Source organism: Myroides indicus, assembly GCF_004364575.1.
Lineage (GTDB): Bacteria > Bacteroidota > Bacteroidia > Flavobacteriales > Flavobacteriaceae > Flavobacterium > Flavobacterium indicum_A.
The window spans coordinates 1-57671 of sequence record NZ_SOAG01000021.1 but is presented as its reverse complement, the minus strand read 5'-3'; the positions used below and the strand labels follow the sequence as shown (position 1 = coordinate 57671).

Genomic DNA, 57671 nt, shown 5'->3' with positions numbered 1-57671 from the left:
GGTATTCCAATGCTTTTTGCGGGCTGTCAATATCGCCGTTTCCAAAAATTGGAATTTTGATGCGCTGATTGTTTTTGATGCGTTCCACGTGTGTCCAGTCAGAATGTCCTTTATACATTTGCGAACGCGTGCGGGCATGAATCGTCAGAGCCTGTATGCCGACGTCTTGTAGCCTTTCAGCAACTTCGTCGATGTTAATGGATTCTTCATCCCAGCCTAATCTCGTTTTTACGGTTACTGGTAAATGTGTGCTCTTGACAACCGCTTTGGTCAGGCGAACCATTAAATCGATGTCTTTTAGAACACCTGCTCCTGCCCCTTTAGAAACTACTTTTTTAACCGGACAACCAAAGTTTATATCCACCAAATCAGGCTGAACTGTTTCTACTATTTTGGCAGACATTGACATTGCTTCCTCGTCGCCGCCAAAAATCTGAATGCCAATCGGTTTTTCATAGTCAAAGATGTCGAGTTTCATTTTACTTTTAATGGCATCTCTGATTAAGCCTTCTGAAGAGATAAATTCAGAATACATCAAATCCGCACCGTGCTTTTTACACAAACGGCGGAACGGCGGATCGCTTACATCTTCCATCGGAGCTAAAAGTAGCGGATGGTCAGGTAGTTCTATGTTGCCAATCTTAATCATCGTTCAGTTAAAAATTTGATGCAAAAGTACAACAAATTATTTTTTAGGCTTTTTCAAATCTGTATTTAACTTTCTATATGAGATTTGGCAGTAATAAAAAATCTTAAAAATCCAAACTTTCAATTATATTTGCAGATAAATAGACTAGGTGTGTTTTAGAAATAAAAGACATCTGTTTTTTCAAATCTGGAGATATTTATAAGGCGAATAAAGAGATTTTTAGATGTGAACCAGACGTTTAATTTGATATTGTGAAGAATGAAAAACATAAGAAACTTTTGTATTATTGCTCATATTGACCACGGGAAAAGTACTTTGGCGGATCGCTTGCTGGATGCCACCCAAACGGTAACCGCACGCGAGCAGCAAAATCAGCTTTTGGATAGTATGGATTTGGAACGGGAGAGAGGGATTACCATTAAATCCCATGCTATTCAAATGGAATACGAATACAAAGGAGAAAAATATATTCTGAATTTGATTGATACGCCGGGGCATGTGGATTTTTCGTATGAAGTTTCGCGTTCTATTGCGGCTTGTGAAGGGGCTTTGTTGATTGTTGATGCAGCACAAAGTATTCAGGCACAAACGATATCTAATCTGTATCTGGCATTAGAAAATGATTTGACGATTATTCCCGTGTTGAATAAAATAGATTTGCCAAGTGCAAATCCGGAAGAAGTGAGCGATGATATCGTAAACCTATTGGGATGCGATTATGAAGAAATTATTCCGGCATCCGGTAAAACAGGATTAGGAGTTGAGGATATTTTGGCAGCGATAATTGAAAGAGTTCCTGCTCCAAAAGGAAATCCGGATGAACCTTTACAGGCACTTATTTTTGATTCGGTTTACAATCCTTTTAGAGGGATTGAAGTAATTTTTCGCGTTATCAACGGAAAAATAACCAAAGGACAAAAAGTTAAATTCATGGCAACCGGAAAAGAATATTTTGCGGATGAAATAGGGACTTTAAAGCTAACGCAAGCACCTAAAAAGGAAATTTTAACCGGAGATGTGGGATATTTGATTTCGGGAATTAAAGAAGCGAGGGAAGTGAAAGTAGGGGATACGATTACGGATAGCAAAAACCCGACGCAAAACATGATTGAAGGTTTTGAGAACGTAAAGCCTATGGTATTTGCAGGTATTTATCCAGTTGATACCGAAGATTACGAAGAATTGCGCGCCTCGATGGAAAAGCTGCAGCTAAACGACGCTTCGTTGGTGTTTGCAGCAGAAAGCTCAGCAGCTTTAGGTTTCGGATTCCGTTGTGGCTTTTTGGGGATGCTTCACATGGAAATTATTCAGGAGCGTTTGGAACGCGAATTTAACATGACGGTAATCACTACAGTTCCCAACGTATCGTATTTGGCATATACCAAAAAAGAGCCTGAAAAATCGTTTGTGGTTAACAATCCGTCAGATTTGCCTGAGCCGTCAAGATTGGACCGGGTGGAAGAGCCGTTTATCAAAGCAACAATTATTACTAAGGCAGACTTTGTGGGGCAGGTGATGAGCTTGTGTATAGAAAAACGAGGACTGATTACCAACCAAACCTATTTGACTGAAGATAGGGTTGAGTTGATGTTTGATATGCCGCTGGCAGAAATTGTGTTTGACTTTTACGATCGCTTAAAAACAGTTTCTAAGGGATATGCTTCCTTTGACTATCATCCGATTGGTATGAGAACTTCTAATCTGGTAAAAGTGGACGTAATGCTGAACGGAAACGTTGTGGATGCGTTGTCGGCTTTGATTCACGCAGATAATGCTTACAACATCGGTAAAAAAATGTGTGAAAAACTGAAAGAACTTATCCCTCGTCAACAGTTTGATATTCCGATTCAGGCAGCGATAGGGGCTAAGATTATTTCTCGTGAAACGGTAAAAGCGTTGCGAAAAGACGTTACAGCAAAATGTTATGGAGGAGATATTTCGCGTAAACGAAAATTGTTGGAAAAACAAAAAGCAGGTAAAAAGCGTATGCGTCAGGTAGGAAACGTAGAAATACCGCAAGAAGCTTTTATGGCTGTGTTAAAATTGAATGATTAAAAAAGATAATTAAGAAAAGAAGTTGTTTAGAAAGACAACTTCTTTTTTTAAATCATATGTTTTACCGTAATTAAAGTATGTTTTAGACTGCAAACCTTGTTTTTAGTTTATTAAAAGACGTTTAAAAATAATTCCATACTTCACAGGGTTTGGAAAGCTGTAAAAGCAGTTTGACTATCGCTGTCAGCAGGAAAACTGAGTTGGTATTTATCTCCATCTATGTCCTTCCTATTTTTTGAATAGAAATATTTTGTAGTTCTCCAATTTTTCTAAGATTAAATTCTTCTTACTCAAGTTTTATTTCTATAGGGATACTTCCTTTAATGCTGTTAAACTCATTCTGATAACTTTTAGCTAGTTTTTTATTTCGGTTTCTAACATCTTGTTATGAAACCATTATTTATAAGTATCCGATTGCTTTAATACAGGTTAGAGAAACGGCTGTGTATTGGCCTTGAGAGTACAGTAACATTCACGGTGTTGTAAAGAAATAATAAAAAAACCTCTCTAACACTGGACTAGAGAGGTTTCTTAAATGTGTTGTATTTTATTTTTTAGAGAAATCTCCTACGTAAATAGTTGTAAATTTTGAGGGTTGCAAGTATTTTTTAATCGCATTATTCACTTGTTTTACGGTAAGTTTATCAATCTCTGTATTTAGTTTGTCAAAGTCGCTAAATGGTATGTCATAGGTCAAGTATAAGTTAGATAATGACATTAGATAGTTATCGTTGCCTAAATTGGTTTGTCTTGAACTTTTCCAGCTTGTTTTGTTTGCTTTTAGCTCTTCTTCTGTAATCCCATTTGCTACTAGTTTTGTAAATTCGTCGTTAATGGCATTTTCCACATCACTGCGTTTCGTAGGGTTTAGAAAGGCGTAAATCATCCAGCTTGAATTGTTGTTTTTGACATCTGAAGGCACGCTTAACGAAGTTCCTGCTCCGTAGCTTATTCCTTCTTTTTCGCGTAATCTTTGCGGAATACGCGCTGTCATAAATCCACCACCCATGACTTCGTCAGCAAATACTAATGCGGCATAATCAGGATTGGATTTGTTCATTTCGAAATTTAACCTGCCTACTGCAGCAGCATTTTCCTTGTCCGGGGTATCAATGATTTCTTTGCTTTGTTTGGTGGAAAAGAACTTAGGATAAGCCCTTTCGAATTTAGTCTTGTTATTCCAGTCTCCTAAAACGCTTTCTAACAGTTCCTGTATCTTTGCTTTATCTTGAATTCCTAAAACCGTGGCTATTCCGTTATTGGCTCCGAAGAATTTGGAGTAAAAATCTTTAATTTCGTTAATTGTCACTGCTTTAAATCCATCGATGTCTTCTTGTGTGGAAGAAGCGTAGAAAATACTTCCTTTTTCTTCGTTAGAAGTCAGTTTCCCTAATTTGTTAAATGCAACGGATTGCGGGTCATTTAGGTTGCTTTCTAAGTAAGTGGTATACTCTAATTTTAATTTAGTCAACTCGCTTTCCGGAAATGTCGGATTTTTCAATACATCATTTAATATTTCCATCGTTTCCTCAACTGTATTTCTGTAAGAAGTGATAAAAATGGAAATAGTTTGCCCGCCAAAACGCACGCTTATATTTGACTTTAGCTGGTCTAATTTATCTTTAATTTCCTGCTTAGATAATGTTGTAGTTCCTGACGTTAGCATAGATGCAGTAAAAGAGCCAATGTATTGTTTATTGTGAAGATCTTTTTGATTTCCGACAGGGATTGAAATAGAGATATTTACTTTTTCACCTTTTAAATCTTTGTCAATAATACCGTATTTTAATCCATTGCTAAGCTGTCCGGAAGTATAGTTTTTTTCCAGATTTGCAATAGTAGGGGCAAAGTCTCTGATGTTTTCGGACTTTTCTTTGCCTTTATAATCTTTTACTAGTGCATTGATATCAGAATTCAGCAACTCTGTCGGTTTTACTCGTATTTCATCTTTTGAAGGAATGAATAAACCTACAGTACGGTTGTTGTCTTTAAAATATTTTTTAGCTACGCGATTAATGTCATCCAAAGTTAAGTTTTCAATATTGTCGCGATACAGAAAAGCTAGTCTATAATCTCCGGAACCTATAATTTCTGTTAAGCTAATTGCAGTACTTATAGTATTGTTTTGAATGGCTTCAATGTCTTTTAAAATTTTTGTTTTTGCGCGATCTAGATCGGTTTGTGTATATTGGATTTCTCCTATTTTAGCCAATTCCGTTTTTACATCGGTTAACGTTTGCATTTGGTCTTTTTCGTTTGGCACGTCAAAGTTAAATAACATAAAGCTGGCATCTCTTACAGTTGGCGTAAATGCCCATAAAGAGGAAACTTTTTGTGTCTCAACAAGTGCTTTGTGCAAGTAGCCTGACGGATCGTTATTTAAGATGTGCTCGAGAGCAGAAAGAGCGGCAAAATCTTGGTCTGCATAGGAAGCGGTATGGTATAAAACCTGAATGTGTTTGCTGTCGCCATTACGTCTTACTTCTACATATTTTTCTCCGTCTTGGGCAGGTTCAACTGTTAATATTTCATCTAAAACACGTGTTGGTTTTGGAATTACAGAGAAATGTTTTTCAATGAGTTCAATTGCTTTTTGCTCGTCAAATTTACCTGCTACGATCAACACGGCATTATCCGGCTGATAGTATTTTTCGTAGAATCTTCTTAGCTGAGGGGTTTTTACTCGTTCGATATCTTCTTTGGATCCAATAGTGCTTAATCCGTAGTTATGCCATAAATATGCTGTATTAATAGTTCTTTCCATCAATACGCGCGTAGGGTTGTTTTCACCTATTTCAAACTCATTTCTAACCACTGAAAATTCTTTGTCTAAATCTTCCTGAAGAATAGTGGCGTTAATCATCCGATCAGCTTCCATTTCAAGAGCCCAAGATAGATTTTCATCTGTAGAAGGGAAAACCTCGTAGTAATTGGTTCTGTCATACCATGTTGTCCCATTAGCAGCACCTCCTTTATCAGAAAGCATTTTCTTAATGTCGCCCAGATTTTTTGTGCTTTTAAAAAGCATGTGCTCCAGTAAGTGGGCCATTCCTTTTTCTCCATAACCTTCGTGTTTGGAACCTACTTTGTAAACAATGTTTACGACTAAGTTATTTTGTGAAGCATCCGGAATAAGCAGAATTTGCATTCCGTTAGAAAGTTTGTATTCTTTGATTTCTTCCACCTGAGTAACAAATGCGGGTTTCTCTTTTTGCTGAGCAATAACATAATCTGAGATGCTAAGTGCTGAGAGAAGCATTAGTGAGTATAAAACTTTTTTCATTAAATAAGTGTTTTTTAAAGTAAAGAAGTAAATATAAGCTTTATTTTAAGATAAAAGTTACACTTGATAGTAATGTGAAGTAAAAAAGATAGAAAATAAGCCGATACTTTTTAATATCGGCTCGTTTTTGGATTTAGAAATTGTTTTGATATTGATTGATGTAATTCAATACAGTCTGCTTATCCATATATCCCGATTGCTGCCACAACAGCTTGTTGTTTTTGAAAAGCATAGTTGTTGGAACGCCGCGCATATTGTACTTTGTACTATACTCGGCTGTAAAAGCTTGATTTTTATCCACATCAATTTTAATAATCGTTACTTGATCTCCAAGTTCTTTTTTTATTTCTTCCAAAACCGGTTTAAACATTTGGCAAGGACCACACCACGTAGCAAAAAAATTAACTAAGGTTAGTTGATTGCTCTTTATAAGTTTTTGAAAATCATTCATTTCCTTTGTTTTTATATTAAATAGATGTACTGCAGCTTTCTTCGCTAATCAAAGGGATACCTGTTTTTTTAATAGCTCCAAAACCGCCGATAACGTCAATCATATTGTGGTATCCGCGTGCTTTTAAAATAGATGCCGCAATGAGCGAACGATATCCTCCTGCACAGTGAATGTAAAATGGTTGGCTGCGAGGAAATTCAGCAAGGTGCTGGTTGATAAAATCTAATGGCACGTGGCTTAGCTTTTTATAATTAATATGTGAATTGTTGTATTCGCCTGGTTTTCTTACATCAAAAATAGCAATTTCTTCACTGTTTAATTTTTGCTCCATTTCTTGAGCAGTTATTTGTTGAATTTTGTCATATTCTCTGTTGTTAGCTTTCCATGCTTCGAAACCACCTTTCAAATAGCCGAGAGAATTGTCGTATCCAACGCGCGAAAGGCGAATAATGCATTCTTCTTCTCTGTCCTGCGGAGCAACGATTAAAATAGGTTGTCGGATATCGGTAATAAGTGCACCAACCCAAGGGGCGAATTGACCATCTAAACCAATAAATATTGAACCTGGAATATGTCCGGATGCGAAATCTGCACCTGGTCTTACATCCAAAATTAGTGCTCCGCTTTCTTCTGCTAAAGCTATAAAATCTTTTGGAGTCAGTGGTTTGCTTTTGCGAATAATATTTTCAACACTTTCATAGCCTTCTTTATTTAGTTTTACGTTAAGCGGAAAATAGGCAGGAGGAGGAAGTAATCCGTCTGTTACTTCTTTTACAAATTCGGCTTCGGTCATATCGGCTCGCAAAGCGTAATTGGTTTGTTTTTGTTCTCCTAATGTACCAACAGTTTCTTTACTCAGATTTTTTCCGCAGGCAGAACCTGCTCCGTGTGCCGGATAGACAATTACATCATCTGCTAAAGGCATGATTTTGTTTCTGAGGCTGTGATATAAGGTAGCCGCTAATTCTTCTTGAGTAAGGCTTGCTGCTTTTTGTGCCAAATCCGGACGACCTACATCACCTAAAAATAATGTGTCGCCACTAAAGATCGCATGATCTTTTCCACTTTCATCTTTTAAGAGATAAGTGGTACTTTCCATAGTATGTCCGGGAGTATGCAATGCGGTAATTGTTATTTTTCCAAGTTTAAAGATTTCTCCGTCTTTAGCAATATGAGTGTCAAAAGTTGGATTGGCATTTGGACCATAAATAATAGGAGCACCCGTTTTTTCGGCTAAAGTTACGTGTCCGCTTACAAAATCAGCATGGAAATGGGTTTCAAAAATATATTTTATTTTGGCATTGTTTTTGGAAGCTCTGTCTATATAGAGCTGTACTTCGCGCAAGGGATCGATAATGGCTGCTTCTCCGTCGCTTTCTATATAATACGCTCCCTGAGCTAAACAACCGGTGTAAATTTGTTCTATTATCATATTCTATTTTTTTTTCCTGTGAGGTAACAAAGTTACAAACTAAAAAATACTTCTTTGGTAAAGATATAAACAGTATTGTCAATACAAAATAGCTAAAGCTTTTTTTAATAAGATTGTTTTTTTAGTAGTTTTATAAGTGTAGAATTAGATTCTAATATTTTCGATTCCAATGTTTAGTTATTTTTTATTGATAAAAAAGAGATGGTTAGAATATTAAAATAAGCTATTTATTATGAATATGTTTAGATAATCTAATAAATTATATTATGTTTGATTCTAAAATTAACTTTATTTTATATGAAAAGATTATTTTTATTTTTAACGAGTGTTTTTGTTTTTAACGAGTGTTTTTGTTTTTAGTTCATGTTCTTCTGATAAAGATTTTTCTTTAGAAAAAAAATCTAACCATAGTTATAAAGAAAAATCGATCGATTTGGATTTTATAGGAGAAAGGCATAATAGAGGGTTGGAGTATATTTATAATGAAATAACAGAAAAAGGTATTTCATTTGACATAGATTCATATTCAGAATCATATGATAAAATTAATACTATAACAGAAAATTATTTTGAATATTCTAATATTGATGATACTAAAGAGGTATATTTTTTTAATAAGAAAGATATTGATGTCTTTCTGAATGAAAAAATTAATTTTGGTGTGGATGCTAAACATATTTTGAAACAATATAATCTACTTTTTGACAATGATGATGAACTTGATGTTACGTACAGAAAAATGAGTAATTTAAATGATGAGTTGGAGTTTCTTTATAGTAATAGTTTACTTTTTGACAAAGAATATTTAATATTAAAGTCTTATATGGTAACGGGATTGTATTCTTTACAATATTGGGGGCAAAATATAGATAATTGGATTCTAAATATTGATAGAAACATTGAAAGAAAAACAAATAGAAATCAAATAAAATCTTGGGATTGGAATAGGTTTAAAAGAGCTGTTAAAAATATGGCTAAGGCTGATGCAAGAGGAGCTGGAGTTGGGTTAGTAGGAGGATTTGTCTTTGGGAGTGCAGCGGATCCTGCGGGAACCGTTCTTGGTGCAGCTGGAGGAGCTGTCGCTATGGGAATGAACGGTAGTGCTGTTGCTGGAGTAGTGGAGTTGTTAATGGATATTCTGTGCCTCTTGAACAGTCTGAAAATACTATAATTTCAAAAGTGAATTTTGATATAAATGATAATAGCTTTATTGAAACATTTAATAGAGAATTAAGTGTAGAGCTATTGTAGTATAATATCTATAAGAATGAAAAAAGTGTTAATGTCTTTGTTTTGCTTTTTGGGGATGACTTTTGTTTTTTATTCTATAAAATATGATATTGTAATATCTGTTTTAGGGGGTTTTCTTACATCATTAATTACTGTATGGGGCTCTTCTAAATTGAATTTTAAAAAATAGAAGGGGTTTTTAAGAAGTGTTTTAAACTAAGGAGAATTATTGCTAATAAAAGTCCAAACAATTTTGTTTGGACTTACTTATTTTATTTGTGATTATTTAGTTGTATAATTAAAATAGAATAGACTCCGATTTAGCGACTAAATCCATTGTTTAGCAATTTAAAATAAGTTAACTCTTCTTACCTTTGTAAATAGTTTTTGAAAAACATATAATAGCTATGAAGTTTAATTCCGGTGAATTTATTGCCTTTTTGGACGCAACAACAAGTTGTCAAGAGAGTGAAACTATTGAAATTGCTCATGTGTCTGTTGATAGCAGGTCGTTGCTGAATGATAATAAAACCTTGTTTTTTGCCTTGAAAGGCAAAAATCACAACGGACATGACTATATAGGAGAGCTTATTGATAAAGGAGTGAAATATTTTGTGGTTTCAGATCATGAAGAATGGCGAAGTCAATATAAAACGGGATGCTTTTTTAAAGTAAAAAATACACTGCATGCTTTGCAGAGGTCTGCTGCCTTTCATCGGTTAAAGTTCGATTTTCCTGTTATTGGAATTACGGGAAGTAAAGGAAAAACAGTGGTGAAAGAATGGCTTAATTTTCTGATGAGCGAAGAGTACAGGATTATTAAAAGTCCAAAAAGTTATAATTCTCAAACAGGTGTTCCGCTTTCTGTTTTTGGTATTGAAGAAAAACACAATTTGGGGATTTTTGAAGCTGGAATTTCAACGCAAAATGAGATGAAAAAACTGGCTGAAATTATAAAGCCTACTATGGGTATTTTAACTGCAATTACGGATGAGCATCAAGAAGGCTTTGATAGTATAGATCAAAAAATACAAGAAAAAATAAAGCTGTTTGAAAATGCTACTGTAGTATTTTGTGAAAATGACAAAAGGATTACGAAGCATATTTTTGATAAGGAGCTCTTTACATGGAGTTTCTCTGATTCTACTGCGACTGTTTTTGCAAAAATACAAGGAAAAAACTTACACCTTATATATAATGGGCGAGAAATAGAAGTAAAAGTGCCTTTTGACGACAGTATGTCAATCAACAATATTGTAATTTGTATTTGTGTATTGCTTTATTTGAAATATCCGGACGAAATTATACAACAGAGAATTATGAAGTTGTATCCGATAGAAATGCGATTGCAAGTTAAGAAGGGAGTTAATCGTTGTGTTATTATTGACGATGCATATAATGCTGACTATCAGTCTATCATTATAGCTTTAGATTTTTTAGAAAAACACAAGACTAATCACGCAAAAACAATTGTTTTGTCAGATGTTTTTAGGAGTGACTATAAAGAGACCGAAGTTTACGAACAGATAAGAGTATTGTTGGAGCGTCATAAATTGACAAAGATTATTGCAATTGGAGAAAACATAGGCAAATATCTTTCAGGTTTAAATAACATGTTGTTTTTTAAAAACACAGATACTTTTTTGCAAAAGATGTCGATAGACGATTTTAACGATGAAACTATTTTAGTAAAAGGAGCGAGAAGTTTCCGGTTTGATAAGATTGTCAGTCTGCTTGAAGAAAAAACACATGAGACGGTTTTGGAAGTTGATTTGACTGCTATTCGACATAATCTCAATTTTTATCGATCAATGCTAAAACCAGAAACTAAAATTATGGTTATGGTAAAAGCCTTCGGATATGGTAATGGAAGTGTTGAAATTGCAAAATTGCTAGCGCATGAAAATGTGAATTATTTGGGAGTGGCTTTCGCTGATGAAGGAATAACTTTGAGAAAATCTGGTATAAAAACACCTGTTATTGTAATGAATCCCGAATTCAGTGCTTTTGAAGCTATGATTGCATACGATTTGGAACCCGAAATATATTCGGTGAGGGAATTGAATATTTTCCTTAAAGTTGCCCGTGAAAAAAACTGTTATAATTATCCTGTTCATATTAAACTGGACACAGGGATGCATCGGCATGGTTTTTTGGTTGAAGATTTAAAGGAATTAGTTGAAATATTAAAATATACAAATGTTGTTGAAGTGAAAAGTATTTTTTCACATTTGTCTTCCAGTGATCTTGCTGAACATATAGGATTTACTTTAAATCAGATTGAAAACTTTCAGGAAAACGTGTGTCTTTTAACCAATGAACTTGCTATTAATCCGATAAAACACATTTTGAATACTTCGGGTATTTTTAATTTTCCACAATATCAGTTTGATATGGTCAGATTAGGAATAGGTTTGTACGGAGTAGGAAACGGAACGGAAGAAACGAAGTGTTTGAAAAATGTGAGTACCCTAAAAACAAGAGTAATGCAGGTCAAAGAAATCGCTGAAGGACAAAGTGTAGGATATGGGAGAAGGTTTAAAACTCAGAGAATAACAAAGATAGCGACTGTTCCTATCGGATATGCCGACGGGATACATCGCTCTTGGGGAAATGAAAAAGGTTATGTTATAATTAATAAGCAAAAAGCAATGATAATAGGTTCCATCTGTATGGATATGTTAATGGTTGATGTTACAGATATGTGTTGTGAAGAAGGAGATGAGGTAATTGTTTTTGGAGAGGAGTTGCCTGTCGTGGAAATATCATCAAAATTAAATACAATTCCGTATGAAATTTTGACAAGTATCTCGCAGCGAGTAAAAAGAATTTTTTATGAAGAGTAAATTATTATATTTTTGTGTTATTATTATCTAAATAAAAAAAATTATGGGGTTTGTAAAAGAATTTAAAGAATTTGCTGTCAAAGGCAATGTTATGGATTTGGCAGTAGGGGTGATTATTGGAGGCGCTTTTGGAAAAATTATCGATAGCGTGGTTAATGATTTAATTATGCCTTTAGTATCTGCGGTAATAGGTACACCAGATTTCTCCAATTTATATGTTGTATTAAAAGGCAATGTAGAGTCTGGATTGACTTTAGCAGATGCGAAAGCAATTGAAGGTGCAGTGATATTTGCTTATGGTAATTTTATAACTGTTTTAATTAGCTTTTTGCTTTTAGCTTTGGTTGTATTTATGCTGGTAAAAGGGATGAACAAGTTAAAACGTCAGGAAGTAGAAGCGCCTGCACCGGAAGTTCCGGCGGGTCCTACGCAAGAGGAGCTGCTTGCTGAAATCCGAGATTTGCTGAAGAATCAAAAGTAAAATTGATAATTGATAAAAAAGAGAGCTGTATCGAAAGATGCGGCTCTCTTTTTATGGAGAAAACAAAATGCTTTTTCTTTAAGAAAATGATGAAATATTTTATGGTACAGTTAAAAAATGATTTATATGTTTATTTTTTGTATTATTTGTGTTTTGTATTTAATTTTTTTAACTATGATTTGTTTTTTAATTTAATTTTTCATGATTTTTGTTGAGAATAAATATTTTTATATATCTTGCACTCATAATGCTGTAAATATTAACTAACTGGTTTTCATTGTTTTTTCTTTGATTTTCAGTGAGGCATTAAAAAAGATAACATAAAATTAGCATATGTCGTTTTTTTGTTATTTGTTTGTTAAACAATTTAAAATTAATAAAACATGAGGAAAATTGTACTTCATTTCTTCTTTGCTTTATTTGCAATTGGCACAATACAAGGTGTTTATGCGCAAAGTAGAAAGGTTACAGGACAAGTTACTGCCAGCGGAGATGGGTCACCTCTAGGCTGGGCAAATGTATTAATCAAAGGGACTCAAGAAGGGGTAATGACCGACGAAGATGGTAAATACTCTATTACGGTAAAAGATGGCAATGCCGTTTTGGTTTTTGAATACTTTGGGTATGCAACAGCCGAAAAAAAAGTAGATACGCAGTCTGTTATTAATATTGCTTTGCAATCAGAATCAGAAATGATTGAAGAGGTGGTTATTAATACGGGGTATCAGACTTTGTCGAAAAGAAAAGAAGCGGGGGCAGTTTCTCGTATAGATGCAAAAGAGTTGAAGGTGGATGGAGTTACTGATGTTAGTAGAATGATAGAAGGAAAAGCTGCAGGAGTTACAGTGCAAAACGTAACAGGAACTTTTGGTGCTGCACCAAAAATTACTGTCCGTGGAGCTTCTTCTATAATGGGAGACACTAAGCCTTTGTGGGTAATTGATGGGGTTGTTCAGGAAGATATTGTAAATGTGTCTTTTGAGGATTTAGCTTCAGGAAATTCGGAGACATTATTGAGTTCTGCGATTGCTGGATTAAATGCAGACGATGTTCAAAGTATTGATATATTAAAAGACGCTTCTGCTACAGCTATTTATGGCTCTCGTGCAATGAATGGGGTGGTGGTTATTACAACTAAAAGCGGTAGAAAGGAGACGCCACTTTCAATCAGTTATTCAATGGAGAATACAATAAGAACAGTGCCAGTTTATGGACAGTATGATTTGATGAATTCTCAGGAAACTATGGATGTGTATCAAGAATTGGAGAAAAAAGGGCAAATAACTTATCCTAACTCACTTTTTGGACGCTATGGTGGGGTTTATAATATGTATTATAAAGGTGTAAATAATTATAATACTGCTACTGGAAAATATGATTATGTGAATGATGAGGTTGGGAGAAATACTTTTTTGAGAAAATATGAGATGGCAAATACGAATTGGTTTAAAACATTATTTAGACCTTCAATTGCACAAACCCATTCATTGAGTTTTTCTGGAGGAGGTACCAATAATGCTTATTTTGCATCCGTTGGATATTATGCAGATCCGGGATGGACGATTGCAGATAGAGTTCATCGTTTGACAATGAATTTGAAAAATACTTTCTTTGTAAATGACAAATTTACGTTAAGCTTATCAGCAAATGCTTCGGTAAGAGATCAAAAAGCTCCTGGTACATATGACGGAGAAGTTGATGTTGTGAACGGAGCGGTGTCTAGAGATTTTGATATTAATCCGTTTAGTTTCGCTTTAAATACAAGTAGAGCTCTTAGACCATATAATGATAATGGAGATTATGAATACTATAGAAGTAATTGGGCTCCATTCAATATCTTAAATGAGTTAGAGTCTAACTATATGGATATTGATGTAAAAGATATTCGTTTCCAGTTAGATGCAGATTATAAAATTTCATCTAAAGTTAAGTATAATTTGAATGCAGCAGCTCGTTATGCTTCTACCAAAAGAACACATAGCTTGACAGAATCTTCTAACGTAATAGCTGCTTATAATGCCGCCGGTAATACAATAGAAAGAGATCAAAATATTTATTTATATAAAGATCCTGAAAACCCTGTTGCGCCAGGTGTGCCTGTAATGCCAAATGGAGGGATGAGGAGAAATTTTTCTAATGATATGACTTCTTTCTATGTGAGAAACAGTGTTACTTATGCAGATGTTTTTAATGACAAACATGAGTTAGATGTATTTGCTGGGACAGATATGCGTGTGGTGAATAGAAGTAGCGATTACTTTTTATCACATGGAGTACAATATGATAAAGGTTTGACATCTTATCCAAATATGACTGCTTTACAGAAATTAATAGACCAAGGTGGTGATTATTTTACCTTTAGTGAAGAAAGAGAAAGAACTTTAGCATTCTTTTCAAAAATTGGATATACATTTGATAATCGATATACTTTAGCTTTAACAGGTCGTTATGATGGATCTAATAGACAGGGAGATACGGGGGCATCGAGATGGTTGCCTACTTGGACAGTAGCAGGAAAATGGAATGCAAAGCAAGAGAAGTTTTTGATAGATAATGAAACTATTAGTAACTTATCATTGAGAGCGTCGTATGGGTTGACAGCAACAGCAGGACCTGCAACTAACTCATTAGCTATTTATAGAAGTATAATTCCTTATAGATATTTATCAGGAAATAGAGAAAATGCTTTAGATATTGAAGCTTTGCAAAATGCCGATTTGACATGGGAAAAGCAGTATGAATTGAACATAGGTTTTGATTTAGGGTTGTTTAATAATAGAGTTCAACTAGCTGGAGATGTTTATCAGAGAAATGCATTTGATTTAATAGATATTGTTAGAACTACAGGTGTTGGAGGAGAAAGTTATAAGTTAGGTAATAATGCGGATATGAAAATTCAAGGGTTGGAATTCGGATTAACTACAACAAATATAAAGACATCTGACTTTAATTGGACATCAACTATTAATGCCTCTTTGTTTAAACAAGAAATTACAAGTTTGCAAAATATTCCGCGTGTTATTGATTTAGTAACGGGAGTTGGAGGAAATGTTGAAGGGAAACCTAGAAATAGTATATATTCATACCAGTTTACAGGGTTAAATCATGAAGGGCTGCCTACTTTTGTAATGGCGGATGGACAAACAAATAATGTTTCTGGGGCAAACTTTCAGGATTCGAGTAATATTACAGATTATTTAAAATATGAAGGATCAAGCGAGCCAAATAAAACCTTAGGTATTTCCAATACGTTTACTTACAAAAACTGGAGTTTAAATGTGTTTATAGTTGCCTCAGGAGGAAATAAAGTAAGGTTAAATCCGATGTTTGCCTCTACATATTCTGATTTAGATGTTTTTTCTAAAGATATGAAAGATCGTTGGATGGTGCCTGGAGATGAGCAGTTTACAAATATTCCGGTTATCCCAGATGTGACACAAATTGGAAACTATGGTTCTTCTGCACTTGGAATAGCATATAATACCTATAATTATTCTACAGCTAGAATTGCTGATGGAGATTTTGTGAGGTTGAAAAACGTTTCTTTGGCTTATGAATTCCCGGATCATTTTAAAAAGAAAATGAAGTTTTCTAATTTTTCTTTAAGATTGATGACAACCAATCCGTGGTTAATATACTCAGACAAAAAATTGAATGGGCAAGATCCTGAATTTTTTCAAAGCGGAGGTGTAGCTATGCCAGTTACAAGCCAATATACTTTAACGTTAAATGTTGGATTTTAAAAAAGAAAACAAATTATGAAAAGACTTAAAATGACAATTGGTGTTTTGATAACAAGCTTATCCGTTATAGGATGTAGTGGCTTTTTGGATGAAACACCTGATAACAGAACTAAAATTGATAGTCCTGAAAAAGTTGGAGAAGTTGTTACGTTGGCATATCCTAAAGGAACCTTTATTGAATTTGCTGATGTAATGAGTGATAATGCAGTTGATAGTGAAAAAATTTCTGTTGAAAATGTTTCAAATACAGAAGCTTTCTTTTGGGAAGATATAAGAAGTGAAAGTCAGGATAGCCCAACCTATTATTGGAATGCATGCTATAAGGCTATTGCTCAGGCAAATACAGCTATTGAGGCGGCAGATAAGATGGAGGCTGAACTGCAAAGTAAAGGAAGGACAGCAGAACTTCAAAAAAATTGGGGATATAAGGGTGAGGCATTAGTAGCGAGAGCTTATGCACATTTCATGTTGGTTAATCTATGGGCAAAAACATATAACCCAGCTACAGCTTCGTCGGATATGGGAATCCCTTACACAAGAACGGTAGAAACTACATTATTGCCTGCTTATGAGCGAAATTCAGTTCAGGAAGTTTATGATTTTATAGAGGAGGATCTTTTAGAGGGATTGGATTTAATAGAATATTTGGAGAGAAGTCCTGCTACAGAAAAATTTCACTTTGGAGTAGAATCAGCAAAAGCTTTTGCTACTAGATTTTTTATTTATAAAGGGAATTTTGATAAAGCATTAGAATACAGTGAAAATATTCCAGTTAACGGTTCGACTTTAAGGGATTTGACTTACTATGGATCTTTGGGAACTGAAGAGGTTCAAGTTCTTTATTCCGATCCATCTGAGACCACTAATTTATTAATATCGAGTGTGATGTCTAATAAAGCATATACGGGGGGGGGAAGATATAATTTTAGAAGAGCAGCTGCAGATGCTTTTTTATTTAGTACTGATTCAAATCCATTTGGTAAAAGTTGGAATTTTGGTACTTTAGCTTATACTGTGAGTGAGCAGTTTTTAGGTAGACCTAAGTTTGTTCGAAGCTTTGAAGTTACAGATCCTACAAACCAAACAGGATTTAGATATACAAATGTAGTATTGTTTTCTAACGATATGCTATACCTTGATCGGATAGAAGCATTAATATCAACCAATCAGTTATCAGAGGCTCTAGCTATGCTTAATGTATTTACAAAAAGAAGTACCATAAATGCTGGTTCTGGTGATGTTTTGACGGAAGCTAAATTGTTGGCGGTGGGATCATCTACTACTATTGATCCTTTTTATGCAAGTGAATTGTCTGATAAGCAAAAGGCATATTTAGGCTATTTGGCAGATATGAGAAGACGTGAAAGCTATTTAGAGGGAATACGTTGGTTTGACGTGAGACGATATAATATGGAGTTAGTACATAGAAATACCTATAACAGTTCAAGAGAAGAAATCTTAACAAAAGACGATAATAGACGTCAGCTACAGATTCCTCAAATGGCAATTTCAAATGGTATTCCAGCTAATCCAAGATAATAATTAAAATTTAGTTTATTATGAAATTTTTAAATATAGTAAAATCTTTAGGTTTATTATCCGTAATTAGTGCAGCTTTTATTAGTTGTGAAAACGACAATGATTTAGGACCAAGTATTTTTGATCTTACTGAAAAGCCAAAAACAGAATTAGATCAGTGGATTTATGACAATTATACAAAAGACTATAACATAGCGGCTACGTATAAATGGAATCAGGCTTTTGGTTACTATGATAAAACTTTATTTCCACCAAAAGAAGAGAACGTGAAACCAGCTTTGCAAATGGTCAAAAAGATTTGGATTGATAGTTATACACAAGCAGGAGGAGAGGATTTTGTAAAGAAAATTGCTCCAAGAGAGTTTCACCTGATAGGTAGCTATAATTACGATCCCGATTTGCAGACTGTTGTTTTGGGAGAAGCTGGCGGAGGTGCTCGTATTACGCTGTTTAATACAGATTATGTTGAACACCACGATTTAGAAAGTATTAGAACCTTTGTTCATACTATTCAACACGAATACGTTCATATTTTAAATCAGACAAAAGATTATGATAGAGTTACGTGGTCAAAAATATCTCCGGGTGGGCATTATACAAATTCTTGGTATTTGTACAGTGATGAAGAGTCAAATAATTTAGGATTTGTTACAAATTACGCAAGGTCTAATTATGATGAAGATTTTGCCGAAACGGCTTCCTTTGTTTTACTTAATACAAAAGCAGAGTGGGAAGCTTTTTTAAATGATATATCTGAACCTGAAGGAAGAAAAAAGATAGAAAGCAAGGTAGAACAGGTAGTTAGATATTATAAAGAACAATTAAAAATAGATTTTTGGCAGCTTAGAGATTTTGCTGAACAAAATACAGATGATGTTGTTAATGACAATTTCTAGTAAATGGTTTAATGATTAATAGTACAATCATGATAAAAAGAATTATAAAGATAAGTTTATGTGTTTTTGTGTTAACCGCCTTGTTATCTTCTTGTAAAAGTGATAATGAAGTTTTTACACAAAGTCCTGTTGAAAGAGAGGAAGCACGTCAAAAAGAACTGAGAGAAGTTCTTACTTCTTCTGCTGAAGGATGGAAATTAGAATATTTTACAAATGATAGCGGTATTGGAGGTTTTTCGTTTTTGATGAAATTTACAGATGACGGAAGGGTGACAATGATTTCTGATTTTAACGATGAAGGCTATACCGAAACAGAGGGTGAATATGAAATTCAGCTTAGGGCTACGACTAGTTTGGTTTTTACAACACGTAATAAAATTCATGAACTTTCAGATCCGATGAACTCAGCTTTGGTTGCAGGAAGAGGATTTGAGGGTGAGTATCAGTTTAGATATTATGGACATACTGAAGATGAAATTTTATTTAGAAGTACAAAAAAACCTGATAATGAAATACGTTTTGTAAGGGCTTCTAATGAAGATTGGAGTGGTTTTGAAAATAGAAAAGCAGTGGTGGAAGGTTTAGCGAATCCTGATGCACCTATATTTAGAAGTGTAGAAGTTAGTAATGGCTCAGATATTAAAAAATATGATGCTATATTTACATCATCTTTACGTTTTATGAGTTTTAATGACGGAACAGATCAGGATTTGTTAGCCGGGAAAAAAGGATTTGGAATAGGATATACTAATGATGGAGCGATTATTAGTCCGGCAATAATGATAGACGATGTAGAATATACCGAATTTAAATGGAATTCAACTAATAAAGAGCTGGTTTCTGTAAATGAAGGCAATACAGTTGTAAAAATTAAATTGGTGGATTCGCCTAGCAAATGGTCAAGTGAATACAAAGACTATTTCTTTTCAAATAAACAAGAACGGCTTATATTTCAACGTGAATATCTTTTAAGGGCACCAAGTAATACGGAAAAATTTTATAACCTAATGGAGCCGACATCTGTTGAACAATTTGATATTTATGGTCAAAACGGAATGGTAAGAGTTGTTTATTTTACAGAAGAAGGAGGGCAATATGCTTATCAGACCCCAGTAACAGATGGAGGAAATAAAGTTGTTATAGGAAATGGTTCTTGGCAAAATGAGTCTTCTGTTCCAGATAATATCAAGCAATTACATCAAGGATTGTTTGAAGAAGGAGAGTTTCTTGTTAAAGATCAAAAATATAATATATATTATATCAATAAGATTGTAACGGTTTATTGTGGAGGAGTTGTATTTGATACATGGCTTTTTTAAGATTATAGAAAATAGTTATGAAAAAGAGGATTGCTAACAGCAATCCTCTTTTTTTGTTATTTAAAGTTCTAATTATTTGTTTAAGGTTCACATTCCCTTGGAACTGTAACACTTCCTGTTTCGCAATATTCTCTTTGTTTATCCTGAATACCTTGGGGGCTATAAGCAGTCACAGTGATAGGGTCTCCAAGAGTTTTATTCCCATTTTCATCACATTAAAAGATAAGTCCTATCCAACATTGATATTCGGAATTATGACCTAAATCTGGGGCTACTTGAACATAACCTTCTTTTTCCAATTGTTTAAAATCCAAAACTTCATTAGTAGGATTAGGTTGCGTCTGTGCAAATGCACTCACTGAAAACAAAGTAAGCCAAATAAAAAATAACTTTTTCATAAAAAATAATTTAAAAATTAATACCCTTATAATCGAGCAAAAAGCATGCCGGTAAAATGGAGATGATTTTTATGTAATAAAATAATATTTTATTTTTTACCTTTGTAGAAAAGAAATATTATGAATAAAATAATAAGTGTCGTTACGTGTTCTGTGTTTTTACTGTTGTTTTTTGGGTGCAGTAAAAGTGATGATTCAGAAAGTGATAAAATTACAGAGAATAAAGCGCTGTTAATAGGAGGATGGTATGTAGTAAATGAATATGCCTATGATTCGGATAATCATGTGGTTTCTGAAAGATCAATGAAAGCTTCGGAGGATTGTCCATATGATGAGTTGACATTTGTACCTAATGGTACAGCAAACTATTTAGCTTATTTGGTTCTAGAGAAGCCTGAAGTTGAAAAAGTAGAATGCGAGGAAAATCTTGTCCCTAATGCATATACCTGGGGATTACCAGATGGAAGGAGGTTAAAAGTTTCCAATGGCGAATCAACAGATGATTATGTTTTTATGGTTTTAAACCAACAGAATATGCGTCTAAGTCGAGGACTTACACCATCTGAAGTAATACAAGGAGGATATGATAAGTCTGTGGTTAGAATTGAGATAGAATATAATCGCATTTTATCAAACAACTAATTTTTTAAATATATTTAGAAAACTGCAATTTTTTATTGCAGTTTTTTTATTATTATGCCGTTATTCAAAAAGATAAATCATCAAGATCGAGCAACTGTTTTTGTTTGGAAGATAGAAGAAGAATTGAAGGAACTTAGTGAGTATACAGTTCTGCGGGATGTAAGTGCAAAACGGTTAAATAATATGAAATCTAAAATCCATCAAAAAGGATTTATGAGTATCCGGCAGCTTTTAATACTGGCAGGATATACAGATAATGATTTGTTTTACAACGGAGATGGGAAACCGCATTTGACAGACGGAAAATGTATATCGATAACTCATTCGTTTGAATATGCCGCAATTGTCATAAGTGAAGAAAATGTAGGAATAGATATTGAGAAAAAACGCGAAAAGATTATTCGCATTGCTGATAAATTTTGTAATGATAAAGAATTGTTATATGTCAATTCCCAAGAAATCGAAAAAAGAGTAGAAAACACTACATTAATCTGGTGTGCCAAAGAATCTGTCTTTAAAATGTGTAATACTAGAGGACTGAGCTTTAAGGATCACATTTATGTAGACTTAGATAGATATAATAATAAAGAGGGAGAGGCGATTGTAAGCAGAGGTAGTCTTCAAAAACGATTTGAATATTTTAGTTGTGATTTAGGAAGTTTTATGATGACTTATAGTTTTGCAAAATAGACTAAAAATATTTTTTTGTATATTCGTTAAAAAATAGGAATATGGATAACAATTTTAATTATGCAGTAGCTTACGAAACAGATATTGTAAAGACTAAATTCTACAGAAAAACGTATTCTAATCTGGCATTAGGCGTATTAGTATTTATAATTTTAGAAACCATTTTACTCAATACTCCTTTTGTGGTTAACGGGATGTTTAATCTGATAGGTATGGGAAAATTCTCATGGTTGTTAATTCTAGGAGCTTTTATGGGAGTTACTTGGTTTGCACAGAATCTAACCTATAAATCAGCAAATAAAACACAACAATATGCAGGGTTTTTTCTGTATGTTTTAGCGCAAGCTTTTTTATTCGTACCATTATTAACTATGGCTTTAGTTATGACTGGAGATACTTCATTAATAACTCAGGCAGCTATCTTAACATTGGCACTGTTTGCGGGGTTAACAGGTGTGGTTTTTGGTTCAAATGCTAACTTTTCTTTTTTGCGTTCTATTCTTACTATTGGTTTTTTTGTAGCAATTGGCACAATTGTAGCAGGAATGTTGTTCGGATTTAATTTAGGTCTTTGGTTTTCATTGGCAATGGTAGCTTTAGCTTCCGGATCAATTTTATATTCCACTTGGCAGATTAAAAATGAATATGCAGCTAATCAATATATACCAGCTGCTTTAAGCTTATTTGCGTCATTAATGCTTTTGTTTTGGTATATTTTAAGAATATTGATGAGTAGAAATAGTTAATATAAAAAAATATAATTTTTAAAGCCGCATTGTGAATGCGGCTTTTTTGGTAATTTTATCCTAGAAAACGATATAGATTGATGGACTTGGTTTTGAATTCTTTTTCGGAACATATGGAAATACTAATTTGATCAATATAATTTTAGATTCAATTGCCTTTATTTTTGGAATAGTGAGTGTTTTTGTATGCTGGAAAAGAAAATATTTTGGTTTAGCACATTGAATTAAATAGCTACAATTATCACAGTTTATTTACTTTATTTGGTAGGTGTATTTAGGGACTATGGTTCTCACTTAGTATTCTATGATAGTTTTATATGCATGGGGTAGAAGGTAAAGAAAAGAAAGCACTTAATCAACGATTATAAACATAAACATTACAAGGGCAACTCAAAAAGAAAATGGCACGCGTAATTCCTTTAAAATTACCTTAGTGATAGTTTATTTCATCTATAAAACACCAGGGAATCAAATTCGTTCTGAGAATTATATTGACATAACTACTTCAATAATTTTTTTCAATTCTTGTGGTTGTAGCTTACTTGTTTGGTATAAAATATTAAAATAAGAAAATGAATCAGGAAATTATAAAAAGAGAACTTGAATTTAAAGCTGTTAGAAGTAGTGGTGCAGGAGGACAAAATATGAACAAAGTATCTACTAAAGTTATTTTATCTTGGAGCTTGGCAAATACAAAAGGATTAAATGAAGAAGAACAAAAAATATTATTCATCCGGCTGAAAAATCGCCTTACAAAAGAAGGATTATTGTTGTTAGATTCTGATGCAACCAGAAGTCAGTTGAAAAATAAAAATATAGTTATTGAGCGCTTCTTCGAATTACTATATATAAATTTGATTAAACAGAAAAATCGGAAAAAAACAATTGTACCTAAAAGAATCCAATTAAAGCGTCGTGAAAACAAAAGAGTACTATCGATAAAAAAAGCACTGAGAAAACGCCCTGATTTTTAATTGTAATATGGAAGAATTAGATAAATACAGGTGATTTTTAGTTATACAATATTGGTATGTTCTTATTATAAATAAATGTCTATATTTGCACCAAATCTCAAAGGGGTGCCGATAACGGCTGAGATCATACCCATGGAACCTGGGCAGGTAATGCTGCCAAGGGAGGTAAGCAATCATATTTTGGTTGTGGATATAAATTAAGTGTAATTATTAACAAAAGAATAATTGCCCCTTTTATTCGTAATTTTTTTACGGATGAAAAAAAATCTATTTGGACTATTTGTCTTTTTTAGCACAACTTGTACGACTTATGCACAAAACAAAGTGGAAAAAGACACTTTGCAAAGTACTTCGCTTAACGAAATAATCGTATCTTCGGTTAAAGTAGATGAGAAAACACCAATTGCTTTTAGCAATTTAAGCAAAAAAGAAATTGCTCAGAAAAACTTAGGACAGGATATTCCATCTCTTATGTCTTACATGACTTCGGTAGTTACAACAACTGATGCCGGAAACGGAATAGGCTACTCAAGCTTTAGAGTAAGGGGGTCAGACGCATCTCGAGTGAACGTTACTCTCAATGGAATTCCTTATAATGACGCAGAATCTCAAGGTGCATTTTGGGTAAATCTACCTGACTTCGCTTCTTCCACACAAAATATTCAACTGCAGAGAGGCGTTGGAACGTCTACTAATGGAGCAGCTGCTTTTGGCGCAAGTTTAAATTTAACAACGGATTACTATCAGCCGGAAGCCGGAGGAGAAATTTCTAATTCGTTCGGAAGCTATAATACGCGTAAATCAACAGTTAAATTTAGTACTGGATTAATCAACGACAAGTTTGAGTTTGTAGGAAGATTATCAGATATTCATTCAGACGGTTATATTGACCGCGCAGCATCTGATCTAAAATCATACTTTTTACAGGGAACATACGTAGGAACCACTTCTATGATAAAAGCTTTGATTTTTGGAGGTAAAGAAAAAACATATCAGGCATGGAATGGCGTTGATCAGGAGCAGATTGATACTTATGGAAGGAGATATAATCCATCAGGAATGTATACGAACGATAATGGAGAAGTTAAGTTTTATAACAATGAAACCGACAATTATAAACAAACTAATTATCAGCTGCATTGGAGTGAAAGATGGGCAGACAACTGGACATCAAATGTGTCTCTTCACTATACGAAAGGAGATGGATATTATGAAAACTACAAAAATAATCAAAAATTTACAGAGTATGGTTTTGAGCCAATAACGGTAGATGGAAAAGAAGTGAACCGAACCGATTTAATCCGCACAAAATGGTTGGATAATCATTTTTACGGAATGGTTTTTAATGCCAATTACAGTACAGAAGATTTGAGCCTAATTTTTGGAGGAGGAGCCAATAAGTATGAAGGAGATCACTTTGGAGAAATATTATGGACAAGAGAACCCGTAAAACACAGTTACAAACAAGAATATTACAGAGATGACGCTGTTAAAACAGATGTGAATTTCTTTACTAAAGCAACCTGGCAGCTTTCGCCGCAATGGGGATTGTTTGGTGATTTACAATACAGGAGAGTGACTTATGAAGCCAATGCAATAGAAACCGGTCTGGTAGACGATGAATTTAATTTCTTTAATCCCAAAGGAGGGATTACCTTTCAGGCAAATGAAAATAACCAGCTTTACTTTTCTTACGCAAGAGCCAATAGGGAGCCTAGTAGAAAAGATTATGAAGGAGAAGGCAAACCTAAATCTGAAAAATTAGATGATTACGAATTGGGATGGAGATATAAAAACGGGCAAACCACATTAAATGTAAATGCCTATTTTATGAATTATACAGATCAATTGGTTTTGACAGGAGAACTCAACGATGTGGGAGGGATGATCAGAGAAAATAGTGGAGACAGTTATCGCTTGGGGTTAGAGATAGATGCCAATGTGAAAATACTGGAAAAGCTCTATTGGAGTCCAAGCATAACTATAAGTTCCAATAAAAATAAAAATTTTAAAGATAGTTGGGATGGCGAACAAAAAAACTTTGGAACAACATCCATAGCTTTTTCACCCAATTTTATTGCGTCCAATGGTATCACACTATTGCCGATAGAAGGAATGAGCATTTCTTTATTAACCAAATTTGTAGGGGATCAATATATGTCTAATATACAAACAAAAACCTCTAAGCTTGACTCATATTTTGTAAATGATATAAGCATTCATTATGAATTTCCAGTAAAAAGATGGTTTAAATCAGTAGGAATTTCATTGTTGGCAAATAATATTTTTAACGTTAAATATATTTCCAACGGGTATTATTGGACTGATGTGATAACTATTCAAGAACCCGAACTTGAATCTGAAAAAGTAAAAACAATTAAAAAAACAATCGACGGAGCAGGATATTATCCGCAGGCAGAGTTCAATATACTGGCAGGTTTGAATTTGAAATTTTAAAATATAACACAAGAGCGATTATAATTAATCGCTCTTTTACTTGTTAATAATTAACCGAAATAATATTCCCCCTTTTAGTAACAGGGTACGGCTTCATTTGATATTCCGCACCTTCTGTCATAGAAGTTCCGGTTATGAGACTGTATTTCAAAGGTTCCGGATGTATACTGCAATGACAGGACATATATATACTTCCTCTTTTATCCAAAGTCATGCTAGAGCAAGGTTCAATTTTATGATTAGGACAGGCAATATCGTAGGCAGCGTATAAATCGCTTCCTAAATTAAAAATTACTACGCCCAACACACCTTGATTAGGCATATTTATAACAGCTGAACCATTAGCATATCGCAAATCGTCATAAGCGGGTAAATTCAAATCTATGGTCAGGTTAACCGGATTGCTTGGCAAATAGGGATTGGTATAATGTCCTCCGCTTTTGGAGCAGGAAAATGAAGCAAATAAAATAATTATAAAAACAAATACCTTTTTCATTGTACAAATATTGATTAAACAAATTTAATTAATTAACTTTGTTCTAAAGTATCTTAGTATAGATAAAGTGTAAAAAAGCATAAAAATATCTTTAATAGAGCGAAATCCCATTTTTAAGGGATTTTTTCTATTTATAATATAAACCAGTTAGTTATGAGTAAGATTTCGTATTATACTGCTGAAGGACTTAAAAAATTGAAGGACGAGTTGGAGCAGTTAAAAAATGTTGAGCGTCCAAAGGCTTCTCAAGCTATTGCAGAAGCAAGAGATAAGGGTGATTTGTCTGAAAATGCGGAGTATGATGCTGCAAAGGAAGCACAAGGTTTATTAGAACTGAAAATTGCCAAATTAGAAGAAGTAGTGGCAAATGCCCGGTTAATTGATGAATCTCAGTTGGACGTTTCCAAAGTATTGGTGCTGTCTACAGTAAAAATAAAAAATCAGGCAAACGGGATGGTTATTAAATATACTTTGGTAGCAGAAAGTGAAGCGGATTTAAAAACAGGTAAAATTTCTGTAACGTCTCCTATTGGAAAAGGATTGTTGGGAAAATCTGTGGGAGATATTGCCGAAATCCAAGTGCCAAATGGTACAATGAAATTTGAAGTTCTTGAAATTACCCGAGATTAACCTTAAAAAAGAATAATCATGAGTTCTATTTTTACAAAAATCATAAATGGAGAATTGCCGGCTTATAAAGTAGCCGAGGATGATGATTTTTTGGCTTTTTTGGATATTAATCCCAATGCCAAAGGACATACATTATGTATTCCTAAAAAAGAAATCGATAAGATTTTTGATATGGAAGAAGAACACTATATGGAATTGATGAAGTTCTCTCGTAAAGTGGCTTTAGCTCTTGAAAAGGCTGTACCATGTAAAAGAGTGGGAATGTCAGTGGTTGGATTGGAAGTTCCCCATGTGCATGTGCATCTGATTCCATTACAGGAAATGGATGATATTCGATTTACTAAAAAAGAAAAGCTTACGCCTGAAGCATTTGAACAAACAGCCAAACAGATTGCAGAAAATCTATAAATAAAGAAAGAGCCACTGATTTTAGTGGCTTTTTTATTTACTCATCTTTCCTATAAGCTTAAGCCTTTTTATAGATAATATAGAAAGTAGTTCCTTTTCCCATTTCGGAATGTAACACTTTTACTTTTCCATTCTGAAAATCTTCTACAATGCGTTTTGTGAGAGATAAGCCCAAACCCCATCCTCTCTTTTTAGTAGTATAACCCGGCTCAAAAATTTTGGTAAACATGTTTCGCGGAATTCCTCCGCCGGTGTCGCTTACGTAAAGATGAACGTGTTTGTCGCCATCCTGAATAAGAATATCAATATTACCTTTTCCTTTCATAGCGTCAATAGCATTTTTAATCAGGTTTTCTATTGTCCAGCTGTGAAGCTCATCATTGAGCATCACCAAAATAGGATGCTCAGGTGCTTTAAACTGAAAGGAGATTTGCTTGGATGTTCTGTACTGTAAATATTCAAAAACTTTCTGGGTTTCGGCGATTATATCTGTTGGAGAAAGTTGTGGTTTTGACCCTATCTTGGAAAACCTGTTGGCGATAACTTCTAATCGGTTAACATCTTTTTCTATTTCCTCCGTAATAGCTGGAGAAACATTCTCCAACTTCATAATTTCTATCCACCCCAATAACGAGGAAAGCGGCGTTCCGATTTGATGCGCAGTTTCTTTTGCCATTCCGGTCCATAAGCGATTTTGAGTTGCCATTTTATTACTCCGATAAAAATTAAAAATAAGAATGGTAAAAAACAAAAAGATGACGATTAAAGCAATAGGGTAATATTTTAATTTGACCAATAAAGACGAATTTCCGTAATATAAATATTGTTTGTGTTTTCCAACACTTACTTCTATTGGATTGTTTTGAGATTTTAATTTTTTGAGAAATAAGTTTATTTTTTTTGGATCATTCACTATCTTTTCATCTATGTTTACCATAGATAAAATACTGTCGTTATCTGTAGTCTGGATAATAGGAATAGTAGTATTATTGGTAAGAATTAGCAGAGGCAGTTCAAGATTGGTGTCCATTAAAGTTGCATCGTTTAACGTATTGGACGCTTCTGCCCAAATTTTCATTTTTATGCGCTCTTCGTCTTTGTAATTTTGAAAAAAGGAATAGGTGTTCCACAAAATGAGTAGAAGAGTTATAAAAGCAGCGGTAATCACTCCCCAGCGAATTATCCCTTTTTTGCGAATCAAAATATAAAATGTTGTGTTTAGGCTAAGGTAATAAAATTGAAATCAAAATGCTTTATTAAATGTAACCGAATTAAATTTTTTCGTTTATGAAAGCTTTTGTAAATTTACTTTTTTAGCTCAATAATACTATTTTAATGAAAACAATCATACCGAAAGAGATATCAACAGCGGAATTACAAGGATATTTACAAGGATCTATAGGTCCGAGGCCGATTGCTCTGGCAAGTACAGTTGACGCAGACGGAAGACCTAATTTGTCGCCATTCAGTTTCTTTAATTTGTTCAGCGCCAATCCGCCCATCTTAATTTTTTCGCCTTCTCGAAGAGTGAGGGATAACACCGTTAAGCATACCTTACTAAATGTTCAGGCAACTATGCAGGTGGTCATCAATGTGGTAGACTATAATATGGTACAGCAAACTTCTTTGTCCAGTACGGAATACAAGGATGGCGTAAATGAATTTGTGAAATCGGGATTGACAATGATTCCATCTGAAGAGGTACGTCCGTTCAGGGTAAAAGAAAGTCCGGTACAGTTTGAGTGTACAGTTCAGGAGGTAATAGGTCTGGGCAATGAAGGTGGAGCCGGTAATTTGGTAATTTGTGAAGTTGTAAAAATACATATTGACGAAAGAGTATTAAATGAAAAAGGAGGAATTGATCAGCACAAAATAGATTTAGTAGCCCGGATGGGAGGCAATTGGTATACCCGTGCCGGCAAGGGAATGTTTGAAGTTGAAAAACCTTTGACTACGTTGGGCATAGGTGTAGATGCTATTCCGAAGGAAGCTATTGACAGCGGTATCTTTACAGGAAATGATTTCGGTGTTTTAGGCAATGTAGAACAGCTTCCGTCGGAAGAAGATATTCTCGCTTTTAGTCAAAGCGAACCAGATATGAGAGAAATCCTCACATCGGGCAATAGCATCAAGAAATTTGAAAAAGCCAAAAAGTATTTAGCAGAAAATAATGTATCTTTGGCTTGGAAAACCATATTAGCAAAATAAGTATAATCGGGGAAAATAATAAAAAATGGAAGTAACAGGAAGAATAAGAATGATTGGACAACCGCAGGATATAAGCTCTACTTTTAGAAAAAGAGAAGTGGTTGTGACTACGGAAGAGCAATACCCTCAGCATATTTTAATTGAGTTTACGCAGGACAGAGTAAATCTTTTAGATACGTTTCAGATAGGAGAACAAGTTAAAGTTTCGATTAATTTAAGAGGCAGAGAATGGGTAAACCCTCAGGGAGAAACTCGTTTTTTTAATACTATTCAGGGTTGGAGAATCGAACGATATGTAGCAGGGCAAGCTATGGGGCAGCCTATGCAAAATCAGTATATGCAGCAGCCGACAGGAATGGGAGGACAGCCTTATGGAGAAAACCAGCAAGGAGGTCAGCCAATGCAGCAAAATCAGTTTGCTCAACAAAACACTCCAATGGGCAATCAGTTTCCGCCTGCTTCAAACTATACAGAAGAAGAACACGACGATTTACCGTTTTAATATTTAATCCCCGAGTTATTCGGGGATTCTTTTTACATGATTACTCTTTTAGACTCTCAACAACTTTATTTTCCAGACGTAGAGCAAGCGCATGAATCCGGAATTTTGGCTGTAGGCGGAGATTTGTCTGCCGAAAGGTTGATTTTAGCGTATCAATCAGGAATTTTTCCGTGGTTTGAAGACGGCGAACCTATTACGTGGTGGGCGCCTAATCCGCGGATGGTTCTTTTTTTTGAAGAACTTAGGATATCCAAAAGCATGCGCAATATACTGAATAGAAAGCAGTTTGAAATTACATTTAATACTGATTTCAGAGCGGTGATTACCCAGTGTCAAAAGGTAAAGCGCACCGGGCAACACGGAACGTGGATTACCGATGATATGCTGAATGCATATTGTGAGTTGCATCACACAGGATTTGCAAAATCTGTAGAAGTGTGGCAGAATAATAAATTGGTTGGCGGATTGTACGGAATTGATTTAGAACATATTTTTTGTGGTGAAAGTATGTTTTCCATTGTTCCAAATGCCAGTAAATTAGCATTTATTTTTTTGTGTAAACAACTGCAAAAACAACAATACAAATTACTGGATTGTCAGGTTTATAACGATCATTTGGCGAGCTTAGGAGCAAGAGAAATTAATAGAGAGGATTTTATGCAATTTTTGAATCTAAGTTTTTAATTATAAAACTTTCTATTTTAAAGGGTAATAATAAGTATAAAGATGAAATTTAAAACCTTAAAAATTTTTGATTCTTATGTAGAAGCTCATTTGCTAAAAACTAAGTTAGAGAGCAAAATGATTTACTGTTTTTTACAGGACGAAAATTCAATAGCTACTAATCCTTTATATTCTTATGCGTTAGGAGGAATAAAATTAAAAGTTAAAGAAGAAGATTTTAAAGAGGCTTTGACAATTCTTGAAGAAATAGAAAACTATTCGTATCATTTTGAAGATAAATTAGGGTGTGAAAATTGTGGTAGCAGTCTTTTTTATACTAATTATAAATCAATTAAGAATTTAAAAGGAATCTTTTTGATGTTGATTTCGTTTTTATTTCAAACTTATCCTATCTATTATAAAAATGTGCGAAAATGTAAAGCTTGCGGATGGGAAACCGAGATAAAATAAACAGAATTGCATTAGTTATGATTTTTTAGTCTTTGTAGATACAAATTATTGACCATAACAAATACAAGAAGTAATATGGTCATTTACCATACCTGTTGCCTGCATGTGAGCATAAATCACAGTTGATCCCAAGAATTTAAAGCCTCTTTTTTTAAGATCTTTTGCCAAAGCATCTGAGATTTCTGTTGTTGCAGGTACTTCTTTGATATTTGTAAAGGTATTTACAATCGGTTGATGATTGACAAAGCTCCAAATGTATTTTGAAAAAGTTCCGAATTCCTGCTGAACTTCCATAAAGCGTTTGGCGTTGTTTACCGTTGCCAGAACTTTTAGGCGATTTCTTACAATCCCGGTGTTTTGTAATAATGCTTCGATTTTTTTATCAGAATAAGAGGCTATCTTTTTATAGTCAAAATGGTCAAAAGCTTGACGAAAATTTTCACGTTTTTTTAAAATTGTAATCCAGCTTAGTCCAGCCTGAAAGGATTCCAATACTAAAAATTCAAAAATAGTATCATCGTCATAAACAGGTTGCCCCCATTCTTCATCGTGATATTTTATATACATTTCGTCTGAGGAAACCCAATCACATCTTTTCATAAGTTTGTTGTTTTCTAAAATAAATTGCCAGGTATGTATAGCCTAAATTTACAAAAAAAAGAGTAAATAGTATTGTGAATATATAAAAAAACAAAAGCCTCTAAACCCTAGGTTCAGAGGCTTTATTGTATATTTGAAAATCGATTATCCTAAAGAAGCTCTTTTGAAACCTGTAATTTCTACTCCAAATCCTTTTACATAATCGCCTACTTTTTTAGATTCGTCTTTAATAAAGTTTTGATCTAACAAAGCTTTTTCTTGATCTAAAGTTGTGTTGTCGCTGATAAAACGTTGGATTTTTCCAGGAAGAATCCTGTCCCAAATGTTTTCTGGTTTACCCTCAGCTTTTAATTCTGCTTTCGCATCTTCTTCTGCTTGTTTTAATACTTCGTCAGTAATTTGAGCATAAGAAATATATTGAGGTACGTTTTTAAGTGTTTTACCTAAACGCACTAATTCTTCATTTTCTTTTACGATAACAGCGATACGAGCTTCAGTTTCTTTAGCAACAAATTCAGGGTCAAAATCTTTATAAGATAAAGTTTCTGCACCCATTGAAGCTACCTGCATAGAAATGTCTTTTCCTAGTTCTTCAGCTTTCGCAATAGGAGAAGATAAAGCTGTGATAGCAGCAATCTTGTTACCGTGAACGTAAGATCCGATAAATGCTCCTTCAAGTACTTCAAAAGAACCAATTTCTATTTTTTCACCAATAACTCCTGTTTGCTCAACTAATTTTTCAGCTACAGTCATTGCGCTGTCGTACGCAGAAGCTAAGAAAGCATCTTTTGTATCAAAATTGATCGCTTTTTCAGCTAATTCTTTTGCTAATGCCTGAAAACCTTCATTTTTTCCTACAAAGTCTGTCTCACAGTTTAAAGTAAGTACAACGCCTCTTGTTTTGTCTGCATTGATAAAAGCTACAGCGGCACCTTCTGTCGATTCGCGATCAGAACGGTTAGCAGCAACTTTTTGTCCTTTTTTACGCAATACTTCGATTGCTTTATCAAAATCTCCTTCAGCTTCAACAAGAGCTTTTTTACAGTCCATCATTCCGGCACCTGTAATTTGTCTTAATTTGTTTACTTCTGCAGCGGTAATATTTGCCATTTGTATTGTATTAATAAGTTAATAAAAAAAGCCGTTATGGATAGTTGCATACAAAGGTAGACATCTATCAGCACAACGACTTTATGATATTGTTAAAAATTATGCTTCAGCAGCTTTAACTTCTGCTTTTGCAGCAGGAGTTTCTTCTTTTTCAGACTTTCTTTCTGCATTACCTTCGATAATTGAAGAAGTCACTAAAGATAAAATTTTATCAATTGATTTAGAAGCATCATCGTTTGCTGGTATAACGTAATCAACCTGACGTGGATCAGAGTTTGTATCTACCATAGCGAAGATAGGAATGTTTAATTTTTGAGCTTCTTTAATCGCAATGTGTTCAGCTTTGATATCTACAACAAATAGAGCAGCCGGTAAACGCGTCATATCGGCAATTGAACCTAAGTTTTTCTCTAATTTTGCACGAAGACGTTCAACCTGTAAACGCTCTTTTTTAGAAAGAGTATTGAATGTACCGTCTTTTTTCATTCTATCGATTGAAGCCATTTTTTTAACAGCTTTACGGATAGTAACGAAGTTAGTCAACATACCACCTGGCCATCTTTCTGTGATGTAAGGCATGTTTGCCGCAGCTGCTTTTTCAGCTACGATGTCTTTTGCTTGCTTTTTAGTAGCAACAAAAAGGATTTTTCTTCCTGATGCAGCAATTTTTTTCAAAGCTTCGCCAGCTTCTTCAATTTTAGCCGCAGTTTTATATAGATTGATAATGTGAATACCATTACGCTCCATATAGATATAAGGAGCCATATTTGGATCCCATTTTCTAGTCATGTGTCCGAAGTGAACACCTGCTTCTAGTAATTCTTTTACTTCTACTTTGTTTGCCATTTCTGTAAATAGTTTACGTTCTTGTGATTAGCAATGTTCCGTTAAGCGTTTGGCTTTGGGCTTCATTTAGATGCTAAACTACCTCTTGCCTCAGCAAGTGCAACAAAAACTTAGATTTTTTAATAATAAATAAATATTAACGTTTAGAGAATTGGAATCTCTTACGAGCTTTTTTCTGACCAAATTTCTTACGCTCTACCATACGAGGATCACGTGTTAATAAACCTTCTGGTTTTAAAATAGCTCTGTTTTCAATATCAACTTCACACATAGCTCTTGCAATTGCCATACGCACTGCTTCAGCTTGTCCTGTAGTCCCTCCGCCATATACATTTATTTTAACGTCAAAGTTTTCAGCGTTTTCAGTCATTGAAAGCGGTTGTAAAACTTTGTACTGTAATGTAGCAGTTGGGAAATAAGTTGTAAATTCTTTTTTGTTTACTGTGATTTTTCCTGTTCCTTCTGAAACATAAACACGAGCAACAGCGGTTTTTCTTCTACCGATTTTGTGAATAACTCCCATTACTTAGCTTCGTTTAAATTAACGGTTTTAGGTTGTTGAGCCTCATGCTTGTGCTCAGCACCCACATAAACATTTAGGTTGCGGAATAATTGCGATCCTAATCTGTTTTTAGGCAACATTCCTTTTACTGCTTTTTCTACTAATAATGCAGGGTTTTTTTGTTGCATTACTTTTGCAGTTAATACTCTTTGTCCTCCTGGGTAACCTGTGTGACGGATGTACGTTTTATCATCCAATTTGTTACCAGTTAGGTTTACTTTTTCAGCATTGATAACAATTACGTTATCTCCACAGTCAACGTGAGGCGTGTAATTTGTTTTGTGCTTACCTCTTAAAAGTGTTGCCACTTTAGAAGCAAGACGGCCCAAATTTTGACCTTCAGCGTCTACAACTAACCATTCTTTTTGAACGGTTGCTTTGTTTGCTGATACTGTCTTGTAGCTTAAACTTTCCACAATAATTTGTATTTAATTAAACATTCCATTCCCAATTAAGGGAGTGCAAAATTACATATTTTCTTTTATTATACAAATTCGTACAGTTGTTTTTTGCTATTATTACTTATTAAATGATTGACTTCTAATTTATTTGAGGGGAAGAACTTTGTTTTTTCTTGATGAACTGTCAGAAAAAGAAAGATACTAGAAGTATGGACCCACATTAGGAGGAAGGAAATTTAATCGCATATTTTAAAATCTTCATCGTCTAAATCTTTTAAACCTAGTATATTTCGTCTTTGGTTAACTTCTGTTTTATCTTTTAGACAGGGTTTGCCAAATTGGCTTCCGTAGATAAGGCTTTTATTGTTTGCCCAATAATATTTATCGATAACTAAAGCTAAAGTCTCGGGGTTCATTCGACCTGCCTGCACTTCTTGTAAGAATAAATCGTAGTAGTCTTCATTGTGAACAAGCTTTTCAGGGTTGTGTAAAAGGATGGAAAAGGAAGCTAATTTGACACATTCTATTTTATAGTTTTCTTTTCCGACCAGTTTTTCATTTGGCATTCCGTGTTCTTTTACAAAGTCAACAAGTTTAATAAAGTTGATAGAATCTAAAGAAGGCATTACGATTCTGCTTTTTTGACTTAATGCCTTGTCGCGTATTCCTTGATCTGATCCGTACAGTTGACAAAGTTCAAAAGCAAGTTTAGTTTGCTCCTGCGTTTGTTCTAGCTGAGATTTTATACTTCCACATTGTAAAAAGAGGAACAGAGCACAGAAAAGAAATGTGTACTTTTTCATCGTATATTTTAAGGTTAATATAATTTTGGGTTGTAGTTTTTCGGAAATTTAGCCATTTCGGCAGTATAATAAGGAGTGATTTTATCTAAAACTTGCTCAAAAGATTGATCTTCAACTTTAATTAATTTCATCACGCCGCATTGCTTCTTTTTGTAATCGGCATAACACAAGGCAATGGGAATGTCGGTTTGTTTGGCAATGTGATAAAAGCCTTGTTTCCATTTGCTGGCGTAAGAGCGCGTGCCTTCGGGAGTGTTAATCAGTGCTATTTCGTCTGTATCATTAATTAAATGGACTGCATACTCTACCAGATTCTGATTTTTGCTTCTGTCTACCCCAATACACCCGATTGCTTTGAACAAAAAGCCGAACCACGATCTGGTATAGTAGTCTTTGATAAAAATTTTGAACGGAAAACCCAAAATCCAAAAACAAGCCAAGCTATAATAAAAATCCCAGTTAGAAGTATGAGGAACACAAACCAGAATTACTTTTTTTTCTTGTTTAAAAGATTGATCGTGAACTACCAGTTTCCAGCCTGTTATGCCGAGCATTAGTTTTCCTAAAACCTTTTTCATCTTTTTTTAAATTTAAAGCAGATAAAAAGGAATCAAGATAAAATTTGATTCCTTATATAGAATAATGTAGATAGTTTAACATGGACTCTATCTTGTTCTCTAGTGTGCTTCCAGCCAGTTTTCGCCAATTCCTAAATCAACAACTAAAGGTACCTTTAGTTGAAAGGCATTTTCCATTTCGGCTTTTACCATGGTTTTAAGGTTTTCTAATTCGTCTTTATGGGCGTCAAACACCAGTTCATCGTGTACTTGCAGAAGCATTTTGGATTTCCATTGTTCTTCTGTTAGTTTCTGGTGAATACGTATCATGGCAATTTTGATAATATCGGCAGCGCTCCCTTGTATAGGCGCATTTACAGCATTTCGCTCAGCTCCTCCGCGGACAATCGCATTTTGGGAGTGAATATCTTTTAAATATCGGCGTCTGCCCGATACCGTTTGTACATAGCCGTGTTCGCGAGCAAATTCTATTTGCCGGGCAATATAGTTTTTCAACTGCGGGTAAGTAGCGTAATACGTATCTATAAGTTCTTTGCTTTCAGATCGGGATAGATTGGTCTGATTGCTCAATCCAAAGGCAGAAACGCCATAAATAATTCCAAAGTTAACTGTTTTGGCGTGGCTTCGCTGTTCTTTGGTAACCTCTTCTAAGGCAACATTAAATACGCGCGCTGCGGTTGAGCGGTGAATATCTTCTCCATTTTTAAACGATTCTATCATATTGGGTTCCTGACTGAGTGCGGCAATAATTCGCAATTCAATTTGAGAATAATCGGCAGACATAATCAGGTAATTTTCATCTCGGGCAACAAATGCCTTTCTTATCAACCGTCCTCTTTCGGTTCGGATAGGAATATTCTGCAAATTCGGGTTGTTGGAACTCAAACGTCCGGTTGCGGCAACAGCCTGCATATATTCCGTATGTACGCGGTTAGTTTTGGGATTTACTTGTTTTGGCAAGGCTTCAACGTACGTGTTTTGAAGTTTTATTAATTGTCTCCAATCTAAAATGTCCTGTACAATTTGATGTTTGTGCGCCAATTCACTCAAAATTTCCTCTCCGGTGGCATATTGTCCGGTTTTTGTTTTTTTGGGTTTGCTGCCTCCTATTTTTAGTTTTTCAAACAAGATATCTCCCAGTTGTTTAGGAGAAGCCAGATTAAACTGTTCTTCTGCCTCTTCGTATATTTTTTGTTCTAAATTTTTAATGTCGGTGTCCAGTGTTTCTGAAAGCGAACTTAAAAAGTCAATATCCAATCTGATACCTTCATTTTCCATATCTGCCAAAACCGAAACCAATGGAATTTCAATGTTTTGGAATAATTCTTCCGTGTGAGCAGCGGATAATTGCGGTTGAAAAACGCTTTTGAGTTGGAGGGTAATATCTGCATCTTCTCCGGCGTATTCTTTAACTAATTCCAAGTCAATATCCCGCATGGATTTTTGGTTTTTTCCTTTTTTTCCAATGAGCTCCTCGATAGCCTGCGGAGAATATTTCAGATAAGTTTCTGCCAGTACGTCCATGTTATGGCGCATGTCGGGGTTAATCAGATAATGCGCAATCATCGTATCAAACAATGGTCCTTTTATTTCAACATCGTATTGTTTGAGGATTTTGATGTCATATTTTAGATTTTGTCCTACTTTTTCAATTTGTTCTGATTCAAAAAAAGGTTTAAATTCATTTATAAGTTCTACCGCTTCTTCTCTATTTTCGGGAAAAGGAACATAAAAAGCGGTTCCTTTTTCAAAAGAAAATGAAATTCCGACTAATTCGGCATTCAGCGGATTTAGTCCGGTGGTTTCAGTGTCAAAGCAAACACTGCTTTGCTGCATTAAATTTTGTATCAGCAGGTGGATTGCCATTTTACTGTTGCAAAGCTGGTAAACGTGGTTTACAGTATTTAAATTAGCAAAATAACCGTTGTCAATTGGGTTACTGGCAGTATCATCAGCGAAAAGTGAAAACTGTTCTTCTTGTTGTTTGGTTCCATTAGGGAGAGCAGTAGGAGCAGCATCAGCGTTAAAAATTTTGTCAAACTGCTCTTTCATTCTCCTAAATTCCAGTTCGATAAACAAGGCATCTGTTTTTTCTACGTCTGGTTTTTCCAGAATAAAATCTTCGGCGTGAAACTGGACAGGGCAGTCCAGCAATATAGTGGCTAATTGCTTTGATAAAATTCCTTTATCTTTGTTGGCTTCAATATTTTCACGCATTTTTCCCTTTAGGTTGTGAGTGTTTGCTAAAAGATTTTCCAGCGATCCGTATTCTTTAATAAATTTTTTGGCTGTTTTTTCACCAACGCCCGGCAGTCCCGGAATATTGTCGACAGAATCGCCCATCATTCCCAAAAAGTCGATTACCTGTTCCGGATGCTCAACTTCAAATTTTTCTTTTACTTTGTCTACTCCCCATATTTCAATGCCATTGCCCATTCGCGCAGGCTTGTACATAAAAATATTTTCTGAAACCAGCTGAGCATAGTCTTTGTCAGGAGTAACCATGAAGACCTGATAACCTTCTTTTTCAGCTTGTTTTGAAAGCGTGCCGATGAGGTCATCTGCTTCGCAACCCTTTACTTCAATAACAGGGATGTGCATTGCATTTAAAATCTCTTTGATGTACGGTACAGCAATTTTTATTGCCTCCGGCGTTTCGTCCCGATTGGCTTTATATTCAGGATACAGCGCTGTCCGAACTTCGCTTCCGCCGTTATCAAAGGCAACTGCAAGATGATCGGGAGACTCTCGTTTGATAACATCTAACAGAGAGTTCATAAAACCCAACACAGCAGAAGTATCTAAGCCTTTTGAATTTATTCGGGGGTTCTTTATAAAGGCGTAGTACCCTCGGAAAATTAAAGCGTAGGCATCTAATAGAAAAAGACGTTTTTTATCAGTCATCAAAAATGTTTTTTGTCATTGAAAAAATCAAAATCAAAGATAGTGAATTTGAGATAAGACAAAGAATGTTATACAATTCTTTTGTAAATACCGCATTTGTTTACTAAACTTTGTTAAAGACTTTTTTGTAGTTTCTATAAAAAATTAAATTTGTTGTTTATACTTTAAAAAATGCTTCAAATATTACTTGTAGGTTTTGTTTTTATTCTTGTTGAGTTTTATACCTATCAGGCTTTTAGACAATGGACCAAGCGAAGATCTTTTCGATTGATTTATGTTTTAGTGTCTGTTTTAATACTTGGCTATATTGCGTATGGATTTTCTAAGTTTGACCGTTCCATTGGACAAACGCATCAATCCATGCTGGCAGCGGCATTGGTTATATTGTTTTACCTGCCAAAAGCTATTATTACTGTTTTATTGCTGACAGAAGATGCGGTAAGGCTTTTCATTGGAATATTTCAATATTTTAACCGTGAAAAAGCTGATAAAGAAGCAAATCGTCCATTTATGCCAGAAAGGAGAAAGTTTGTATCGCAATTGGCTCTCGGAATTGCTGCAATACCCTTTGCGTCTGTGTTGTATGGAATTACTGTTGGAAGGTATAAGTTTCAGGTCTACAAGCACGTTTTGGAATTTGAGGATTTACCGCATGCATTTGACGGTTTTACTTTTACGCAATTGTCCGATATACATGCCGGAAGCTTCGACAATAAAGAAAAACTGGAATATGCCGTGGATTTAATCAATTCACAGGATTCAGATTTATTGCTTTTTACCGGTGATATCGTTAACAGTATTGCTGATGAAATGCTTCCGTGGTCAGATGTTTTTAGAAAATTGCGAAAACACACTTATGGCAATTATTCTATTTTGGGAAATCACGATTATGGAGAATATGTTAAATGGGATACAGAGGAGGAAAGGCTGGGAAATTTTAAAGGAATTTGTGACATCAGTCCCGAAATCGGTTTCCGACTGCTTAGAAATGAATGTGTCAGAATTGAAAAAGGCGGAGAAAGTATCGTAGTTGTTGGCGTAGAAAACTGGGGAGCAGATCCGCGATTTATGAAGTATGGCGATTTGGATAAAGCTACTCAGGGCGTTTCTACTACAGATTTTAAAATTCTCATGACCCACGATCCTTCACACTGGGATGCTCAGGTATTAGATCATCCAAAGAACTTTCAATTGACGCTGGCAGGGCACACTCATGGCTTTCAGTTCGGAATAGAGATTCCGGGAGTAATTAAGTGGAGTCCGGTACAGTATATTTATAAACAGTGGGCGGGACTTTATGAAAAGATGGGAAAATATATTTATGTAAATCGTGGGTTTGGGTACCACGCTTATCAGGGCAGAACGGGAATCTGGCCAGAAATCACTGTAATTGAATTAAGAAGGAAATAGTAATATTTTTTGATAAAAATTGATATTTTTGTCATAAAGCTTTAGGTTAAATAAAAAAAGAATTACATATGTTGAAATTTGGAGAATTAGTGACTTCTGATGTTCCGGTATTGATTCATTTTTTTGCACAGTGGAACGAAGGTTGTGCAGCGATGAATCCAGTTTTGCAAAGCGTTGCAGGAACAGTAGGAGAGCAGCTGCGTATTGTAAAGATTGATGTAGAAAAAAATGGCGAATTAGCAGAAGCTTTACGCATAAAACAGGTACCTACTATGCTGCTGTATAAAGGGGGAGCGATGATTTGGCGCCAAAGTGGTTTTATGAACGCAGAGGCTTTAATTAATGTTGTAACAACATTATAAAACAGCAAAAGAGTATCCCTTTTTTTGAAGTATTTCTATTGCTTTGGGAAGGGCATACATCATGTTTTTTCTCGCTTTTATACTGTCGTGAAAAACAATTATACTTCCGGGCTTTATCCGGGAGGTAGCTCTGCGCAGGCATTCTTTCGGAGTTGTTTTTATGTCATAATCTTTAGTCAGCATTGTCCACATAATTATTTTCAGTCCCAATTTTTCTGCAAGATACTTTGCCTGTGATTTTGTTATTTTTCCGTAAGGAGGACGGAATAAGCAGGAAGCCTCTTTTTGAGTGTATTTCCTTATTTCGGTTTCGCATTCCAAAACGTTATTCCTGTATTTTTCTTGGTGCGTTTTCCATCCGTTCAGATGGTTGAATGTATGATTGCCTACCTGATGATTTTCTTTTATTATTCGCTCAAAAATATCAGGGTGTTTGTTGATGTTATCGCCGATACAAAAAAAAGTAGCTTTAATGTTGTAGTGTTTAAGCGTGTCCAAAACCCATTCTGTAACGTCAGGAATAGGGCCGTCGTCAAAGGTAAGGTAAACTACTTGTTTGGTTGTCTTTTTTTTCCAAACGTATTTAGGGAAGAGAAGGGAGTATAGTTTTTGACTCAAACGCATTGCTTATTTATTTTCTATCACTACAAGCAAACATACAAAAAAGGGCAATCCGTATTGTGACTGCCCTTTTTATAGAATAACAATTAACTAAAAATTATTGTACCCCGCCGCCTAAAGCACGGTAAAGCTGTACCAGGGCGTTTAATTGCGCCAATTCAGTATTAATATAGCTTAATTCGGCTGATAAGGCACTTTCTCTTGCGGTAAGTACATCTAGATAATTAGCCATACCCTGAACCAAGAGTTCTTCAGAATATTCAGTTGCTAAATTATAAGCCTGATATTCTTGTTTTTTCAAAGACAGCTTATCTACTGAACTTTGAAAGGTGTATAGTGCGTCAGACACTTCTTTAGAGGCTGTTAAAACAGCTTTTCTGTAATTTAAATACGCTTGTTCTTGTTTCGCTTTTGCCACATCGTGCTGCGTTCTCACTTGTCTTCCGTTTAACAGGGGTTGAGTAAGTCCGCCGATTAAATTAGCAAAAAGAGAATTTGTATCGAATAATTTGTCAAAATCAACGCTTTGAAATCCGCCGTTAGCTGTTAACCGCAAAGAAGGATAAAAACTGCTTCTGGCAGCATTGGTAAGTTCAAACGCATTGATTAATCCATATTCTGCAGCTCTTACATCAGGTCTGTTGCTAAGCAATTGTGCAGGAACGCCTACCGTCAATTCTGAATTTATAGTTTGCTGTGCAAGCGAACCTCTCTCAATGCTTTGAGGATTGTTTCCCAAAAGAATACTGAAAGCGTTTTCTGTCAATTTAATGTTGTTGTTTAAATCTACCAGCAGTGCTTGCGCGTTGTAAAGCTGAGCTTGCGTTTGTTTTACAGCAATTTCATTTACCTGACCTGATTCTTTCAAAGCCTCAATAGTCTCTAAACTGTTTTTGCGATTCGCAATAGTTTTTTCGGTAATTTCTTTTTGCTGATCCAGTGCCAATAACTGATAATAAGTTGTAGCAATGGAAGTGATTAACTGTGTTTTTACAGCTTGATGTGCCGCTACGCTTTGCAAATAACCAGCTACAAAAGCGCGTTTATTACTGCGGATTTTGCCCCACACATCCAATTCCCATGAAAAATTGCCGTTTACTTCATAAAGGTCGGTTTTTACCCGGTTATCTCCGGAAAGTAATCCTTGAGGAGAATTTTTGGACTGAATGCTATGTGTGTAATTTGCTCCCAGATTTAAAGTAGGAGCATATCCCCATTTGCCTTGCTTCATATAGGCTTGAGAAGCGTTTATGTTTTCCATGGCAATGCGGATATCAAGATTGTTTTCTAATCCCTGTTCAATGTGTCGGATTAATACAGGGTCAGAGAAAAGCTCTCTCCATGATATGTTTGCCATGGAAAGAGTATCTTGTGACAATCTATCGCTGCGATAATATTGCTCGTCTATTACCTCGGGTCTGTCATATTTTTTGGCAACAAAACACGACTGCATGATTAAGCCCAAAACAGCAATCGGTAATATTCTGTATATAATAGTTCGTCTTTTCATTTTATTAATGCGTTTGTTCTTCAAATTTAACAGGTTTGATTTTTTCTTGAAGATATTGGAATATAGCATATAATACAGGTATTACGAATACTCCAATAACAGTACCTACCAATAATCCGAATGCGGCTCCGGTACCGATGGAACGGTTTCCTATATACCCCACTCCGCCTGCAAATACTAAAGGCATTAATCCTAAAATAAAGGCAAATGAAGTCATTAAGATAGGTCTTAAACGAGCTTTAGCACCATTAATAGCAGACTGGGCAATTGTTTCGCCGTGACGTCGGCGCTGAACGGCAAATTCAACAATTAAAATTGCATTCTTTGCGAGTAGTCCGACAAGCATGACCAGAGCAATCTGGAAGTAAATGTTATTTTCTAATCCTGCTATTTTTTGTGCAAGGAAAGCGCCCATAATACCTGTTGGTAAAGATAAAATTACCGCAAATGGCAACATATAGCTTTCATACTGTGCAGATAATAAGAAATAAACGAATACCACACACAAAAAGAAAATTAGAATAGTTTGTGAACCTGCGTTAATCTCTTCACGTGATAATCCCGTAAAGTCGATTCCATAACTTGTAGATAGATTTTGTTGCGAAACTTCTTGAATTGCCTTAATTGCATCTCCCGAACTAAATCCTGGTTTTGGTGCACCTGCAATATTCGAAGAAGTAAATAAGTTATAACGGTTGATTGATTGAGGACCATATACCTTATTCAGAGTTACGAACTGATTAATTGGTGCCATTTCGCCGGAAGCAGTTCTAACATAAATTTCATTCAAGCTGCTTACGTCTGAACGATATTGAGGTAGCGATTGTACCATTACACGGAATTGTTTACCAAAACGAGTAAAGTCAGCTGCATAAATACCTCCAATATAACCTTGTAAAGCAGAGAAGATATCACTTACTAACACTCCGGATTCTTTTGCTCTTGGAATATTTAAATCTAACTCATATTGGGCATAGTTTGTATTGAACGAAGACTGTGCATACATAATTTCAGGACGATCCATCAAAGCGGCCAAGTATTCTTTTGATTTTTGATCAAAATCATTCAAAGAACCTCCGGATTTGTCTAATAATTTTAATTCAAAACCTGAAGACATACCAAAGCCTGGAATACTTGGAGGCTGGAAGAAAATCATTCGCGCATCCTGGAATTGGGTAGCTGCTAAGCCGAAAAGCTTTCCAATAATTGTGTTTGTAGCTAAATCTTCTGTAGTACGATATTTAAAGTCTTTTAGCTTGATCATTGCCATACCATAGTTGGATCCCTGACCGTTGATAAAAGAGAATCCTGATACAACAGTTACTCCATCCACCCCTGGTATTTGTTCTACCATTTTGGAAAATTGTCTTTGAATACTTACTACACGGTCTTGAGAAGCTCCTGGCGGCAATTCTATATTCCCCATGATAAAACCACGATCTTCATCCGGAATAAACCCTGTTGGCATGGTTTGAGCAGAAAAATAGGTTATCCCTAAACATGCAATTAAAATAACGAAAGTAACCCATTTGTGTTTTAGCAAAAACTTAAATGATCTACCATATTTTTCTGTAATACTATTGAAAGCAATATTGAAAGCTTTAAAGAAACGTTGAAGTAAATTTTTTCTTTTCCCATGGTCAGCTTCATGCTGCTTCAAGAATACAGCACACAGTGCAGGACTCAACGTAAGTGCATTAACGGCTGAAATTAAAATCGCAATAATCAGCGTAATCCCAAACTGTTTATAAAATACCCCTGTAGGACCACTAATAAAGGTTACCGGAATAAATACTGCGGCTAATACTAAGGTAATAGAGATAATAGCTCCGGTAATTTCACTCATCGTACTAATACTCGCTTCTAGAGCATCTTTTCCGGTTTCTTCCATTTTAGCGTGGACGGCTTCTACCACAACAATGGCGTCATCTACTACAATACCAATGGCGAGAACCAAAGCAAAAAGCGTCAGTAAGTTTAACGAAAATCCAAATACATTCAAGAAGAAGAACGTACCAATAATAGATACAGGTACTGCAATCAACGGAATTAATGTAGATCTAAAATCTTGTAGGAATATATATACTACAAAGAATACCAAGATAAATGCTTCGATTAATGTCGTAATTACCTTGCTAATTGAGGCATCCAAGAATTCGTTTGTGTCCATCAGAACTTTGTAATCCAACCCGTCAGGAAATGATTGAGATAATTTGGATAACTCTAAGTGTAAATCTTGGATAATTTCCTGTGCGTTTGAGCCTGGTGTTTGATAAACTACCATAGCAACAGCAGGGTGACCATTCAACTCTGAGTTACCTACATAAGACATTGCGCCAAGCTCAATTTTAGCTACGTCTTTTAATAATAGAATTTGCCCATTACTCAAAGATTTAATTACGATGTTTTCGTATTGTTCCTGCGTTTTATATTTACCGCTGTACTTGATAACATATTGAAAAGCTTCAGCATTATTTTCACCTAATTGCCCTGCTGCAGCCTCCAAACTTTGTTCGTTTAATACGCGAACAACGTCAGCAGGTACTAATCCATAAGCTTTCATTTTTGCTGGTTCAATCCAAATACGCATGGAATAGTTACGAGAACCAAATGCTTGAGCATCTCCAACACCATTTACACGTTTTAACTCAGGAATAACATTGATATTCATGTAGTTTTGAATGAATATAGCATTGTAATCTGGATTGTCAGAGTAGAAAGATATAAACATCAACGGACTCGTCTGTTGTTTTTGTGTGGTTACACCCGCACGGGTTACCTCGGCAGGTAACAAGGGGGTAGCACGCGCTACTCGGTTTTGTACGTTAACTGCAGCAATATCCGGATCAACCCCTTGTTTAAAAATAACCTGGATACTGGCGCTCCCGTCATTACTAGCGGTTGATGTGATGTAGTCCATGTTTTCTACACCGTTTACTTGCTCTTCAATCGGAATAATTACACTTTGCATTACCGTTTCAGCATTCGCTCCGGGGTAACTGGCATTAATCTGTACCGTAGGTGGAGCAATGTCTGGGTATTGCGTTACAGGAAGTGCGGATAATCCTAACCCCCCTAAAATTACTATAAGTATAGAAACAACTGTTGATAAAACAGGTCTTTCAATAAATGTCTTTAACATAGTTTAGAATGTTGATTGAATGCTATTGTTGATTTCTTCAAATGCAATTGGATCTGGCGTGATTGGTGTTCCGCTTCGTAAGGTACCTAATCCCGTACCTACAATAGTTTGTCCTTTTTCCAGACCCGATTTTACAACAGCTAGTTTGTTTACACGATCAATTACTTCAATTCTTGTTGCTTTTGCCGTATCATTTTCTACTTTGTACACATATACGCCTCCTTGTTGTTCGAAAGTAGCTGATTCAGGGACAACCAATACATTTTTATATTCTTGTGGAATTAGTATGCTGCCACTATTGCCGTTACTTAAAAAACGCTCTTTGTTAGAGAATAAGGCGCGTACTTGAACCGTTCCGGTTGCAGGATTAACTTGCCCGGATATGGTTTCTATTTTTCCGCTATGTGTATAAGTTTGACCATTTGCCAAAACTAATTGAACTTCCGGCAAATGCTGTAATTTTTCTTTAATGGAATTTCCTTCAATTTTTTCTAAAAAATTGAAATACTCTTTTTCATTCATTGAAAAATAAGCATATACTTCGCTGTCGTCAGATACAACGGTTAAGGGTTGTGGATCATTCGGACTTACTAAAGAACCTACTCTGTAAGGTATTGCACCTACAATTCCGTCTATAGGGCTTTTGACAATTGAATAATCTAAATTAGCAGCAACACTTTCGTATTGTGCTTTCGCACTGGCTAATTGGCTTTTTGCACTGGCTAAATCTGCCTGTGCGGTTTCTAATTGTATGTTGCTGATAATTCCCTTTTGTACCAATGGAACTAATTTGTCTGCATTAACCTGTGCTACATTTACTCGTGCTTCTGCTGTTTTAATAGCAGCTTGAGCTGCTGTGGCATCCTGAGCTAAAGAGTTTGTTTCCAGTCTGAATAGAGCTTGTCCTTTTTTTACAATCGCACCTTCATCCACATATAATTGCTCTATGTATCCAGATATTTTGGCACGAACATTACTTGTAATTTTTCCCTGAATATTGGTTGGGTATGAGTTGTAGCCTGTAACATCTTGTGTAGGAACTTCAACTACTTTATATGGCATTGCAGCACCTGCTGCTTGCTGTTGTCCCTTTTTTCCGCAAGAAGCAATACTAATTGCCAGCGTAGCAAGGGTGATAATGTGGAAATAGCGTTTCATGTGATTACTTAAATTTGACCTTTTAATTTTTCAATGGTTTCTGTTAATTGTGCTTTGCTTTTTTCGAGATGTTCTATATAAATATCCATTTTGTGAAGACAACTAAAGGTTTCTAATTTTTGGCTGTCCATATACTGTTTTAATTTTGAAGTTAAACCTTGTTCTTTATCTAAAAAATTTCTAATCATTTCTAGTCGCATCATCATAAAATTAGGATTTAACCTAAAAAATCTTTTTCTTTCGTCAATCCTGTTAAAGTGTTCTATTTGATTGTTTGAAATGAGTAAATTTAGGCTGTTAGAAACAGAGCTTTTACTGGCATTGAGCTTTTCTACAATTTCATCAAATGTGATGCCATCTCTGTGACCGTTAAACATAATATAGGTATATATTTGTGCGGTTAGCGGTGAGATGTGAAAAACCTGCTCATAATGTGTACAGTAATCCTGAAATAATTCTACTAAACCTTGATCGTATTGCATTATTTAATGATAAATGAGGTGCAAAGATATGTTTAGTTCGGTAAATACAAAACTAAACAAACTTAAAATATTCTTAATAATTTAGATGAAATAAAAATAGCGTGCTTTTTTAAAGAGTAAAAGTTTCTGAATAAAAAATATAAAAAATAATTGCGTGAATTTTTAAAATAGCATTATATTTGCACCCATAATTGCGGAAGTAGCTCAGTTGGTAGAGCTCCAGCCTTCCAAGCTGGTTGTCGCGAGTTCGAGCCTCGTCTTCCGCTCCAAAACCGGGATAAAGGTTTTAAAAAATATTATCATCTGCGGAAGTAGCTCAGTTGGTAGAGCTCCAGCCTTCCAAGCTGGTTGTCGCGAGTTCGAGCCTCGTCTTCCGCTCTAAAACCGGGATAAGGGTTTTAAAAAATATTATCATCTGCGGAAGTAGCTCAGTTGGTAGAGCTCCAGCCTTCCAAGCTGGTTGTCGCGAGTTCGAGCCTCGTCTTCCGCTCTAAAACCGGGATAAGGGTTTTAAAAAATATTATCATCTGCGGAAGTAGCTCAGTTGGTAGAGCTCCAGCCTTCCAAGCTGGTTGTCGCGAGTTCGAGCCTCGTCTTCCGCTCCAAAACCGGGATAAAGGTTTTAAAAAATATTATCATCTGCGGAAGTAGCTCAGTTGGTAGAGCTCCAGCCTTCCAAGCTGGTTGTCGCGAGTTCGAGCCTCGTCTTCCGCTCTTTGAAACAGCTTCTTGATTAAGAAGCTGTTTTTTTATTGATTATATTTGCGAACAAGATTAGTTTAGGTGACTTAAATCCGTTTCCGGAGTCACTTCATAAGCTGGTTTTCCTTGTTCGAAAATGCGTGCAGACAATTCTCCCTTTAACACTATATAATCTCCTTTTACTTCGAGCCAGCTGCCTTCTCTGAGACCCACAACGGGCTGAGAATTGAAAGCGTGAAATTCGTTAATTCTGGTTTCACGTGTTTCACCCATATGAGTAGAGCCTTCTGCCGGATCCAAGTAGTGAGGGTTAATATTAAACGGAACAAAAGAGAGTGTTTTAAAAGAAGGAGGATAGACAATAGGCATGTCGTTGGTGGTTTCCATAGTCAAACCACAAATATTGCTGCCAGCACTGCATCCTAAATAAGGAGTTCCTGATTTTACAGCATTCTGTATGGCTTCAATAAGATTATTTTTGTATAATTGGTGTACAAGCAAAAAAGTATTTCCTCCTCCGGTAAAGATACCTTCTGCCGATTCGAGCGCTTTTACCGGATTTTCAAATTCGTGCAATCCTTTTACGTTTATTCCAATTTTAGAAAATGCATCTCTTGCTTTTTCGGTATAGGTCTCGTGCGAAATTCCGCCCGGTCTGGCATACGGAATAAAAATGAGGTTTTTTACATTTTTAAAATGGTTGGCAAGTGTCGGAAACAGGTATTCTAAATAGCCGCTGTTATATAAAGTTGAGGTACTGGCAATAATTATTTTTTTCATTTTTATAACTTGTAATTTTTGTAAAAATACTATGTTTTATCAGATTAGCTTTGGTTTGTACGTTGATTTTATATCTTTGAAAGAAGTAATTCTTAAGTATTGACAGAATGAAAAGCTTTATTTGTGTATGTGTACTCTTGTGCTGTCTGAATATGTGTGGACAAATACGCTCTCCGTTTATGGGGAAAATAGTGGAAAAAAACGGATATGAAAGTGGAATAGCAGTTACAAATACTACGTCAGGAAAATGGGGAAATGTTAATAATAAAGGTAGTTTTATTATTTTGGCGCAGCCCGGAGATACGTTGCGGTTTAAAACTCTTTTACAAGAAAAATTTAGTTATATAATTACAGATGAAGATATAGACAAAGAAATTGTTTTGATTCCGTTTGAAAGCAAAAATGCTGAATATGGCGGAAATATGCTTCAAGAAATCAAAATTAATACGTTTGATTTGAAATCGATTGGATTGGACTTTGGTGCTGCGGTGCGTTATACTCCGGTAGAAGCACAATTACACGCTGCTACAAGCGGACCGATAAATGCTTTGATAAACGCTATTTCGGGAAGAACTAAGAGTTTAAAAAAAGCATTGGTTTATGAAAAACAGGAAATGACTAAAAATCGTTTGTTTGAGGTGTTCAGCAAAGAAGAGTTAGGCAGAAGATTTGATATATATCCTGAAAATATAGAAGGCTTTGCGTATTATTTAGTGGAGGATGCGGATATGAGTATTTTGCTAAACGAAGATTTGCCCAACCGAAGACAGGTGGAATTTCGAATTAGTGAATTATTGCCCGATTACAGAAAGAGAACAACCAACTAACTTCTTTTAACACAACTTTACATTTGTAAAGTTTTTAAATCATAATCAATAAGATATTTTTACCCTTCTTATTAACCAAGTGATAGATGAGATTTTTTTTAACTTTTTTATTGATGCTTGTTTTTTCTTTTGTACAAGCTCAGGAAGGAAAAACTATACACGGAAAAGTAGTGTCACGGTCAAAGCACTTGGAAGGAGTTTATGTATCTAATATCAATACAGGAGAAGCGCTTCTTACCGAAAAAGGAGGATATTTTAAAATAAAAGCTAAAGAAAATGATGTTTTGGTGTTTTCAGGAGCTTTATTTATAGGTTATCGATACCAGTTGGATGAGGAAGATTTTAAGCGTGATTTGATTTTAATTCCTATGGAGACAAATGAATTGGTAACTCAGTTAGACGAAATTGTTATTACGAAAATTACATCAGAATCATTGGGGTTAATTCCTAAAGGAACCAAGCGATATACGCCTGCTGAAAGAAGGTTGTATACCGCTACATCAGCTTCAGGGAATGGAATCGTTATATCTGTTGATGCAATTGTAAATTGGATTTCGGGCAGAACCAAAATGTTGAAAAAAGCATTAGTGTATGAGAAACAGGACATGCGTAAGGATAAATTGTTAAACATTGTTTCGGAGAGCAAATTGGTTAATAATTATAGTATTCCACAGGATTACGTTTTAGGCTTTGCTTATTATCTGGTAGGAGATGATCAGATGATTGCTCTTTTGCACAGCAGTATTACTGACAAAGATAAAATAGAATCTCGGGTAGGAGAGCTTGCCTTAGATTTTATAGAGCTAATTGAGAATAAAGATATTCAGAAAAACAAATCGGAACTCAAAGACTAGTTTGTTTCATTTAACAAATGCGTTGAAGCTTTTTAATAGAAAAAAAAATAAACTTCGTAAATTTGCGGAGATAACTTATAAATGAGATTAGTATGTTTGGTATTGGTGGTGGAGAGCTTTTTTTTATTATTCTGATAATATTAATGCTTTTCGGTTCAGATAAAGTTCCCGAAATGGCGAGAGCATTCGGAAAATTTATGGCTCAGGTAAAAAATGCTACAAACGATATAAAACACGAAATTAATAAAAGTGCGGAAGAATCCGGGATTAAAAAAGACATTCAGGAAGCATTTGACGTGGATATAAATCCTGTAAAAGATATTCAGACCGAAATAAATAAACAGAAAGAAGATATAGAAAATATTACAGGACCTATAAAAAGACAAAACTAATGTTAGAATCACTAATAGCGGCGGATAAAAATCTACTTGTTTACCTTAACGGGCTTGGCAGTTCTTCCTACGATTCCTTTTGGTTATTCATAACAAAACAAATCAACTGGCTTCCCTTTTTTTTAGTGCTTTTATATTGTTTATATAAAAAGGTTTCTTTAAAAACACTCGGGGTTATTGTTTTATTTTTAGCAGGACTAATAACCTTTACAGATCAGATGACCAATCTGGTAAAATACAGCGTTGCCCGACCGCGACCATGTAATACGGAGGATATAAAAGAGTTAATCCGGGTTGTAAAATGCAGTCCTACTTTGAGCTTTTTCTCTGGTCATGCATCTAACTCAACAGCTACCATGCTTTTCCTTTTTTTAATATTGCGAAAATATTACAAATATGCTTTTTTGGTATTCATCTTTCCTTTGGTATTTGCTTATAGCAGAATCTATCTCTCTTTGCATTTTCCGGGAGATATTTTAGTGGGATACTGTTTTGGAATATTCAGCGGAACATTGTTTTATATACTTTTTAAATATATAGAAACAAAATATGCTGATAAGTTACACTAATCGAACAATTTTTACAGTACAAACTCTTTATTGTCAATTTACTTTACTCTGGAAATCGTCAATCCGTCACGAATAGGTAATAAAACTGTTTCTACTCTCGGATCTTCTTTTAAAAGTTTGTTATAATGATCAATCTCGATTGTACTTTTGTCATTGGGCTTTATTTCTTCGAGCACTTTTCCCGACCACAGGACATTGTCAGACAAAATAATACCACCCTTGTTCACCTTTGGGACGATTAGCTGAAAGTAGTTGATGTAATTCTTTTTATCTGCGTCTATAAAAACTAAATCATATCTTTTGTCTAATTGGGGGATAATATCCAGTGCACTTCCCACATGCTGAATGATCTGTTCACCGTAAAGCGATTTGTCAAAGTATTTACGCTGAAAATCGTATAATTCTTCATTGACGTCTATAGTGTCTAAAATGCCATCGGATTGAAGTCCTTCTGCCAAACATAAAGTTGCGTAACCAGTAAATGTTCCGATTTCCAAAATATTTTTAGGGTTGGTCAGTTTAGAGATAAGACTCAAAAAACGACCTTGAAAATGCCCGCTTAACATACGAGGCTGTAAAACTTTTTGATGAGTTTCTTTATCTAGCTGAGCTAGTAATTCCGGTTCATTTTCGGAATGTAAAGCTGCGTAATCCTCTAGTGCCTGAGATATAAAATGCATGACGGTTTTATGTTTTTTAACTGCGGCAAAGGTATAAATATAATTTCCAGATTGGAGAAAGGAAGCAGATAAACATTTAAATTTCTGTTTGATTTTATATAAACAAACAGTTAAAAATCTTATCTTAGACACAAACTCCGCCAAAAAAATAAAAATGATGAAAATAGTATTAAAAATTGTAAAGTGGTTGGCAGTAAGTATTGCAGCATTGGTTGCTTTGGCTTATATATTTAATGTAGATTATTTATTCAGAGCAGTAAGAGTAGTTTATTTTAACGGGCATTCTACTGCATTTTTAGATGATTATCACTATTTTCCAACTCGGGAAATTAAAAAAGGGACTCCTCAACCGTGGGCAGTTGCCAATGACTACAACCAGACAAAGTCGACCGAAAAGTTAGAGCAAACTCATAAAGAGCTCCAAACTACCGCTTTTTTGATTATTAAAAATGATAGTTTGTGGTACGAAAGTTATTTTGACGAATACAATAAAGACAAAATATCCAACGGCTTTTCAATGGCAAAAAGCATTATCTCTGCTGCATTAGGCAAGGCAATACAGAGGGGAGAAATAAAAAATCTGGATGTAAAAGTAAAAGATTTTTTGCCGGAACTCAAAGGTTCATATAGCGATGAGCTTACTGTGGGGGACTTATCCTCTATGGCATCAGGGCTGGATTGGGACGAAGCATATTACAGTCCTTTTTCTGTGATGACAAGAGTGTATTTTGATAAAGACTTGCGTAAAGTTATGCAGAATATAAAGATAAGCGAACAACCAGGAAAAGAATTTGAATACAAAAGCGGTGATACGGAATTATTAACGATGGTTTTGGAAAAAGCAACCGGGAAATATGTTTCAGATTATGTTTCCGAATACTTTTGGAAACCTATGGGGGCAGAAAACGCAGCACTGTGGCAATTGGATCATGCGGGAGATGGAATAGAAAAAGGATTTTGCTGCTTTACAACCAATGCTCGCGATTTTGCGCGTTTTGGAAAACTGTATAAAGATTTTGGAAAGTGGGAGGGAGAACAAGTCCTAGATAGTGCATTTGTAGCCTTGTCGGTTAAACCTCGTTTTGAGAAATCTCCCGAATACGGCTATGGTTGGTGGCTTAAACATTATAAAGATCAGGATTTCTTTTATATGCGCGGACACTTAGGACAGTTTGTTATTGTTTCTCCAAAAGATAATGTTATTATCGTGCGCTTGGGACATATAAAAGGTTTGCAAACCGAAACGGATCCGCACAGCAACGATTTGTATGTTTATATAGATGAGACTTATAAAATGTTGGAACAACGCAAAAAGTAAGGTAAATGTTAGAGAATATCAAGCTGGAAAATATTTTATTTCTGGACATCGAAACTGTACCGGAGCATACTGATTTTTTACAATTGGACAGCGAGATGCAAGCTTTGTATGAAGCAAAAACAGCCTACCAGCGTAAGGAGAACCAAACTGCTGAAGAATACTATGAGAGAGCCGGAATATGGGCTGAATTTGGAAAAATAGTTTGTATATCGGTAGGTTTTTTTGCTTACAAAAATGGAGAACGACAGTTTAGAACTACTTCATTTTGGGGCGATGAGCCGCAGCTTTTACTGGATTTTTCTAATTTGTTGAATACACATTTTAACCAAGTCCAACATCTGTTATGCGGACATAATACAAAAGAGTTTGATTATCCTTATATTGCCCGAAGAATGTTGATAAATGGGGTTAAAATACCCGATAAGTTGAATTTAGTCGGCAAAAAACCGTGGGAAGTTGCTCATTTAGATACGATGGAATTGTGGAAGTTTGGAGATTATAAGCATTACACATCATTAAAGCTTCTGACCAAAATATTAGGAATTCCTTCGCCAAAAGATGATATTGATGGGAGTGAAGTAGCAAAAGTGTATTATCAGGAAAAAAATATTGATCGGATTATTGCTTATTGTGAAAAAGATGTTGTAGCAGTGGCACAAGTTTTGCTAAGGTTTAGAGGAGAAGCTATATTAGAACAAAGTGAAGTGAAATCCGTGTAGAGTTAAGAAAAGGTTAAATCTAAATGAAGCTGAATTTTGACAATGCATTTTTTGTAATTTTGGTGTGCAAAAGTTTAAAAATACAAAGAAAAATGAATTTAAATAAACGTTGTTCAATTAAGTTTATTATGTGGCATTATGTCGCAGAGGTCTCTATTGGATAATTTTATTTGATGATAAAATATATAAATAGAAGCCTCTGTAAGTAAACAGGGGCTTTTTTTATGAGTATTAAACAGAGTATAGCACTTAAAAGATAAAATGAAAAAATATAAATTAAATACCGCAATTATGAATACAATGATCTGTAAACGGATGTGGTTTTCACATTTGCGCGGTATAGTGTTGCTTAGGGAAAGGTTTTAATCTTTTTAGTATTAAAATATAAAACAAACGAGTCCTTTTGGCAGCACAAGCACCAAAAGGACTTTTTTTATTCGTTCAATTATTATTATAACAACAAAATGGGAAAAAAAGTTGTAAAAGTTCTGGGGTTTTCAGCAAGAGAACGTCAGTTTGCCATCAAAACGGCTAACGTTTCTTTTACTGTTAAAGATGGAAGAGAACTGGTAAGAGAAGTAAATGCCAGTTCAGAAGAATTATTATTAGCAAGATTAGCGGGAAGTATTCACTCTGTTGGAAATCTGCTTGGTTCTACGCTTAAACTGGATTTAAAATCTATTCAGATTGAAGTAAGCGGAGAGCTTGATTCTAATTTGCAGGATGAAGTAAATGGCGTAGAAAAGTTTAAACGCGTTGATATTATTGTAAAACCAACTACACCGGCTTCGATAGTATTGTTAAAAGAATGGATGGATGCTATAAAATCGGCATGTCCTATATTTAGTATGTTTAAAGAAAAAACACCTACCGTATTAACTTTAGTTAAGGAATACGATCGGGTAAAGGTAGCTTAATTATGGATATTCATTTTAGTTTAGTACAAGATTAAAAGTTAGAGTGAATAGTATTTATTCTGATTTTTAGCCTTGTACTTCTTCAAAAGGTATCTTCAAATATATTTCTATTTTACTTTTAAAATATAGTTTTGGGTTATTAGCAGTCTTAGTTACCCGCTTTATCTTTTATTTTCAGCCTCTTTCTTTTTACTTCTGTCTAAAATCTTATTTTTGTATAGATTGCAACGAGTACAGAATTGGCTTATGACCCAACTACCCCTTATTAATATTGAACATTTACAGGTTGATTTCCAAAAGGAAAAAGAATGGCATACTGTTGTTCATGACAGTTCGTTTAGCATTTTTAAAAACGAAATTCTAGGCGTGGTAGGAGAATCAGGTTCGGGAAAGTCTGTGACATCTCTTGCAATTATGGGACTTTTGCCGGAAAATGTTGCTAAAATCAGCCACGGGAAAATTGAATTCAACGGACAGGATATTACTCATTTTAACGAAAAATCTTTTCAGGCTTTAAGAGGTAATAAGGTGGCTATGATTTTTCAGGAGCCAATGAGTGCACTCAATCCAACAATGAAGTGTGGTGAGCAAGTAGCGGAAATGTTAAGAACGCATACACAGTTAAAAGAAAAGGAGATTTTGGCTGAGGTATTTCAGTTATTCAAAAAAGTAAAATTACCGGATCCCCGAAGTATTTACAGCAAATATCCGCATCAGATTTCGGGGGGACAAAAACAAAGAGTGATGATAGCTATGGCGATTGCCAGTAAGCCGTTGCTTTTGATTGCCGACGAACCTACAACGGCTTTGGATGCTACCGTTCAGAAAGATATTATTGATCTGCTCAAAGAGCTCCAGCAGGAAACAGGGATGGGAATGCTGTTTATTTCACATGATTTGGAATTGGTGTCGTCTATTGCCAATCGGATTATAGTAATGTTTCAGGGCAATATTGCAGAACAGGGCACGGCAAAAGACGTTTTTCATTATCCCAAAGAACTATATACGCAAGCATTGATCGCTTCGAGACCATCGACAGAGGTAAGATTAAAAAAATTACCTACTATTTCTGATTTTACAAAAGGGAAAGTTTTAGAAGAAATAGTAGATCCAACTCAAAGGATTACACGACATAATGCCATTTACAGCCAATCTCCTCTGTTGGAAGTCAGACATGTATTTAAGGATTATATAACTAACAGTTCCCTGTTTTCCAAAGGTAAATTTACCGCTTTGTCTGATATTAGTTTTAATGTTTACGCAGGAGAAACACTGGGATTAGTAGGGGAAAGCGGATGTGGAAAATCAACTTTAGGCAATGTAATTCTGCAGCTGGATAAAGCCACATCGGGACAAATTTTTTACAGAGGAAAAGATATTACTCAATTAAAAAAGGGAGAGCTTCGCGCCTTGCGAAAAGACATTCAGATTATTTTTCAGGATCCCTATTCGTCTTTAAATCCGCGAAAAACGATTGGTGAAGCCATTGTCGAACCGATGGAAGTACACCGATTGTACAAAAATAAAGCGGAACGCAAACAAAAAGCACTGGAAATTTTGGAAAGAGTGGGCTTGAATGCTGAAATGTACAACCGCTATCCGCACGAATTTTCGGGCGGGCAACGACAGCGGATCGGCATTGCGCGGACCATTGCCGTACAACCCAAACTAATTATCTGTGACGAATCGGTTTCGGCATTGGATATTTCAGTACAGGCACAGGTGCTTAACCTGCTGAATGAATTAAAGGAAAATTTAGGCTTTACCTATATTTTTATTTCACACGATTTAACCGTTGTCAAATACATGGCAGACCAGATTATGGTAATGAACAAAGGTAAAATTGAAGAAAAAGGCGAAGCCGACGCTGTATATGCTCATCCGCAAAGTAATTATACCCAAAAACTTATTGATTCTGTAGCAAAGGGGATTTAGAATTATTTTCCACCGCAAAGAAATCTAAGACTCTTAAATTTTCGAGTAAATACATATAATATACCCGTTGTGCATTATGAATTAAAGAAGAGAAAAGTTGTTCATTTGATTTAAAATCAGTAAATTGAATTAACTACAAAACCATTTACAATGAACAACTTAGGTTCAAATTACGAAAGAATTTTGGAAGTTTTACGAAAAATATCAAATGAAAATTTATTGCCCTACCAAAGACGAACACCCAAATTGAAGGATTTGGAATTGATAAGTCTTGCTTTAA

51 protein-coding genes, 5 tRNA genes and 1 pseudogene (1 of these 57 running past the window's edge) are annotated in these 57671 nt (G+C 35.1%); 35 read left to right on the top strand and 22 right to left on the bottom strand.

The genetic code is table 11. The annotated features are described in order from the left end of the window. Positions 1-649, bottom strand: partial view of a tRNA dihydrouridine synthase DusB gene (gene dusB, locus C8P70_RS09660; protein ID WP_133713124.1) — the 5' portion only. The gene continues 344 nt to the left of window position 1, outside the view; the window shows 649 of its 993 coding nt (coding positions 1-649); the start codon lies at positions 647-649; its stop codon lies off the left edge, out of view. A 258-nt stretch (positions 650-907) separates the two neighbouring features. On the opposite strand from dusB, the gene lepA reads away from it, so the two are divergent. Further along, a complete protein-coding gene (gene lepA, locus C8P70_RS09655; protein WP_133713123.1) occupies positions 908-2704 on the top strand; it encodes a translation elongation factor 4 in 1797 nt (598 codons plus the stop codon). Positions 2705-3251: 547 nt separating this feature from the next. Here lepA and C8P70_RS09650 read toward each other — a convergent pair. From C8P70_RS09650 to C8P70_RS09640, 3 genes are all read right to left on the bottom strand, one after another. Next, positions 3252-5987 carry a M16 family metallopeptidase gene (locus C8P70_RS09650; protein WP_133713122.1) on the bottom strand — a complete coding sequence of 912 codons (2736 nt, stop codon included), beginning with the start codon at positions 5985-5987 and terminating at the stop codon, positions 3252-3254. A gap of 133 nt (positions 5988-6120) precedes the next feature. Continuing rightward, on the bottom strand, positions 6121-6438 hold the full coding sequence (trxA, locus tag C8P70_RS09645) for a thioredoxin (RefSeq protein WP_133713121.1): 318 nt from the start codon (positions 6436-6438) through the stop codon (positions 6121-6123). Between the two features lie 16 nt (positions 6439-6454). Then, entirely contained in the window at positions 6455-7870 is a 1416-nt protein-coding gene (locus C8P70_RS09640) for an MBL fold metallo-hydrolase (protein WP_133713120.1), read from the bottom strand. Positions 7871-8201: 331 nt separating this feature from the next. Here C8P70_RS09640 and C8P70_RS09635 point away from each other — a divergent pair, with 331 nt between their 5' ends. The 7 genes from C8P70_RS09635 (at position 8202) to C8P70_RS09605 (ending at position 19924) form a co-directional block, all read left to right on the top strand. Continuing rightward, positions 8202-9041 (top strand): hypothetical protein, encoded by an 840-nt coding sequence (locus C8P70_RS09635; RefSeq protein WP_133713119.1) that lies wholly within the window; start codon positions 8202-8204, stop codon positions 9039-9041. A gap of 466 nt (positions 9042-9507) precedes the next feature. Continuing rightward, complete coding sequence (locus C8P70_RS09630; RefSeq protein ID WP_133713118.1) at positions 9508-11946, top strand: bifunctional UDP-N-acetylmuramoyl-tripeptide:D-alanyl-D-alanine ligase/alanine racemase; 2439 nt, start codon at positions 9508-9510, stop codon at positions 11944-11946. Between the two features lie 43 nt (positions 11947-11989). Continuing rightward, on the top strand, positions 11990-12427 hold the full coding sequence (mscL, locus tag C8P70_RS09625) for a large conductance mechanosensitive channel protein MscL (protein ID WP_133713117.1): 438 nt from the start codon (positions 11990-11992) through the stop codon (positions 12425-12427). A gap of 383 nt (positions 12428-12810) precedes the next feature. After that, positions 12811-16170, top strand: coding sequence for a SusC/RagA family TonB-linked outer membrane protein (locus C8P70_RS09620; RefSeq protein WP_133713116.1), 3360 nt, complete (start codon positions 12811-12813; stop codon positions 16168-16170). Positions 16171-16185: 15 nt separating this feature from the next. Continuing rightward, on the top strand, positions 16186-17709 hold the full coding sequence (locus C8P70_RS09615; protein ID WP_133713115.1) for a RagB/SusD family nutrient uptake outer membrane protein: 1524 nt from the start codon (positions 16186-16188) through the stop codon (positions 17707-17709). 20 nt (positions 17710-17729) lie between these two features. After that, complete coding sequence (locus tag C8P70_RS09610) at positions 17730-18605, top strand: substrate import-associated zinc metallohydrolase lipoprotein (protein ID WP_133713114.1); 876 nt, start codon at positions 17730-17732, stop codon at positions 18603-18605. Between the two features lie 29 nt (positions 18606-18634). After that, on the top strand, positions 18635-19924 hold the full coding sequence (locus C8P70_RS09605) for a DUF4302 domain-containing protein (protein ID WP_166666207.1): 1290 nt from the start codon (positions 18635-18637) through the stop codon (positions 19922-19924). 215 nt (positions 19925-20139) lie between these two features. Here the strand turns inward: C8P70_RS09605 and C8P70_RS09600 are convergent, their stop codons facing one another. Continuing rightward, entirely contained in the window at positions 20140-20322 is a 183-nt protein-coding gene (locus C8P70_RS09600; RefSeq protein WP_133713112.1) for a hypothetical protein, read from the bottom strand. 120 nt (positions 20323-20442) lie between these two features. Between C8P70_RS09600 and C8P70_RS09595 the strand changes: the two genes are divergently transcribed. The 5 genes from C8P70_RS09595 (at position 20443) to C8P70_RS09575 (ending at position 25831) form a co-directional block, all read left to right on the top strand. Further along, positions 20443-20964 carry a hypothetical protein gene (locus tag C8P70_RS09595; RefSeq protein ID WP_133713111.1) on the top strand — a complete coding sequence of 174 codons (522 nt, stop codon included), beginning with the start codon at positions 20443-20445 and terminating at the stop codon, positions 20962-20964. Positions 20965-21147: 183 nt separating this feature from the next. Continuing rightward, positions 21148-21654 (top strand): 4'-phosphopantetheinyl transferase family protein, encoded by a 507-nt coding sequence (locus tag C8P70_RS09590; protein WP_243832694.1) that lies wholly within the window; start codon positions 21148-21150, stop codon positions 21652-21654. Positions 21655-21695: 41 nt separating this feature from the next. Continuing rightward, positions 21696-22400, top strand: coding sequence for a Bax inhibitor-1/YccA family protein (locus C8P70_RS09585; RefSeq protein WP_133713109.1), 705 nt, complete (start codon positions 21696-21698; stop codon positions 22398-22400). Positions 22401-22972: 572 nt separating this feature from the next. Further along, entirely contained in the window at positions 22973-23374 is a 402-nt protein-coding gene (locus C8P70_RS09580; RefSeq protein ID WP_133713108.1) for a peptide chain release factor-like protein, read from the top strand. Positions 23375-23629: 255 nt separating this feature from the next. Beyond that, positions 23630-25831, top strand: coding sequence for a TonB-dependent receptor (locus C8P70_RS09575; protein WP_133713107.1), 2202 nt, complete (start codon positions 23630-23632; stop codon positions 25829-25831). Positions 25832-25874: 43 nt separating this feature from the next. Here the strand turns inward: C8P70_RS09575 and C8P70_RS09570 are convergent, their stop codons facing one another. Continuing rightward, the gene (locus C8P70_RS09570) at positions 25875-26327 is read right to left on the bottom strand and encodes a Rieske (2Fe-2S) protein (protein ID WP_133713106.1); all 453 of its coding nucleotides are present in this window, start codon (positions 26325-26327) and stop codon (positions 25875-25877) included. A gap of 153 nt (positions 26328-26480) precedes the next feature. Here C8P70_RS09570 and greA point away from each other — a divergent pair, with 153 nt between their 5' ends. Together greA and C8P70_RS09560 are read left to right on the top strand one after the other, a co-directional pair. Continuing rightward, positions 26481-26957, top strand: a complete 477-nt coding sequence (gene greA, locus C8P70_RS09565) for a transcription elongation factor GreA (protein WP_133713105.1) — start codon at positions 26481-26483, stop codon at positions 26955-26957. Between the two features lie 18 nt (positions 26958-26975). Beyond that, positions 26976-27365 carry an HIT family protein gene (locus C8P70_RS09560; protein WP_133713104.1) on the top strand — a complete coding sequence of 130 codons (390 nt, stop codon included), beginning with the start codon at positions 26976-26978 and terminating at the stop codon, positions 27363-27365. Between the two features lie 58 nt (positions 27366-27423). Here C8P70_RS09560 and C8P70_RS09555 read toward each other — a convergent pair whose 3' ends face one another. Beyond that, entirely contained in the window at positions 27424-28566 is a 1143-nt protein-coding gene (locus tag C8P70_RS09555) for a sensor histidine kinase (protein ID WP_133713103.1), read from the bottom strand. Between the two features lie 134 nt (positions 28567-28700). Between C8P70_RS09555 and C8P70_RS09550 the strand changes: the two genes are divergently transcribed. From C8P70_RS09550 to C8P70_RS09535, 4 genes are read left to right on the top strand one after another with little or no spacing between them, the layout of a single operon-like run. Beyond that, a complete protein-coding gene (locus tag C8P70_RS09550) occupies positions 28701-29573 on the top strand; it encodes a flavin reductase family protein (RefSeq protein ID WP_133713102.1) in 873 nt (290 codons plus the stop codon). Between the two features lie 25 nt (positions 29574-29598). Beyond that, positions 29599-30075, top strand: coding sequence for a DUF3127 domain-containing protein (locus C8P70_RS09545; protein ID WP_133713101.1), 477 nt, complete (start codon positions 29599-29601; stop codon positions 30073-30075). A gap of 36 nt (positions 30076-30111) precedes the next feature. Next, positions 30112-30759, top strand: coding sequence for a leucyl/phenylalanyl-tRNA--protein transferase (gene aat, locus C8P70_RS09540; protein ID WP_133713100.1), 648 nt, complete (start codon positions 30112-30114; stop codon positions 30757-30759). Positions 30760-30801: 42 nt separating this feature from the next. Then, a complete protein-coding gene (locus tag C8P70_RS09535; protein WP_133713099.1) occupies positions 30802-31209 on the top strand; it encodes a putative signal transducing protein in 408 nt (135 codons plus the stop codon). A 45-nt stretch (positions 31210-31254) separates the two neighbouring features. Here the strand turns inward: C8P70_RS09535 and C8P70_RS09530 are convergent, their stop codons facing one another. From C8P70_RS09530 to polA, 8 genes are all read right to left on the bottom strand, one after another. Then, positions 31255-31809, bottom strand: coding sequence for a DNA-3-methyladenine glycosylase I (locus C8P70_RS09530; protein WP_133713098.1), 555 nt, complete (start codon positions 31807-31809; stop codon positions 31255-31257). Between the two features lie 144 nt (positions 31810-31953). Further along, positions 31954-32919: a translation elongation factor Ts gene (gene tsf, locus C8P70_RS09525; protein WP_133713097.1), complete on the bottom strand. Its 966-nt coding sequence runs from the start codon at positions 32917-32919 to the stop codon at positions 31954-31956. A 99-nt stretch (positions 32920-33018) separates the two neighbouring features. Beyond that, complete coding sequence (rpsB, locus tag C8P70_RS09520) at positions 33019-33765, bottom strand: 30S ribosomal protein S2 (protein WP_133713096.1); 747 nt, start codon at positions 33763-33765, stop codon at positions 33019-33021. 136 nt (positions 33766-33901) lie between these two features. Beyond that, a complete protein-coding gene (gene rpsI / locus C8P70_RS09515) occupies positions 33902-34288 on the bottom strand; it encodes a 30S ribosomal protein S9 (protein WP_133713095.1) in 387 nt (128 codons plus the stop codon). Further along, positions 34288-34743 carry a 50S ribosomal protein L13 gene (rplM, locus tag C8P70_RS09510; protein ID WP_133713094.1) on the bottom strand — a complete coding sequence of 152 codons (456 nt, stop codon included), beginning with the start codon at positions 34741-34743 and terminating at the stop codon, positions 34288-34290. The genes rpsI and rplM overlap by 1 nt, the downstream gene beginning before the upstream one ends. Positions 34744-34964: 221 nt before the next feature. Beyond that, positions 34965-35531 carry a hypothetical protein gene (locus tag C8P70_RS09505; protein ID WP_133713093.1) on the bottom strand — a complete coding sequence of 189 codons (567 nt, stop codon included), beginning with the start codon at positions 35529-35531 and terminating at the stop codon, positions 34965-34967. Positions 35532-35545: 14 nt separating this feature from the next. Continuing rightward, positions 35546-36109, bottom strand: coding sequence for a 1-acyl-sn-glycerol-3-phosphate acyltransferase (locus C8P70_RS09500; RefSeq protein WP_133713092.1), 564 nt, complete (start codon positions 36107-36109; stop codon positions 35546-35548). A gap of 99 nt (positions 36110-36208) precedes the next feature. Further along, positions 36209-39013: a DNA polymerase I gene (gene polA / locus C8P70_RS09495; protein WP_133713091.1), complete on the bottom strand. Its 2805-nt coding sequence runs from the start codon at positions 39011-39013 to the stop codon at positions 36209-36211. Positions 39014-39184: 171 nt separating this feature from the next. Here polA and C8P70_RS09490 point away from each other — a divergent pair, with 171 nt between their 5' ends. Both C8P70_RS09490 and C8P70_RS09485 read left to right on the top strand, forming a co-directional pair. Next, on the top strand, positions 39185-40423 hold the full coding sequence (locus C8P70_RS09490) for a metallophosphoesterase (protein WP_133713090.1): 1239 nt from the start codon (positions 39185-39187) through the stop codon (positions 40421-40423). Between the two features lie 68 nt (positions 40424-40491). After that, positions 40492-40785 (top strand): thioredoxin family protein, encoded by a 294-nt coding sequence (locus C8P70_RS09485; protein WP_133713089.1) that lies wholly within the window; start codon positions 40492-40494, stop codon positions 40783-40785. On the opposite strand, the gene C8P70_RS09480 is transcribed toward C8P70_RS09485, so the two are convergent. From C8P70_RS09480 to C8P70_RS09460, 5 genes are all read right to left on the bottom strand, one after another. Then, the gene (locus tag C8P70_RS09480) at positions 40780-41409 is read right to left on the bottom strand and encodes a polysaccharide deacetylase family protein (RefSeq protein ID WP_133713088.1); all 630 of its coding nucleotides are present in this window, start codon (positions 41407-41409) and stop codon (positions 40780-40782) included. The genes C8P70_RS09485 and C8P70_RS09480 overlap by 6 nt on opposite strands. Positions 41410-41503: 94 nt before the next feature. Further along, positions 41504-42916, bottom strand: coding sequence for an efflux transporter outer membrane subunit (locus C8P70_RS09475; RefSeq protein ID WP_133713087.1), 1413 nt, complete (start codon positions 42914-42916; stop codon positions 41504-41506). A gap of 4 nt (positions 42917-42920) precedes the next feature. After that, positions 42921-46058 (bottom strand): efflux RND transporter permease subunit, encoded by a 3138-nt coding sequence (locus C8P70_RS09470; protein WP_133713086.1) that lies wholly within the window; start codon positions 46056-46058, stop codon positions 42921-42923. A gap of 3 nt (positions 46059-46061) precedes the next feature. Beyond that, the gene (locus tag C8P70_RS09465) at positions 46062-47216 is read right to left on the bottom strand and encodes an efflux RND transporter periplasmic adaptor subunit (RefSeq protein WP_133713085.1); all 1155 of its coding nucleotides are present in this window, start codon (positions 47214-47216) and stop codon (positions 46062-46064) included. Between the two features lie 8 nt (positions 47217-47224). Then, on the bottom strand, positions 47225-47698 hold the full coding sequence (locus C8P70_RS09460; RefSeq protein ID WP_133713084.1) for a GbsR/MarR family transcriptional regulator: 474 nt from the start codon (positions 47696-47698) through the stop codon (positions 47225-47227). 193 nt (positions 47699-47891) lie between these two features. Here C8P70_RS09460 and C8P70_RS09455 point away from each other — a divergent pair. From C8P70_RS09455 to C8P70_RS09435, 5 genes are all read left to right on the top strand, one after another. Further along, positions 47892-47967: transfer RNA gene (locus C8P70_RS09455), tRNA-Gly, on the top strand. Between the two features lie 36 nt (positions 47968-48003). Next, positions 48004-48076, top strand: a tRNA-Gly gene (locus tag C8P70_RS09450). A 39-nt stretch (positions 48077-48115) separates the two neighbouring features. After that, a tRNA-Gly gene (locus tag C8P70_RS09445) sits at positions 48116-48188 on the top strand. A gap of 39 nt (positions 48189-48227) precedes the next feature. Continuing rightward, positions 48228-48303, top strand: a tRNA-Gly gene (locus C8P70_RS09440). A 36-nt stretch (positions 48304-48339) separates the two neighbouring features. Beyond that, positions 48340-48412, top strand: a tRNA-Gly gene (locus C8P70_RS09435). A 60-nt stretch (positions 48413-48472) separates the two neighbouring features. On the opposite strand, the gene pepE is transcribed toward C8P70_RS09435, so the two are convergent. Next, positions 48473-49180 (bottom strand): dipeptidase PepE, encoded by a 708-nt coding sequence (gene pepE, locus C8P70_RS09430; protein ID WP_133713083.1) that lies wholly within the window; start codon positions 49178-49180, stop codon positions 48473-48475. 179 nt (positions 49181-49359) lie between these two features. Between pepE and C8P70_RS09425 the strand changes: the two genes are divergently transcribed. From C8P70_RS09425 to C8P70_RS09410, 4 genes are all read left to right on the top strand, one after another. Continuing rightward, positions 49360-50007 carry a hypothetical protein gene (locus C8P70_RS09425; RefSeq protein ID WP_133713082.1) on the top strand — a complete coding sequence of 216 codons (648 nt, stop codon included), beginning with the start codon at positions 49360-49362 and terminating at the stop codon, positions 50005-50007. Between the two features lie 86 nt (positions 50008-50093). Next, complete coding sequence (locus C8P70_RS09420) at positions 50094-50861, top strand: hypothetical protein (protein WP_133713081.1); 768 nt, start codon at positions 50094-50096, stop codon at positions 50859-50861. A gap of 92 nt (positions 50862-50953) precedes the next feature. After that, positions 50954-51253, top strand: a complete 300-nt coding sequence (locus C8P70_RS09415) for a Sec-independent protein translocase subunit TatA/TatB (protein WP_133713080.1) — start codon at positions 50954-50956, stop codon at positions 51251-51253. Continuing rightward, positions 51253-51822 carry a phosphatase PAP2 family protein gene (locus C8P70_RS09410; protein WP_133713079.1) on the top strand — a complete coding sequence of 190 codons (570 nt, stop codon included), beginning with the start codon at positions 51253-51255 and terminating at the stop codon, positions 51820-51822. Before C8P70_RS09415 ends, C8P70_RS09410 begins: the two co-directional genes overlap by 1 nt. A gap of 38 nt (positions 51823-51860) precedes the next feature. On the opposite strand, the gene C8P70_RS09405 is transcribed toward C8P70_RS09410, so the two are convergent. Beyond that, positions 51861-52502 carry an O-methyltransferase gene (locus C8P70_RS09405; protein WP_133713078.1) on the bottom strand — a complete coding sequence of 214 codons (642 nt, stop codon included), beginning with the start codon at positions 52500-52502 and terminating at the stop codon, positions 51861-51863. A 157-nt stretch (positions 52503-52659) separates the two neighbouring features. Here C8P70_RS09405 and C8P70_RS09400 point away from each other — a divergent pair, with 157 nt between their 5' ends. The 5 genes and pseudogenes from C8P70_RS09400 to C8P70_RS14320 all read left to right on the top strand — a co-directional run. Further along, positions 52660-53820: a serine hydrolase domain-containing protein gene (locus tag C8P70_RS09400; RefSeq protein ID WP_133713134.1), complete on the top strand. Its 1161-nt coding sequence runs from the start codon at positions 52660-52662 to the stop codon at positions 53818-53820. Positions 53821-53825: 5 nt separating this feature from the next. After that, the gene (locus C8P70_RS09395) at positions 53826-54539 is read left to right on the top strand and encodes a 3'-5' exonuclease (RefSeq protein WP_133713077.1); all 714 of its coding nucleotides are present in this window, start codon (positions 53826-53828) and stop codon (positions 54537-54539) included. Positions 54540-55003: 464 nt separating this feature from the next. Next, complete coding sequence (locus C8P70_RS09390; protein WP_133713076.1) at positions 55004-55456, top strand: OsmC family protein; 453 nt, start codon at positions 55004-55006, stop codon at positions 55454-55456. 246 nt (positions 55457-55702) lie between these two features. Next, complete coding sequence (locus C8P70_RS09385; protein WP_133713075.1) at positions 55703-57391, top strand: ABC transporter ATP-binding protein; 1689 nt, start codon at positions 55703-55705, stop codon at positions 57389-57391. Between the two features lie 150 nt (positions 57392-57541). Next, positions 57542-57671, top strand: a pseudogene (locus C8P70_RS14320) (IS982 family transposase); the annotation flags it as partial.

Excerpts from the sequence above, each read along its gene's own strand:
- lepA (WP_133713123.1), top strand. The coding sequence starts at position 908 with ATGAAAAACATAAGAAACTTTTGTATTATTGCTCATATTGACCACGGG.
- C8P70_RS09650 (WP_133713122.1), bottom strand. The coding sequence starts at position 5,987 with ATGAAAAAAGTTTTATACTCACTAATGCTTCTCTCAGCACTTAGCATC.
- trxA (WP_133713121.1), bottom strand. The coding sequence starts at position 6,438 with ATGAATGATTTTCAAAAACTTATAAAGAGCAATCAACTAACCTTAGTT.
- C8P70_RS09640 (WP_133713120.1), bottom strand. The coding sequence starts at position 7,870 with ATGATAATAGAACAAATTTACACCGGTTGTTTAGCTCAGGGAGCGTAT.
- C8P70_RS09630 (WP_133713118.1), top strand. The coding sequence starts at position 9,508 with ATGAAGTTTAATTCCGGTGAATTTATTGCCTTTTTGGACGCAACAACA.
- mscL (WP_133713117.1), top strand. The coding sequence starts at position 11,990 with ATGGGGTTTGTAAAAGAATTTAAAGAATTTGCTGTCAAAGGCAATGTT.
- C8P70_RS09620 (WP_133713116.1), top strand. The coding sequence starts at position 12,811 with ATGAGGAAAATTGTACTTCATTTCTTCTTTGCTTTATTTGCAATTGGC.
- C8P70_RS09615 (WP_133713115.1), top strand. The coding sequence starts at position 16,186 with ATGAAAAGACTTAAAATGACAATTGGTGTTTTGATAACAAGCTTATCC.
- C8P70_RS09610 (WP_133713114.1), top strand. The coding sequence starts at position 17,730 with ATGAAATTTTTAAATATAGTAAAATCTTTAGGTTTATTATCCGTAATT.
- C8P70_RS09605 (WP_166666207.1), top strand. The coding sequence starts at position 18,635 with ATGATAAAAAGAATTATAAAGATAAGTTTATGTGTTTTTGTGTTAACC.
- C8P70_RS09600 (WP_133713112.1), bottom strand. The coding sequence starts at position 20,322 with ATGAAAAAGTTATTTTTTATTTGGCTTACTTTGTTTTCAGTGAGTGCA.
- C8P70_RS09595 (WP_133713111.1), top strand. The coding sequence starts at position 20,443 with ATGAATAAAATAATAAGTGTCGTTACGTGTTCTGTGTTTTTACTGTTG.
- C8P70_RS09590 (WP_243832694.1), top strand. The coding sequence starts at position 21,148 with ATGAAATCTAAAATCCATCAAAAAGGATTTATGAGTATCCGGCAGCTT.
- C8P70_RS09585 (WP_133713109.1), top strand. The coding sequence starts at position 21,696 with ATGGATAACAATTTTAATTATGCAGTAGCTTACGAAACAGATATTGTA.
- C8P70_RS09580 (WP_133713108.1), top strand. The coding sequence starts at position 22,973 with ATGAATCAGGAAATTATAAAAAGAGAACTTGAATTTAAAGCTGTTAGA.
- C8P70_RS09575 (WP_133713107.1), top strand. The coding sequence starts at position 23,630 with ATGAAAAAAAATCTATTTGGACTATTTGTCTTTTTTAGCACAACTTGT.
- C8P70_RS09570 (WP_133713106.1), bottom strand. The coding sequence starts at position 26,327 with ATGAAAAAGGTATTTGTTTTTATAATTATTTTATTTGCTTCATTTTCC.
- greA (WP_133713105.1), top strand. The coding sequence starts at position 26,481 with ATGAGTAAGATTTCGTATTATACTGCTGAAGGACTTAAAAAATTGAAG.
- C8P70_RS09560 (WP_133713104.1), top strand. The coding sequence starts at position 26,976 with ATGAGTTCTATTTTTACAAAAATCATAAATGGAGAATTGCCGGCTTAT.
- C8P70_RS09550 (WP_133713102.1), top strand. The coding sequence starts at position 28,701 with ATGAAAACAATCATACCGAAAGAGATATCAACAGCGGAATTACAAGGA.
- C8P70_RS09545 (WP_133713101.1), top strand. The coding sequence starts at position 29,599 with ATGGAAGTAACAGGAAGAATAAGAATGATTGGACAACCGCAGGATATA.
- aat (WP_133713100.1), top strand. The coding sequence starts at position 30,112 with ATGATTACTCTTTTAGACTCTCAACAACTTTATTTTCCAGACGTAGAG.
- C8P70_RS09535 (WP_133713099.1), top strand. The coding sequence starts at position 30,802 with ATGAAATTTAAAACCTTAAAAATTTTTGATTCTTATGTAGAAGCTCAT.
- C8P70_RS09530 (WP_133713098.1), bottom strand. The coding sequence starts at position 31,809 with ATGAAAAGATGTGATTGGGTTTCCTCAGACGAAATGTATATAAAATAT.
- tsf (WP_133713097.1), bottom strand. The coding sequence starts at position 32,919 with ATGGCAAATATTACCGCTGCAGAAGTAAACAAATTAAGACAAATTACA.
- rpsB (WP_133713096.1), bottom strand. The coding sequence starts at position 33,765 with ATGGCAAACAAAGTAGAAGTAAAAGAATTACTAGAAGCAGGTGTTCAC.
- rpsI (WP_133713095.1), bottom strand. The coding sequence starts at position 34,288 with ATGGGAGTTATTCACAAAATCGGTAGAAGAAAAACCGCTGTTGCTCGT.
- C8P70_RS09505 (WP_133713093.1), bottom strand. The coding sequence starts at position 35,531 with ATGAAAAAGTACACATTTCTTTTCTGTGCTCTGTTCCTCTTTTTACAA.
- C8P70_RS09500 (WP_133713092.1), bottom strand. The coding sequence starts at position 36,109 with ATGAAAAAGGTTTTAGGAAAACTAATGCTCGGCATAACAGGCTGGAAA.
- polA (WP_133713091.1), bottom strand. The coding sequence starts at position 39,013 with ATGACTGATAAAAAACGTCTTTTTCTATTAGATGCCTACGCTTTAATT.
- C8P70_RS09490 (WP_133713090.1), top strand. The coding sequence starts at position 39,185 with ATGCTTCAAATATTACTTGTAGGTTTTGTTTTTATTCTTGTTGAGTTT.
- C8P70_RS09485 (WP_133713089.1), top strand. The coding sequence starts at position 40,492 with ATGTTGAAATTTGGAGAATTAGTGACTTCTGATGTTCCGGTATTGATT.
- C8P70_RS09480 (WP_133713088.1), bottom strand. The coding sequence starts at position 41,409 with ATGCGTTTGAGTCAAAAACTATACTCCCTTCTCTTCCCTAAATACGTT.
- C8P70_RS09475 (WP_133713087.1), bottom strand. The coding sequence starts at position 42,916 with ATGAAAAGACGAACTATTATATACAGAATATTACCGATTGCTGTTTTG.
- C8P70_RS09470 (WP_133713086.1), bottom strand. The coding sequence starts at position 46,058 with ATGTTAAAGACATTTATTGAAAGACCTGTTTTATCAACAGTTGTTTCT.
- C8P70_RS09465 (WP_133713085.1), bottom strand. The coding sequence starts at position 47,216 with ATGAAACGCTATTTCCACATTATCACCCTTGCTACGCTGGCAATTAGT.
- C8P70_RS09460 (WP_133713084.1), bottom strand. The coding sequence starts at position 47,698 with ATGCAATACGATCAAGGTTTAGTAGAATTATTTCAGGATTACTGTACA.
- pepE (WP_133713083.1), bottom strand. The coding sequence starts at position 49,180 with ATGAAAAAAATAATTATTGCCAGTACCTCAACTTTATATAACAGCGGC.
- C8P70_RS09425 (WP_133713082.1), top strand. The coding sequence starts at position 49,360 with ATGGGGAAAATAGTGGAAAAAAACGGATATGAAAGTGGAATAGCAGTT.
- C8P70_RS09420 (WP_133713081.1), top strand. The coding sequence starts at position 50,094 with ATGAGATTTTTTTTAACTTTTTTATTGATGCTTGTTTTTTCTTTTGTA.
- C8P70_RS09415 (WP_133713080.1), top strand. The coding sequence starts at position 50,954 with ATGTTTGGTATTGGTGGTGGAGAGCTTTTTTTTATTATTCTGATAATA.
- C8P70_RS09410 (WP_133713079.1), top strand. The coding sequence starts at position 51,253 with ATGTTAGAATCACTAATAGCGGCGGATAAAAATCTACTTGTTTACCTT.
- C8P70_RS09405 (WP_133713078.1), bottom strand. The coding sequence starts at position 52,502 with ATGCATTTTATATCTCAGGCACTAGAGGATTACGCAGCTTTACATTCC.
- C8P70_RS09400 (WP_133713134.1), top strand. The coding sequence starts at position 52,660 with ATGAAAATAGTATTAAAAATTGTAAAGTGGTTGGCAGTAAGTATTGCA.
- C8P70_RS09395 (WP_133713077.1), top strand. The coding sequence starts at position 53,826 with ATGTTAGAGAATATCAAGCTGGAAAATATTTTATTTCTGGACATCGAA.
- C8P70_RS09390 (WP_133713076.1), top strand. The coding sequence starts at position 55,004 with ATGGGAAAAAAAGTTGTAAAAGTTCTGGGGTTTTCAGCAAGAGAACGT.
- C8P70_RS09385 (WP_133713075.1), top strand. The coding sequence starts at position 55,703 with ATGACCCAACTACCCCTTATTAATATTGAACATTTACAGGTTGATTTC.